The organism is Bradyrhizobium sediminis (assembly GCF_018736105.1).
Classification (GTDB): Bacteria; Pseudomonadota; Alphaproteobacteria; order Rhizobiales; family Xanthobacteraceae; genus Bradyrhizobium.
This window is the reverse complement of sequence record NZ_CP076135.1, coordinates 333,917-389,438: the sequence shown is the minus strand read 5'-3', so window position 1 is coordinate 389,438 and position 55,522 is coordinate 333,917. Positions and strand designations below refer to the sequence as shown.

Sequence of the window (55,522 nt, the reverse complement as noted above, 5' to 3'; positions counted from 1 at the left end):
ATGCGCTCCTGCAGCGCGCCCATGTCGGTGGCGAGCGTCGGCTGATAACCCACCGCCGAAGGGATACGGCCGAGCAGCGCCGACACTTCGGAGCCGGCTTGGGTGAAGCGGAAGATGTTGTCGACGAAGAACAGCACGTCCTGGCCCTGGTCGCGGAAATGTTCGGCGACCGTGAGGCCGGTCAGGCCGACGCGGGCGCGCGCGCCCGGCGGCTCGTTCATCTGGCCGTACACCAGCGCGCATTTGGAGCCTTCGCCGCCGCCCTTTTTGTTGACGCCGGACTCGATGAACTCGTGATAGAGGTCGTTGCCTTCGCGGGTGCGCTCGCCGACGCCGGCGAACACCGAATAGCCGCCATGGGCCCGGGCCACGTTGTTGATCAGTTCCTGAATCAGCACGGTCTTGCCGACGCCGGCGCCGCCGAACAGGCCGATCTTGCCGCCCTTGGCGTAAGGCGCCAGCAGATCGACGACCTTGATGCCGGTGACGAGAATTTCGGCCTCGGTGGACTGATCGGTATATAGCGGCGCTTCCTGATGGATCGCGCGCATGTCCTCGGCCTTGACCGGGCCCTGTTCATCGACCGGTTCGCCGATCACGTTCATGATGCGGCCGAGCGTGCCGGCGCCGACGGGAACGCGGATCGGGAAGCCGGTGTCGCTGACTTCCTGGCCGCGAACCAGACCCTCGGTGGTGTCCATCGCGATGGTGCGCACCGTGGATTCGCCGAGATGCTGGGCGACCTCGAGCACGAGGCGGTTGCCGCCGTTCTTGGTTTCGATCGCGTTCAGAATGGCCGGCAGATGGCCTTCGAACTGCACGTCGACGACGGCGCCGATGACTTGCGTAATGCGTCCGGTCTGGTTGGCGGGTGTGGCCATGAAACTCTCTCCTTCGAATTCTTAAATCTCAGACGACCGTCGCGGCGGTCAGATCGCCTCGGCGCCGGAGATGATCTCGATCAGCTCCTTGGTAATCATCGCCTGACGGGTGCGGTTGTAGATCAAGGTCTGCTTGCGGATCATGTCGCCGGCGTTGCGGGTGGCATTGTCCATCGCGCTCATCTGCGCGCCGTAGAACGAGGCGTTATTTTCCAGGAGCGCGCGGAAGACCTGCACCGCGAGATTGCGCGGCAGCAGGCCGGACAGGATCTCGTCCTCTTCCGGCTCGTATTCGTAAGCCGTCGCCGGACCGGCATTGGCGGCCGGGGCTTCCACTACAAGCGGGATGATCTGCTGCGCGGTCGGGACCTGCGCGATCACGGATTTGAAGCGCGAATAGAACAGCGTGCAGACGTCGAACTCGCCGGCATCGAAGCGCGCCAGCACCTTGTTGGCGATATCTTCGGCATTGACGAAACCGAGCTGGCGAACCGAGCGCAGCTCGATGTTTTCGACGATCTGCTTCTCGAAGTTGCGGCGCAGCTGCTCGTAGCCCTTGCGGCCGACGCAGAAGAATTTGACCTCTTTGCCCTGGTTCATCAGCGCCAGCGCACGGTCGCGGGCGAGCCGCACGATCGAGGAATTGAAGGCGCCGGAAAGGCCGCGCTCGCCGGTGCAGACCAGAAACAGGTGCACCTGGTCCTTGCCGGTTCCGGCCAGCAGCGCCGGAGCGCCGGGCGAACCGGCGGAAGCGCTCGCGATATTGGAAATCACCGCGTCCATTTTTTCGGCATAGGGCCGCGCCGCCTCGGCGGCGGTCTGCGCCCGGCGCAGCTTGGAGGCTGCGACCATCTGCATGGCCTTGGTGATCTTCTGCGTCGCCTTGGTGGAGGCGATGCGGACCCGCATGTCTTTCAGTGAAGCCATTCTCAGTTCACCCCGGCGATCCGATCCTCGATCCGACCGCAAGCCACTCTTACGTCAGGCCCGGCGTGCGCCGGGCCACGACGGCAAATCAAGCAAAGGTCTTGGCGTAACCCTCGACCACCGCCTTGAGCTTGGCGGCGGTATCGTCGCTAAGGTCGCGGCTGTCGCGGATGGTGTTGAGGATATCGACGTTCTTGCCGCGCAGCAGCGACAGCAGGCCGTCCTCGAAGCTACGCACCTTGGAAACCGGAAGCGGATCGAGGTAGCCGTTGACACCGGCATAGATCACCACGACCTGCTCTTCCATCTTCAGCGGCGAGAACTGCGGCTGCTTCAGGAGTTCGGTCAGGCGCGAACCGCGGTTGAGCAGGCGCTGCGTCGAGGCGTCGAGATCGGAGCCGAACTGGGCGAACGCCGCCATTTCGCGGTACTGCGCGAGCTCGCCCTTGATCTTGCCGGCGACCTTCTTCATCGCCTTGGTCTGCGCCGACGATCCGACGCGCGACACCGACAGACCGACGTTCACCGCCGGGCGGATGCCCTGGAAGAACAGGTCGGTTTCCAGGAAGATCTGGCCGTCGGTGATCGAAATGACGTTGGTCGGGATGTAGGCCGACACGTCGTTGGCCTGGGTTTCGATGACCGGCAGCGCCGTCAGCGAGCCCGAGCCCTGCTCGTCGTTCAGCTTGGCCGCGCGCTCGAGCAGGCGGGAATGCAGATAGAACACGTCGCCCGGATAGGCTTCGCGGCCCGGCGGGCGGCGCAGCAGCAGCGACATCTGGCGATAGGCGACGGCCTGCTTCGACAAGTCGTCATAGATGATGACGGCGTGCATGCCGTTGTCGCGGAAGTATTCGCCCATGGTGCAGCCGGTGAACGGCGCGATGTACTGCATCGGCGCCGGATCGGAGGCGGTGGCCGCGACCACGATCGAATATTCCAGCGCGCCCTGCTCTTCGAGCACCTTGACGAACTGCGCGACGGTGGAGCGCTTCTGGCCGATCGCGACATAGACGCAATACAGCTTGATCTTCTCGTCGGGCTGCGAGTTGAGCGGCTTCTGGTTCAAAATGGTGTCGAGCGCGATCGCGGTCTTGCCGGTCTGGCGGTCGCCGATGATCAGCTCGCGCTGGCCACGGCCGACCGGGATCAGCGCGTCGATCGCCTTCAGGCCGGTGGCCATCGGCTCGTTGACCGATTTGCGCGGAATGATGCCCGGCGCCTTGACGTCGACGCGCATGCGCTTGTCGGCCTGGATCGGGCCCTTGCCGTCGATCGGATTGCCGAGCGCATCGACCACGCGGCCGAGCAGGCCCTTGCCGACCGGGGTGTCGACGATGGCGCGGGTGCGCTTGACGGTCTGGCCTTCCTTGATCTCGCGGTCGGCGCCGAAGATCACGATACCGACGTTGTCGGTTTCGAGGTTCAGCGCCATGCCGCGGGTGCCGTTTTCGAATTCGACCATTTCGCCGGCCTGGACGTTGTCGAGGCCGTAGACGCGGGCAATGCCGTCGCCGACGGACAACACCTGTCCGACTTCGGAAACCTCAGCCTCCTGGCCGAAATTCTTGATCTGGTCCTTCAGGATCGCGGAAATTTCCGCGGCGCGGATGTCCATCAGCCTGCCTCTTTCATCGCGTGCTTGATCGAATTGAGTTTGGTGCGAAGCGAACTATCCACCATGCGGCTGCCCAGCTTGACTACCAGGCCGCCGATGATCGAGGGATCGACATTCACGTTGAGCGCGACGTCCTTGCCCGTCACCGATTTCAGGGCGGCCTTGAGGGCGTCGAGATTCTTGTCGCTGAGCTGTTCGGCAACCGTCACATCGGCGGTGGCCTCGCCCTTGAACTTGGCCACCAGCGCGCGGAACGCGCGGATCACGTCAGAAACGGCGAACAGCCGGCGGTTGGCGGTCAGGACTTTGAGAAATTTGGCGGAAATGCCGGAAATACCGGCCTTTTCGAGCACGGCCGCGAGCGCCTTCGACTGCGCCTCCGCCGAGAATACCGGGCTGCGGACCAGGCGCTTCAGATCGGCGCTGTCGGCCAGCATGGCCTCGAACCGATCGAGATCGGCCCTTACCGCGTCGATGGATTTTTCATCGCGCGCCAACTCGAACAAGGCCGTTGCATAACGACCGGATACTCCCGAAACCGACGGATCTTCAGCAGCCACTGGCGCGCTCTTTTTAGCTGTTAAACTCGCAAGGGAAAAACCATCGCCACGATGCGGCGCCTAGCGATCCAAGCCCTTGGAATTCAAGCGGGACTTCGATTTTCGACCGGCACAAGTGATGCCGGGACCGTTAAAATCGCGGCTTTGCTAACATAGCAAGAGCGCAGGTGCAACATGACGGCGTCGCGTGGCGATGCCTTGTCGCAGGTTCTTTGGCTCCGTTCCGCGCCGCGGATTTTCGGCGGATTCGCGGAACCAATCGACCGGCAGCGCCGGCCCGGATTTCCCCCGTCGCGGCCACCGCCAGGGGCACCTCGCTCCGCGCTGCGAACGCATGCCCGCCATGACCTGCCGGCAGGAACTGCGTGGCCGGCGCGATGCTCTTCCCACATTACTTGCCGAACGCTCGCCATTACCGGCGATGACTTCGCTCTTCAGTATTAATATGTAATGAATAGGTTAACGTCATAGTAAATTGCAAGATTACGGAACATTAACTGATTATCGGAACTCGGTAACAAGATATTTCAGCGGGATACAAATCAGAACTACTGCCCAGCTTATGCCTTATTGAGCCACCAAACGGCAATCACTCAAATTGGGACGGGGGTTCCACTTGTCACATATGTGGCAATACTATCTCGAGGGACATACTATATGCTGACTTCTAAGAACCCGACGCTGGGAAATGTAACCCAGTCGCGTACGGCGATCGCACTCCTCGCCGCAACTCTCCTGGTCGGTGGCAGCGTCACCGAAGCTTCCGCAAAATCCAGGAACCATCATCGTCATCACCACTCCCACCACGCGGCCAAGACCACCGACGTTTCGTCCAAGGCTTCCTGGCGCGACGCCAACGCCGCGATCGCTCCGTCGTCCGGTTCCGGGCGCAGCTTCACCGGGATCGCGTCGTTCTATGGCAACGAGTCCGGCAGCAAGACCGCATCCGGTCAGCGCTTCAATGAGAACGCCATGACCGCGGCCCACCGCACCCTGCCGTTCGGCACCAAGCTCCGGGTGACCCATGGCGGCCGCAGCGTCGTCGTCACCATCAACGACCGCGGCCCGTTCATTAAGGGGCGCGTGCTCGACCTTTCGACCGGCGCCGCCCGCGCGGTCGGCCTGACCAGCGCCGGCGTCGGCCGGGTCACCGCCGAGGTCATCTAACCTGTCCGGCGTTCAGAACGCCTCTTCCGTCCTCCGAGTTCGGTAAGCGTTGCGTAGCGTACGGCGGCAGGACTTCCTGCCTGCCGAAACAGAGCCTGCCGTCGCCAATGACGGCAGGCTTTTTTGTTTCGCCGACCTCTCAGCCAGAACCTGAATTGCGGCTCGCTCACAAGAAGCTTTGCGGATCGACGTCGACCTCGAGCTTGAGATTGCCCTTTGTCTTCGGCGCCGCAGCGAGCCATTCGCGCAGATATTCCGACAGGTCGACATTGCGCAGCGATTTCACCAGCAGACGGAAACGGTAGCGGCCCTTGATCACCGCCAGCGGGGCTTCGGCCGGGCCGAGCACCTGGATCCGCTCGTCGATCGGCGCGATCGCCGCCAGCTTGCGCGCAAAGCCTTCCGCGGTGGGGCGATCGCCCGCGGAGATGATCAGGCTCGCGAGACGGCCGAACGGCGGATAGCCGGCGCGTTCGCGGGCCTCGATTTCGCTGGCATAAAACGCCTCGCGGTCGCAGGCCACCAAGGCCTTCATCACGGGGTGCTCGGGCTGGTGGGTCTGCAGGTAGCCGACACCGCGGCCCTGGTCGCGCCCGGCGCGGCCGATCACCTGATTGAGCAATTGCCACGTCCGCTCGGCGGCGCGCGGATCGCCATTGCCGAGGCCGAGATCGGCGTCGATCACGCCGACCAGATTGAGCCGCGGAAAATTATGACCCTTCGCCACCAGCTGGGTGCCGATGATGATGTCGACGCGGCCTTCGGCGATTTCGTTGAGTTCGCTGCGCATGGTTTCGATCGAGGTGATCAGGTCGCTCGACAGCACCATGGTGCGCGCATCCGGAAACAGCGCCGCGGCTTCTTCCTGCAGGCGTTCGACGCCGGGGCCGACCGCCACCAGCGATTCCTCGGCCTGGCAATGCGGACAGACATGCGGGCGCGGTATCGAGAAGCCGCAGTGATGACAGACCAGACGCTGGCGGAAGCGGTGATCGACCAGCCATGCATCGCAGATCGTGCAGGCGAAGCGATGCCCGCAAGCCCGGCACAATGTCAGCGGCGCATAGCCGCGGCGATTGAGGAACAACAGCGCCTGCTCGCGCCGTTCGATGGCAATCTTGATCTGCTCGGCCAGAAACGGCGAGATGAAGCGGCCGCGCGCGGGCGCTTCGCGGCGCAGATCGATCGCCTCGATATGCGGCATGTGCTGGCCGCCGAACCGCGACGGCAGCACCACGCGCTGGTAGCGGCCCTTGCGCGCGTTGACCTCGGTTTCGACCGACGGCGTCGCCGAGGCCAGCACGATCGGAATCCTGGCGATATGCGCGCGCACCACCGCCATGTCGCGGGCATGATAATGCGCGCCCTCGTCCTGCTTGTAAGCCTGGTCGTGCTCTTCATCGACCACGATCAATCCGAGACTGGCGTAAGGCAGAAACAGCGCCGAGCGCGCGCCCACCACGACCGGCGCCTCGCCCGCCGCGATCGCCGCCCAATTGCGTTGCCGCGTGCGCGGGGTCAGTTCGGAATGCCACTCCAGCGGCCGCACCCCGAAGCGCTGCGCGAAGCGGTCGAGGAACTGGCCGGTCAGCGCGATCTCCGGCATCAGGATCAGCGACTGCTTGCCGCGGCGGATGACTTCCGCAATCGCCTCGAAATAGACCTCGGTCTTGCCCGAGCCGGTGACGCCGTCGAGCAGCGCGACATGAAAACTGCCGTTCGCGGCCAGCGCGCGCATCGCATCGACCGCGGCGCGCTGCTGGCGGGAAAACTCAGGCTCGGCGAATGAGGGATCGGGCGCCGGCGGCGCCAGCGCGCGCGGCATCGGTTCGGTCGCGAGCGTGCCTTCGTCGACGAGGCCGTCGATCACGCCGGCGCTGACACCGGCTTCCTTCGCGGCATCGGATTTACCGTGCAGCAGGCCGTCGGAGAGAGTGTCGATCAGCCGCCGCCTGGCCGGCGTCAGCCGCTTCGGCGCCGCCCCGACCAGCCGCACGCCCATCCGCACCCGCTCGGGCCCGAGATGTTCGCCCATCCGCAGGCACATCCGCAGCACCATGCCGCGCGCCGACAGCGTGTAGCTGGCGACCCAGTCGACGAGCGAGCGCAGCTCCTCTTTCAGCGGCGGCACGTCGAGCTTCTCGCAGACGTCCTTGAGGCGGTTGTGCAGGCGCGGATCGGGATTGGCGTTTTCGGCCCAGACCACCGCGACCACCTCGCGCGGCCCCAGCGGTACGGCCACCACGTCGCCCGGCTTCAGCTCCATGCCGCGCGGCACGCGGTAGGAATAGTTCTGGTTGAGCGCGACCGGCACCAGCACGTCGACCACGCGGGTCGACGATGCGGATGAGGTGCTGGGGCGCGCGGAATGGTCCATCTTGAGAATCAGGCTCGGGATCGAAGGGCCGGACCAACTTAAGGCCCGGCGCCGGTCGCGGCCAGTGGGCGCTGCCGCTTTGGCAAGTTAGCGAACGGTAAACGAAAGGGATGCGATATAGTCCATCAGAATCAGCAAGGCAGCGCCATGGCCAAGCCAATTCCATCGCCAATTCCATCGATTCAGCCGATCGAACTCGACTGCGCCGCCGGCGACATCGCGCTGCAGATGACGCGCTGGCTGTCGCACCTGCGCGCCGAACGCCGGCTGTCGCCGAAGACGCTGGAAGCCTATTGCCGCGATGTCCGCCAGTGCCTGGTCTTTCTCAGCGAGCACTGGGGCGCGCGCGTGACGCTGGCGCGATTTGCGGCGCTCGAGGCCAGCGACGTCAGGGCCTTCTTGGCAATGCGCCGCGCCGACGATATCGGCGGCCGCTCGCTGATGCGGGCGCTGGCGGGCCTGCGCTCGTTCGGCCGCTTCCTCGAACGCGAGTCTGTCGGCAAGGTCGGCGCCCTCTCCGCGATCCGCGCACCCAAGATCGGCAAGAGCCTGCCGAAACCGATCCAGATGGCGGCGGCCAGGCGTCTTGCCGACGCCGACGAACGCGCCGGCGAGACCCGCGACCCCTGGATCTGGGCGCGCGACGCCGCGGTGATGGCGCTCTTGTACGGTTCGGGCCTGCGCATCTCCGAGGCGCTGGGCCTGAAGCGCCGCGACGTGCCGTTGCCCGGCGCGGGCGACGTGCTGGTCGTGACCGGCAAGGGCAACAAGACCCGCATGGTGCCGGTGCTGCAGAACGTGCTGGCGCTGGTTCAGGATTATGTCGCGATGTGCCCGCATTCGCTGCCGCCGGAGGGGCCGATCTTCGTCGGCGCGCGCGGCGGGCCGCTCAGCCCGCGGATCATTCAGCTGACCATGGAACGGCTGCGCGGCGTGCTCGGCCTGCCCGATAGTGCGACGCCGCACGCACTGCGCCATTCCTTCGCCACCCATCTTCTCAGCCGCGGCGGCGATCTGCGTGCGATCCAGGAATTGCTCGGTCACGCCTCGCTGTCGACCACGCAGATCTATACCGGGATCGACAGCGAGCGGCTGCTGGAAGTCTACAAGACCGCGCATCCCCGCGCCTGAACGCGTCCGATCGAGCCTGACACACTCCCGTCACATCCGCCTGCCTCTTGCGCAGAAGGTAATGTTCGGTCAATCGTGGATGCGGTCCACACCGGGGAGAGAATCATGGGCGCACATGAAAGCATGGAGCACGCGGAGCACGCCGAGCACGCATCCGGCTCCAACAAGAACATCGCATTGCTGATCGCGGTGATCGCGCTGTTCCTGGCGCTGTCGGAGACGCTGGGCAAGGGCGCCCAGACCCTGTCCATCAGCAAGAACGTCGAGGCCTCCAATCTCTGGGCGTTCTTCCAGGCCAAGAGCATCCGCCGCACCGTGGTCGAGGCGACATCGGATCAGGCCAGGTTGAGCCTCGGCGTCATGGGCGACGACGCCGCCAAGGCGGCGCTGCAGAAGCAGATCGAAGCCTGGAAGAAGACCGCGGCGCGCTACCGCTCGGAGCCGGACACCGGCGAAGGCTCCGAGCAACTGGCCGAACGCGCCAAGCATGCCGAGCACGATCGCGACCTGGCGATGGCGCGATACCATCATTACGAGGTCGCCTCGGCGGCGTTTCAGATCGGCATCGTGCTGGCGTCGGCGACCATCATCACCGGCATGATCGCGCTGGCATGGGTATCGGGCTTGCTGGCGATCGCCGGACTCGCCTTCACGGCGATCGGCCTGTTCGCGCCGCATGCCGTGCATCTGATGTAGCGGGGGACGAACTCAGCGTGCCTCGTGCACGCTCTTGCGAAAGCGCTGGATCAGCCGCAGCGTCCGCGACGACCAGCCGTCGCCGTCGCCACGCAGGATTTCCCTGATCCGCCGCTTGATCGGATCGACCAGTGCGGCGGCTTTCGCCCGCAGCGTCAGCACCAGTTCATAGAGCTTTTCGAACCACTCCATCTCGAGCAGTTTCGGCCGCGTCACATCGAAGATGAAGGCGGTGACGCCGACGCCGACGAATTTCGCGAATACGATGGTGGTGATCGCGCTGAGCCAGTATTCATGGGTCAGCAGCCAGAGGCCGAACAGCTTCAGCGGAAACAGCGGAATCACCGGCACGATGAACACGATCAGCGTCATCGCCGGCGACAGCGTGTCGATCCGCTCGGCGAGCCAATGCTTGAATTCGCGCAGCGGAATCCGCTCGACCACCCAGGCCACGACCGGCTCGAGATGATCCCACAGCCAAGCCTCGATCAAAAAGATGATCGCAAGCAGAACCCAGAGCGGCTGTAGCAGGCGGTGCATCATGAGTTTTGTTCCCGCCCGGACGGGCGCGTCGATCACATATGGATCGCGCGCTTGCCAACCGCAAGCGCGGCTTCCTTGATGGCTTCCGATCGGGTCGGATGGGCATGACAGGTGCGCGCCAGATCCTCGGCGGAACCGCCGAACTCCATCAATACTGCCGCTTCATGGATCATTTCGCCAGCCTCACGGCCGATAATGTGCACGCCGAGCACCCGATCGGTTTTCGCATCTGCGAGAATCTTCACAAATCCGTCAGTGGTCTGGTTGACCTTGGAACGGCCATTGGCGGTGAACGGGAATTTGCCTGATGTATAAGCCACGCCGGCCTGCTTCAGCTCTTCCTCGGTCTTGCCGACGGTGGACACTTCCGGCGTGGTATACACTACGCCTGGGATAACGTCGTAGTTCACATGCCCGGCCTGACCGGCAAGAATTTCGGCGCAGGCAACACCTTCGTCCTCGGCCTTGTGCGCGAGCATCGGACCGGCGACGACGTCGCCGATCGCGTAGACGCCCTTCACGCTGGTCGCGAAATGCGCATCGATCTGCACGCGGCCGCGATCGTCGAGCGCGACGCCGGCTTCCTTGAGGCCGAGGCCATCGGTGTAGGGAACGCGTCCGATACAGACCAGCACCACGTCGGCTTCCAGCTTTTCTGCAGCACCACCTGCGGCCGGCTCGACGCTGGCCGACAACGTCTTGCCCGAGGTGTCGACGCCGGTGACCTTGGCGCCGAGCTTGAATGCAAAGCCCTGCTTTTCGAGCATGCGCTGGAATTGCTTGGCGATCTCGCCGTCGATGCCGGGCAGGATGCGGTCGAGGAATTCCACTACGGTGACCTCGGCGCCGAGCCGGTGCCATACCGAGCCGAGCTCGAGCCCGATCACTCCGGCGCCGACGATCAGGAGCTTGCCGGGCACCTTGTCGAGCGACAGCGCGCCGGTCGACGACACGATGCGCTTCTCGTCGATCTCGATGCCCTTCAGCCGCGCAATATCGGAGCCGGTGGCGATCACGATGTTTTTGGTCTCGACCAGCTGCGCCTTGCCGTCGCCGCCGGTGACTTCGACCTTGCCGGCGCCGAGCACCTTGCCCTTGCCGTGGATGACGTCGATCTTGTTCTTCTTCATCAGGAACTCGACGCCCTTGACGTTGCCGTCGATGCCCTGCTGCTTGAAATTCATCATCGCGGGCAGATCGAGCTTCGGCGCGGAGACGCTGACGCCCATCTTCGCGAAGGAGTGCCCGGCCTCCTCGAACATTTCGGAGGCGTGCAGCAGCGCCTTCGACGGCATGCAGCCGACATTGAGGCAGGTGCCGCCGAGGGTTGCGTTCTTCTCGACCACGGCGACCTTCATGCCGAGCTGCGCCGCGCGCACCGCGCAGACATATCCGCCGGGTCCGGTGCCGATGATAACGAGATCGTAAGAGGCCATGATAGAAATCCTGTAGCTGGATGGTGTGACGGGTGTTAGCGCCCGCCCGATACGTCAAGAATGGCGCTGGTCACGTAGGACGCTTCATCCGACATCAGCCAGACGATGGCGCTGGCGATTTCGTCCGCGGTGCCGACGCGCTTCATCGGCACCGCATTCGCAAGCCGGTGGGCGCGGTCGGGCTCGCCGCCGCTGGCGTGAATTTCGGTGTCGATCAGTCCGGGCCGGATCGCGGCGACGCGAATGCCCTCGCCGGCGACCTCGTGGCCGAGGCCGATGGTGAAGGAATCGATCGCGCCCTTGGACGCCGCGTAATCGACATAGGTGTTGGGCGAGCCGAGCTTTGCGGCCACCGACGACAGGTTGACGATGACGCCGCCCTTGCCGCCGTGGCGGGTCGACATCCGCTTCACCGCCTCGCGCGCGCACAGGATGCTGCCGGTGACGTTGACCGCCATCATGCGCTGGATGCGCTCGGCGGACATCTCGTCCACCCGCGACGTGGTCCCGACGATGCCGGCATTGTTGACCAGCGCGCCCAGCGTGCCGAAGCCATCCGCCGCCTTGAACATCGCGAGGATGTCGCTCTCGCTGCCGACGTCGCATTTCACCGCGATCGCCTTGCCGTTCTTGCCCTCGATGGCGGCGACGACGTGGCGCGCCGCGGTTTCATTGCTGGCATAGCCGACCACGACACGGAAGCCGCGCGCGGCGGCCGCAATCGCGGTGGCGCGGCCGATGCCGCGGCTGCCGCCGGTGACGATCACAACCCTGTCCGTCAAGATTCACCCCCCACAGTCAAACGCCTCTATTGAAACAGCCGCACCAGCATCGCCGCCAGGGCCAGCACCGAGACCAGCCAGACCAGGCTGCGTGCATACGGAATCTGGATGAAATAGAGCGGCAGGTACAGGACGCGGGTGACGACCCACGCCTGCGCGCCGAGCGCTCCGAGGCCGCCGTTTCGTCCGGTGACGACCAGCGACAGCGCCAATGCCGCAAAGATCGGAAACGTCTCCAGCAGATTGCGGAAGGCGCGATCGGCGCGTCCTGCGAATATCCCCTGCACCACCCTCGGCTCGTCGCGCGGGCCGGCCTTGTAGTCGCCGCCCATCTCCACGGTGGAGGAAATCGACTGCAGGAACAGCTGCGCCAGCAGCAGCACCGCGCCCAATCCCAGCATCACGATTTCGGTCGGCAGCGGCTGCATCATTTCCCCTCGGCCTGGTACTGGCGCCGCGATGCCGGCCCGGAGCCGGACATCGCGGGCCGTAACCCGTCACAGATCCAGTACCAGCCGCGCCGGATCCTCGAGGTTTTCCTTGACCCGCACCAGGAACGTCACCGCTTCCTTGCCGTCGATCACGCGGTGGTCGTAGGACAGCGCCAGATACATCATCGGGCGGATCTCGACCTTGCCGCCGATCGCCATCGGACGCTCCTGGATCTTGTGCATGCCGAGGATGCCGGACTGCGGCGCGTTCAGGATCGGCGTCGACATCAGCGAACCGTAGATGCCGCCGTTGGTGATGGTGAAGGTGCCGCCCTGCATCTCGTCGATCTTGAGCTGGCCGTCGCGGGCGCGACGCCCGAAATCGGCGATGCCTTTTTCAATGTCGGCGATCGACTTGTGGTCGCAGTCGCGCAACACCGGCACCACCAGCCCCTTGTCGGTGCCGACCGCAACGCCGATGTGATAGTAGTTCTTGTAGATCAGATCGGTGCCGTCGATCTCGGCATTGACGGCCGGAATATCCTTCAACGCCTGCACGCAGGCCTTGGTGAAGAAGCCCATGAAGCCCAGCTTGCTGCCGTGCTTCTTCTCGAACACGTCCTTGTACTGGGCCCGCATCGCCATGATGTTGGTCATGTCGACCTCGTTGAAGGTCGTCAGCATCGCAGCCGTGTTCTGCACGTCCTTGAGGCGGCGGGCGATGGTCTGGCGCAGCCGCGTCATCTTCACGCGCTCTTCGCGCGCGGCATCGTCGGCGGGCGAGGGGCTGCGCACCTGCACCGAGGCTGCGGGCTGATTGACCGGCGTCGGCGCCGAGGCCGCCTTCTCGATCGCAGCCAGCATGTCGCCTTTGGTCACCCGGCCGTCCTTGCCGGAGCCGGGGACGGTGGCGGCGTCGATGCCGCTCTCGGCGGAAATCTTGCGCACGGACGGCGCCAGCGGCACATCCGACGGCGGCGCCTTTGGCGCGGCAGCGGCGGGCGCGGCGGCCTTGGCGGGTGCAGCAGCCGGCTTGGCGGCAGCGCCGGCGGCCCCGTTATTGATCTGGCCGAGCAAGGCGCCAACCGCAACGGTTTCGCCATCCTTGGCGATGATGTCGCCGAGGGTGCCGGCGGACGGCGCCGGAACCTCGATCGTGACCTTGTCGGTCTCGAGCTCGACCAGGGGCTCATCGACCGCCACGGCATCACCGGACTTCTTGAACCAGCGGCCGATGGTGGCCTCGGTCACGGACTCGCCGAGTGTCGGAACGCGAATTTCAGTCATCGTTGGTTTTCCTCTTGCGTCATGGCCGGGCGTAGTAGTCTGCATTTTCGCAGACTGCGTATATTTGTCTGCGTCCCGGCCATCGACGCCTTAATCGGTTTTCAAAAGTTAGACGTGGATGCCCGCGACAGGCGCGGGCACGACAAAGTGGGTAAATGCTAGTTCAGCGCCTCGTCCAGGAAAGCCTTGAGCTGCGCCAGATGCTTCGACATCAAACCGGTGGCGGTCGCCGCGGCCGCGGCACGTCCGGCGTAACGCGGACGCTTGTGCGGGGCGTGGATCTGGTTCAGTACCCATTCGAGATAGGGCTCGATGAAATGCCACGCGCCCATGTTGCGCGGCTCTTCCTGGCACCAGACCAGTTCGGCGCTCTTGAAGCGCCCGAGTTCCTGCACCAGCGCCTTCAGCGGCACCGGATAGAGCTGCTCGACCCGCATCAGGTAGACGTCGTCGATGCCGCGCTTTTCGCGCTCCTCGTAGAGGTCGTAATAGACCTTGCCCGAGCACAGCACGACGCGGCGGATCTTGTCGTCCGGCACCAGCTTGATCTTCTCGTCCGGCAGCATCACCGCGTCATCATAGAGGATGCGGTGGAACGTGGTGCCCGCGCCCATTTCGTCGAGCCGCGAAACCGCGCGCTTGTGCCGCAGCAGCGACTTCGGCGTCATCAGGATCAGCGGCTTGCGGATCTCGCGATGCAGCTGACGGCGCAGCACGTGGAAGAAATTGGCGGGCGTGGTGGCATAGACCACCTGCATGTTGTCTTCGGCGCACATCTGCAGGAAGCGCTCGAGCCGGGCGGAGGAATGCTCCGGTCCCTGCCCCTCATAGCCATGCGGCAGCATGCAGACGAGGCCGGACATGCGCAGCCATTTGCGCTCGCCCGAGGAGATGAACTGGTCGAACAGCACCTGCGCGCCGTTGGCGAAATCGCCGAACTGCGCTTCCCAGATCGCCAGCGCCTTCGGCTCCGCCAGCGAATAGCCGTACTCGAAGCCGAGCACCGCCTCTTCCGACAGCAGCGAGTTGATGACTTCGTAATGGCCCTGATCGACGCCGAGATGATTGAACGGCGTATAGCGGCTCTCGTCCTCCTGATCGATCAGCACCGAATGCCGTTGCGAGAAGGTGCCGCGTTCCGAGTCCTGGCCGGACAGCCGGACGTGATGGCCTTCCTCCAGCAGCGTGCAGAACGCCAGCGCCTCGCCGGTCGCCCAGTCGATGCCGGCGCCGCTGTCGATGGCTTTCTCGCGATTTTCCAGAAAGCGCTGGATGGTGCGGTGGACCCGGAAGCCGTCCGGCACCTTGGTGATCCTGCGGCCGATGTCCCGGAGCACCGCGACATCGACGCCGGTGACGCCGCGGCGCGGATCTTCTTCCTGATCGGCGGACTTGAAGCCGGCCCATTTGCCGTCCAGCCAGTCGGCCTTGTTCGGCTTGTAGCCGGAGCCGGCCTCGAGTTCGGCATCGAGCCGCGCCCGCCAGTCGGCCTTGGCCTTCTCGATTTCGCCCTCGGTCATCACGCCTTCGGCGACCAGCCGCTTGGAATAGATTGCCAGCGTCGACGGATGCGCCGCGATCTTCCGGTACATCACCGGCTGGGTGAACGCCGGCTCGTCGCCCTCGTTATGGCCATGCCGGCGGTAGCAGAACATGTCGATGACGACCGGCTTGTGGAACTTCTGCCGGAATTCGACGGCGACCTTGGCCGCGAACACCACGGCTTCCGGATCGTCGCCGTTCACATGGAAGATCGGCGCGTCGATCATTTTCGCCACGTCGGACGGATAGGGCGAGGAGCGCGAATAGCGCGGATAGGTGGTGAAGCCGATCTGGTTGTTGACGATGAAATGAATCGAGCCGCCGGTGCGGTAGCCCTTGAGGTCGGACAGCCCGAAACATTCCGCGACCACGCCCTGGCCGGCGAACGCGGCGTCGCCATGCATCAGAAGCGGCAGCACCGAAATGCGCATGTCCGGCGGATCGCCATGCTGGTCCTGCTTGGCGCGCACCTTGCCGAGCACCACCGGATCGACGATCTCGAGATGCGAAGGATTCGCAGTCAGCGACAAATGGATCTTGTTGTTGTCGAACTCGCGGTCCGACGAGGCGCCGAGGTGGTATTTGACGTCGCCGGAGCCCTCGACCGCGTCGGGATTGGCCGAGCCGCCCTTGAACTCGTGGAACAGGGCGCGATGCGGCTTGCCCATCACCTGGGTCAGCACGTTGAGGCGGCCGCGATGCGGCATGCCGAGCACGATTTCCTTCACGCCGAGATTGCCGCCGCGCTTGATGATCTGTTCCAGCGCGGGGATCAGCGATTCACCGCCGTCGAGGCCGAACCGCTTGGTGCCGGTGAATTTGAGGTCGCAGAATTTCTCGAAACCCTCGGCCTCGATCAGCTTCATCAGGATGGCGCGCCGGCCCTCGCGGGTGAAACTGATTTCCTTGTCCGGACCCTCGATGCGCTCCTGAATCCAGGCCTTCTGCGCGGGGTTGGTGATGTGCATGAATTCGACGCCGACCGTGTGGCAATAGGTGCGGTCGCAGATCGCGACGATCTCGCGCAGGGTTCCGTATTCGAGGCCGAGCACGTGATCGAGGAAGATCTTGCGGTCGAGATCGGCTTCCGTGAAGCCATAGGAACGCGGATCGAGTTCCTCGTGATCGCGCAGCGGCTCGATCCCGAGCGGGTCGAGCTTGGCGTGGAAATGGCCGCGCATGCGGTAGGCGCGAATCAGCATCAGCGCGCGCACCGAATCGCGCGTCGCCTGATGAATGTCGGCCGCCGTCAGCTCGCTTCCCTTGGGTTGCGCCTGTGCCTTGGCTGTGAGCTTGGTGCCGACGGCCTTTTCGACTTCCGCCCAGTTGCCGTCGAGCGCCGAGGTCAGGTCGTCGCGCGGCGTCAGCGGCCAGTTGTCCCGTCCCCAGGAAGGCCCTTCGGCGTTCTTCCGCGCGTCGGCCGGCGCGTCCTTCAGGCTCTTGAAGAACGCCTGCCAATCGGCATCGACCGAAGACGGGTCTTTCTCGTAGCGGGCGTAGAGATCATCGATGTAGGGAGCATTGGTGCCCTGCAAAAATGAGGAGAGGGCAAAGGCGGCGTTCGCGTCCTGGCGAGACATAACTGGCGTCCTGGGTAATTTCGATAGCGCATGGAATACGGCGCAACGGCCGATCCGGACACCGGATCAGCGTCATAGGACGTCTTTTACCCTATTTGAGGCGAATGTTCGCCCCGAAAAGAACCAAGAATTGAATTAAGATTTCAATTTTTCGAGAAGGGTCTTTCCGAGCCGCGCCGGGGATGGCGAGACCGTGATTCCGGCGGATTCCATCGCCGCGGTCTTGGAACCGGCGTCGCCCTTGCCGCCGGAAATGATCGCGCCGGCATGGCCCATGCGGCGGCCGGGAGGGGCGGTGACGCCGGCGATGAAGCCGACCATCGGCTTCTTGCGGCCGCGCTTGGCCTCGTCCTTGATGAACTGGGCGGCGTCCTCTTCGGCCGAACCGCCGATTTCGCCGATCATCACGATCGAGGTGGTCTTGGGATCGGCCAGGAACATTTCCAGCATGTCGATGAATTCGGTGCCCTTGACCGGGTCGCCGCCGATGCCGACCGCGGTGGTCTGGCCGAGGCCTTCCTGGCTGGTCTGGAATACCGCCTCATAGGTCAGCGTGCCCGAGCGCGAGACGATGCCGACATTGCCGGGCGTGAAGATATTGGCCGGCATGATGCCGATCTTGCATTCGCCCGCGGTCATCACGCCCGGACAATTGGGGCCGATGAGCCGCGACTTCGAACCCGACAGCGAGCGCTTCACCCGGACCATGTCGAGCACCGGAATGCCTTCGGTGATGCAGACGATCAGCGGAATTTCCGCATCGATGGCTTCGCAGATCGCGTCCGCCGCACCCGGCGGCGGCACGTAGATCACGCTGGCGTTCGCGCCGGTCTTTTCGCGTGCTTCCCTCACGGTATCGAACACAGGCAGATTGAGGTGCTTCGAGCCGCCTTTGCCCGGCGAGGTGCCGCCGACCATCTGGGTGCCGTAGGCTATCGCGGCCTCGGAATGGAATGTGCCGTTCTTGCCGGTGAAACCCTGGCAAATGACTTTGGTGTTCTTGTCGATCAGGATGGACATGGTTGGGATTGCTTTCGCGGAAGAGCGGCAGGGATCAGTGAATGCGGCGGTACACGCCGGTGAGGACGTCGGCCCATCCTTCGGCGTCGGGCGAGAACTGGATCTTCATGGTGTAGCTGTTGTCGTCGATGATCTCGTAAACATGGCGCGCATTGCCGCGCAGCGAGCCGCGCACCAGGATCAGGGTCTTGCCGGTCCAGCCGCCGGAGGCCGGCGACGGCGGGTAATAGCCGAGCGAATCGTGCCAGAACAATTTGTAGAGCCGGTCCTCGCGGTCGTAGGTGAAGACGCCATGGGTAGCGAAGCTTTCCTTGCCGTCGCGGGTCTGCCTGGTGTCCTGGATCAGATAGAAGCCGTTGAGATCGATGCGGGCCGTGACATGCGAGGTGGCGGGGCCGCCTTCGTTCCAGCGCGACGGAAACACCATCTCCTCCCCGCTCCACTCGCCCGCGAACGCGGCGAGCTTGCGATGCTCCTCCAGCGGCGTCGGTGCGGCGAGATGGTCCCGGGGCATCGGATCAGGCTCCCTTTACGGCCTTGACAATCTTCTGCGCGGAATCGTCGAGATTGTCGCCGGCCACCACGTTGAGCCCGGCATCAGCGATGATCTTCTTGCCGGCTTCGACATTGGTGCCTTCCAGCCGCACCACCAGCGGCACCTTCAGGCCGACTTCCTTCACCGCGGCCACCACGCCTTCGGCGATGATGTCGCATTTCATGATGCCGCCGAAAATGTTGATCAGGATGCCCTTCACATTGGGATCGGCGGTGATGATCTTGAACGCCGCAGTGACCTTGTTCTTGTCGGCGCCGCCGCCGACATCGAGGAAGTTCGCCGGCGCCAGGCCGTAGAGCTTGATGATGTCCATGGTCGCCATCGCAAGGCCGGCGCCGTTGACCATGCAGCCGATGGTGCCGTCCAGCGTGATGTAGTTGAGATCGTATTTCGACGCCTCGATTTCCTTGGCGTCTTCCTCGGTCTCGTCGCGCAACGCCACCACATCGGGATGGCGGTACAGCGCGTTGTCGTCGAACGACACCTTGGCGTCGAGCACGCGCAGATCGCCATGCTTGGTGACGACCAGCGGATTGATTTCCAGCATCGCCATGTCCTTGGCGACGAAGGCGGCATAGAGCTGCGCCACCAGCTTTCCCGCCTGCTTGGCGAGATCGCCCGATAGCCCCAGCGCTTTCGCGACGGTGCGGCCGTGATGGCCCATGATGCCGGTGGCGGGATCGACCGAGAAGGTCACGATCTTCTCCGGCGTCTTGTGGGCGACTTCCTCGATATTGACGCCGCCTTCGGTGGAAACCACGAACGAGACTTCGGAGCTTTCGCGGTCGACCAGGATCGAGAGATAGAACTCCTTGTCGATCTCCGAGCCTTCCTCGATGTAGAGCCGGTTGACCTGCTTGCCGGCCGGCCCGGTCTGCTCGGTGACCAGAGTGGCGCCGAGCATCTGCTTGACGAATTGATTGACCTCGGAGGACGATTTGGTGACGCGGACGCCGCCCTTGTCGCCGGCGGAGGCTTCCTTGAACTTGCCCTTGCCGCGGCCGCCGGCATGGATCTGGCTCTTCACCACCCAGACCGGTCCGCCGAGTTCATCGGTGGCGAGATCGGCGTCGGACGCCTTGAGAATGGCGACCCCGCGCGGCACCGCCACGCCGAACTCCCGCAGCAACGCCTTGGCCTGGTATTCATGGATATTCATCTGGACGTTCCCCGAACCCTCATGCGGTGAATTTGGAATCCCACACCGGTTTTGCCGGCTGGTATACCATATACCACAGCGACTGCAATACTAACCGCGCCGGAAATTGGCCCGCCGAAGATCGGCTCGATCTCCGGCGGATTTAATGAAGCCGATCAACGCCCGAGCAGGTCGGGCGCGATCTTCTTGCAGGCGTCGACCAGACCCTGCACCGCACCGACCGACTTGTCGAAGGCCTCGCGGTCCTTGCCGGCGAGTTCGATCTCGACAATACGCTCGACGCCCTTCGATCCAATGACGACGGGCACGCCGACATACATGTCCTTCACGCCGTATTCGCCGTTGAGATAGGCGGCGCAGGGCAGCACGCGCTTCTTGTCCCTGAGGTAGCTCTCGGCCATCGCGACCGCGGAAGCGGCCGGCGCATAGAACGCCGAACCGGTCTTCAGGAGGTTGACGATCTCGGCGCCGCCGTTGCGGGTACGGTCGACGATCTCGTCGATCCGCGCCTGCGAGGTCCAGCCCATCTTGACGAGATCGGGCAGCGGAATGCCGGCTACCGTGGAATATCGCACCAGCGGCACCATGGTGTCGCCGTGGCCGCCGAGCACGAAGGCGGTGACGTCCTCGACGGAGACGTTGAATTCGTCGGCCAGGAAATAGCGGAAGCGCGAGGAATCCAGTACGCCCGCCATGCCCACCACCTTCTTGTGCGGCATGCCGGAGGCCTTCTGCAGCGCCCACACCATGGCGTCGAGCGGGTTGGTGATGCAGATGACGAAGGCGTCGGGGGCGTATTTCTTGATGCCGGCGCCGACCTGCTCCATCACCTTGAGATTGATGCTCAGCAGATCGTCGCGGCTCATGCCGGGCTTGCGCGGCACGCCGGCGGTGACGATGCAGACCTTGGCGTTGTCGAGCGCCTCATAGGAATTGGCGCCGGTGAAATGCGCGTCGAAGCCGTCGACCGGGGAGGATTGCGCGATATCGAGCGATTTGCCCTGCGGCACGCCCTCGGCGATGTCGAACATCACGACGTCGCCGAGCTCTTTCAGGCCGATGAGATGAGCCAACGTTCCGCCGATCTGACCGGAGCCAATCAAAGCAATCTTGTCGCGCGCCATGGGAAATCTGTCCTTCAGAGGTCAAGGAGGAGGGTGAGAGGAAGCTGGACGGCTGGTTATCCCTTTCGCGGGGCCCGTTCAAGTCAACCTATGCCCAATTATCGGCCCTGCCTCGATTTCAGCCAAGTATGCCAGCGTCGCCGCTACGTCTCCACCAATCCGGTGCTGGACCCGCTCGCCGCGGAATCCTTGTGGCCGTGGGGCAGCGCCAGATAGGATTCGGAGCTCATCTCGATCAGCCGCGACGACGTCCGCTTGAACTCGTTGGCCTCGTGGCCCTCGGTCGCAACATACAGCGACAGCGGATCGGCCTCAGCCGAGGCCATCAGCTTCACCGCGTTGTCATAGAGCGTGTCGATCAGCGTGATGAACCGCTTGGCGGCGTTGCGGTCGGCGTAATCCATCACCGGAATGCGGTCGATCATGAGGGTGTGATAGTCGTGCGCGAGCCGCAGATAGTCGGAAGCGGCGAGCGGCTTTTCGCAGATATCCGGAAACGAAAACCGCGCCACGCCATGCGCCGAACACGGCACATGCAGGATGCGGCCCTTGATCGAAATGTCGCGCGGCTTGCAGGGCGCGTTGCCTGTCATCTTCGCCCAGGCTTCGTCGAGCGCGGCATCGGCGGCAAGATCGGGCGGCACCCGCCACATCTTCACGCCGGCGAGTTTTTCCAGCCGGAAGTCGGTGCGCGCGTCGAGCCGCATCACGTCCATATGCGCCGAGATCTGCGTGATGAAGGGCAGGAACAGCGCCCGGTTCAGGCCGCCCTTGTAGAGATCGGGTGGCGCGACATTGGAGGTCGCGACCACGACGGTGCCGAGCTCGAACAGTTTCGAGAACAGCCGGCCCAGGATCATCGCGTCGGCGATGTCGGTGACATGGAATTCGTCGAAGCACAAAAGCCAGGCCTCGTCGAAGATCGACGCCGCGGTGAGCCCGATCACGTCGGCATCGGCGATCTCGCCGCGCGCGATATTCTGGCGGTAGCCGTAGATCCGCTCATGCACCTCGGCCATGAATTCGTGGAAGTGCGCGCGGCGCTTGTGCACGACCGGGCTCTGCTGGAAAAACAGATCCATCAGCATGGTCTTGCCGCGCCCGACTTCGCCGTGAACATAGAGGCCGCGCGGCGGCCCGTCCTTGTCGGCGAACAGCCGGCCCAGGAGGCCCTGCTTGCGCAGCGGCTTGTAGCCGGTCAGCCGCTGTTCGAGGTCCGCCAATGCATCGGCAGCGTCCGCCTGCGCGGCGTCGGGCTCGATCGCGCCCGAGGACAGCAGGCTCTGGTAATGGGCGCGGAACGAGGCGTAGGGCGGAGACAGCATGGCCCGCTAACGGCCCCAGCCGGAGGAAAATTGCAAGCCGTGAAATGGTGTGAGGGGTATGCGCTCTCTTCTCCCTCTCACCGTTCTTATGGGGAGAGGGCTGGGGTGAGGGGCTGGCGCCGCAAATTCGATCGATATGTTACGCGGCGGCTCCCCCTCACCCGGATCATCGCAAGCGGGGCGAGGTGAAGAACTCACGCGCTCAGCGCGTAGGAATCCTCAACCACATAGGGCCCGCCGCCGGTGGAAGCGCGCGACGAGAACAGCACGAAGCGCGAAGCCGTGAATACCTTGGTCGGGAAATAGCCGCGCACCGAGAGATAATCCGCGACATCCTGGTTGGAGGCATCGCGCAGCCGCGCCAGCGTCACATGCGGTGTGAATTTGCGGCCTTCGGGATCGAGCCCGATGCGCTGCATCAGCCGTTCCAGTTCCGCCTGCAGTTCGATCAGCGGCCGGCTCGGCACCACGGAGGCGACCACCGCGCGCGGCTTCTTGCCGCCGAAACTCGACAGGCCCTGCAGCGCTACTTCGAACGGCTTGCGGTTGATCCGAACCAGCAGGGAGGCGATCTCGTTGGCCGCGACGCCATCGATATCGCCGATGAAGCGCAAGGTGACGTGATAATTTTCGGGGTCGATCCAGCGGGCGCCCGGAAGGCCGCCTCGCAGGCTGGAAAGCGTCTGGCCGATCTCGGCCGGAATTTCCAGTCCAGTAAACAAACGCGGCATCGCATGACTCCCGATGCTGAAACCCGGCGACGAATCACCGATTACTAATTTCTACCCGACTTATGTGACTCTGCGAAGCATCCGGCGCGCGGATCCGGGAAAACACGGTGTTCAAGGGTTATCGCTGCCTGTTTTTCAACTGCGTTGCCCGGAGACCGCGCCGAGAAATGCCTCCACCGCAGGCAGGATGTTCTTGACGATGACATCGATCCCCTCCGCGGTCGGATGCAGCCCATCGGCCTGGTTGAGTCTGGCGTCCGCGGCAACGCCCTCCAGGAAGAACGGATAAAGCGGCACGCCGAACTCCCTGGCGATATCGGGATAGATCGCGTTGAAGCGGGCCGAGTAGTCGACCCCGTAATTCGGCGGTGCCACCATCCCGCACAGCAGGACCGCGATCCTGCGCGCCTTCAGGCGGGTCAGAATATCCGAAAGCGCCGACCGGGTGACCTTGGGGTCGGTGCCGCGCAAGGCGTCATTGGCGCCGAGCTCGACGATCACGGCATCGGTTCCCTGCGGCACCGACCAGTCGAGCCGGTCGCGGCCCCCCGAACTGGTGTCGCCGGACACCCCGGCATTGATCATGTCGACCACTATCCCCTTGGACTCCAGAGCTTTTTGCAGGCGGGCCGGGAACGCGGCGGAAGCCGACAGGCCAAGGCCGGCGCTCAGCGAATCGCCCAATACGACCATCTTGACCGGCTTGCTCTCCCGGGCCGCGGTGGTCTGGGCCAGGGCCACCCCGGGCACCAGCAGGACCAGGCCCAACACGAGCATGTGCGCGAACATCCGCGCCGCCCCCTCGACCTCGCTCAAGGAAGTGCCATATGACCGGACCATGGACAGTCTCATCGAACCCTCTTCACTGGCCGGCTTCGAGCCGGACACCATTGCCATCTCGAACGTCAATCTCTCGCTCGGCGCCGGCGCGGCCCGCGTCCATATCCTGAAGGATATCAGCCTGCGCGTGGCGCCGGGTGAAGCGATCGGCCTGATCGGACCGTCCGGCTCGGGAAAATCCACCCTGCTGATGGTGATGGCGGGATTGGAGCGTCCTGACAGCGGAGAGGTGGTGGTCAACGGCACTCCGTTCAATGCCCTCGACGAGGACGCGCTGGCCCGCTTTCGCGGCCGCCAGGTCGGCATCGTGTTCCAGTCGTTTCATCTGATCCCGACCATGACGGCGCTGGAGAATGTCGCGGTGCCGCTGGAACTCGCCGGCAATCCCGATGCGGCGCGGCGCGCGGCCGAGGAGCTGGCGTCGGTCGGCCTCGGCGACCGGCTGCATCATTATCCCACGCAATTGTCCGGCGGCGAACAGCAGCGCGTGGCGCTCGCCCGCGCGCTGGCGCCGGACCCCGCGATCCTGGTGGCGGACGAGCCGACCGGCAACCTCGATGAGGCCACCGGCAGGCAGATCGTCGATCTCCTGTTCACCAAACATGCCGAGCGCGGCATGACCCTGGTGCTGGTCACCCACGACACCTCGCTGGCGCATCGCTGCGACCGCGTGGTGCGGCTGCGTTCGGGCCGCATCGAAACCCAGCCGGCGGATCGCGAAGCCGCTTCATGAGCATGGCCGCCGAACCCGCCTCCGGCAGCCGCGCCGCATCGCTGGCGCTGCGCTACGCGCTCCGCGAACTGCGCAGCGGCCTGCGCGGCTTCTACGTTTTCATCGCCTGCATCGCGCTCGGCGTGATGGCGATTGCCGGCGTCGGCTCGGTGGCGGCGAGCCTCGGCGAGGGACTGGCGCGCGAAGGCCGCACGCTGCTCGGCGGCGATGTCGCTTTCTCCCTGATCCAGCGCGAAGCCAAGCCGGAGGAAGTCGCGTTTCTGCGCTCGCGCGGCGAAGTATCCGTTGCGGCGACATTGCGCGGCATGGCGCGCAGCGGCGACGGCCGCCTCGCACTGGTCGAGATGAAGGCGGTGGACCGCAATTACCCGATGCTCGGCGAACTGACGCTCGATCCCAAAATGCCGATGACGGATCTGCTGGCAGAGCGTGACGGCGCATTCGGCGCCGCCGCCGATTCGACCTTGCTGGCGCGGCTCGACCTCAAGGTCGGCGACCGCATCGGCATCGGCAGCGCGACCTTCCAGATCCGCAGCGTGGTCGGCGCGGAACCCGACAAGCTCGCCGGCGGCGTCGGCCTCGGCCCGCGTTTCCTGGTCAGCGAAACCGGCCTGCGCGCCACCGAGTTGTTGCAGCCCGGCAGCCTGGTGCGCTGGATCTACCGGGTCAGGCTGCCTGACAATGCCGCGGACGATCGCGCCGCGACCGCGCTCGCCAACGATGCGCGAAGCACGCTGCCGGAGGCCGGCTGGGAGATCCGCAGCCGCGGCAACGCCTCGCCGCAGCTCGAGCGCACCATCAACCGCTTCACCCAGTTTTTGACGCTGGTCGGCCTCGCCGCCCTGCTGGTCGGCGGCGTCGGCGTCGCCAACGCCGTCAAGAGCCATATCGATCGAAGGCGCGACGTCATCGCCGCGTTCAAGGCGCTGGGCGCCACCGGCCGCGACGTATTCACCATCTATCTGACGCAGGTGGTCGTGCTCGCCACCATCGGCTCGGCGATCGGCCTTGCCGCAGGCGCTGCGCTGCCGTTCGTCATCGTCGGCGTGTTCGGCAAGCTGCTGCCGCTGCCGGTGGTGCCGGCGCTGCATCCGGATGAACTGGCGCTGTCGCTCGTCTATGGGCTCCTGACCGCGCTCGCCTTCGGGCTGTGGCCGCTCGGCCGGGTCCATGACGTGCCTGTCGCAGCGCTGTTCCGCGAGGCGGTCACCAGCGAGTGGCATCGGCCGCGCTGGCGCTATCTGGCGCTGATGGCGGTGGTGATCGCGCTATTGGTCGGGGTGGCGATCGGGCTTGCCTACGACAAGCGCGTCGCCACCGTGTTCGTCGCCTCCTCGGTCCTGGTGTTCGCGCTGCTGCGCGGCATCGCCGCCGGATTGATGGCGCTGGCCCGCCGCCTGCCGCGCAGCCGCATCACCATGTTGCGGCTGGCGATCGCGAACATCTACCGGCCCGGCGCGCTGACGCCGTCGGTGGTGATGTCGCTCGGGCTGGGCCTGGCGGTGCTGGTCACCATCACCCAGATCGACGGCAATCTGCGGCGGCAATTCCTGGCGGCGCTGCCCGAGCGCGCGCCGTCGTTCTATTTCATCGATATTCCGACCAACGAGGCCGGCCGCTTCGGCGCCTTCCTGAAAGAGACCGCGCCGCAATCCACCGTCGAGGACGTGCCGATGCTGCGCGGCCGCATCGCCGCCGCCCGCGGCGTCAAGGCGGAAGACCTCAAGCCCTCGAGCGACACCGAATGGGTGCTGCAGAGCGACCGCGGCCTGACCTATACCGGCGAACTCCCCAAGGGCTCCAAGGTGGTCGAGGGCGCATGGTGGGGCGCCAATTACGACGGCCCGCCGCTGGTCTCGATCGAGAAGAAGATCGCCGACGGATTGAGGCTCAAGATCGGCGACGAGATCGTCGTCAACGTGCTCGGCCGCGACATCCCGGCCAGGATCGGCAATATGCGCACCGTGGATTGGCAGGGCCTCGGCATCAATTTCGTGCTGGTGTTCTCACCCAACGCCTTCAGGGGCGCGCCGCATACCCATGTCGCGACCCTGACCGAGACCCACCCGGACTCGGCCGGCGACGCCAGGATCGTCAAATCGGTGGCCGACGCCTTCCCGATGGTGACCAGCGTCCGGGTCCGCGAGGCGCTGGAGACCATCGGCACGGTCGTAACCAACCTGGTGCTGGCGATCCGCGGCGCCAGCGCGGTGACGCTGATCTCGGCCATTCTGGTGCTGGGCGGCGCGCTCGCCGCCGGCCATCGCCACCGGGTCTACGACGCCGTCATTCTCAAGACCCTGGGCGCCACGAGGGTGCGGCTGCTCGGCGCCTACGCGCTGGAATATCTGCTGATCGGGCTGGCGACCGCCGTTTTCGGGGTGATCGCCGGTTCCGTCGCGGCCTGGCTGATCGTGACCCGGTTGATGACGCTGAGCTTCATCTGGCAGGCCGGCAGCGCCGCGGGCGTGGTGGCGGCGGCGCTGGTGGTGACGGTGGGACTGGGGCTCGCCGGCACCTTGCTGGCCCTGAACCAGAAGCCGGCCACCGTGCTGCGGAATTTATGACAATTTGCAGCGGCGACTGGCCGCAGGGTTAACGGGTGATTTGGCCGAATTTATACCGCGGAGCGACATTCAGCCGCGCATCGAAGCTTGCGATGAATGTGTTAGCTTCCCACATACCAGCCTGAGCCAGACGCAGGCTTGATGACACGAAATTAATGTCAGCGAGCCGCGCTATCTGGGATAGTTTCCAACCGGCGCCGCAAACCCTTTGCGTTCCGCCGGGCCAACCAACGGGAATTCGACCATGTCGGACCTAGACCGCAACTACGCTTCTCCTTTCGGCCGGGCCGCCGGGCGCATTGACGCTGCGACCGTCGACGCCGGTCTGCGCTCCTACATGCTGCGCATCTACAACTACATGTCGATCGGGCTGGCCATTACCGGCCTGGCCGCGCTCGGCGTCTACATGGCGGCGGTGACAACCGACCAGGCAGGCGCCGCGGCCAAGTTCGGCAACGCCTTCCTGACGCCGTTCGGCTACGCGATGTATGTCAGTCCGCTGAAATGGCTGTTCATCCTGGCGCCGCTCGCCATGGTGTTCGTGATCTCGGCCGGCATCGAACGGCTGCGGCCCGCGACCGCCCAGATGCTGTTCTGGGTATTCTCGGCGCTGATGGGCATTTCGCTGTCGTCGATCTTTTTGGTGTATACCCACACCTCGATCGTGCGGGTGTTCTTCATCACCGCGGCCACCTTCGGCGCGCTGAGCCTCTACGGCTACACCACCAAGCGTGACATGACCGGCATGGGCTCGTTCCTGATCATGGGCCTGTTCGGCATCATCATCGCGAGCCTGGTCAACCTGTTCCTCGCCAGCTCGATGCTGCAGTTCGTGGTGTCGGTGGTCGGCGTGCTGGTGTTCGCGGGCCTCACCGCCTGGGATACCCAGCGGCTGAAGAACGAGTACATCTACGGCTATGCCTCGGCGGGCGGCGAAGTGGCGGAGCGTGCGGCCATTACCGGGGCGCTGTCGCTCTACCTGAACTTCATCAACCTGTTCACGCTGCTGCTGCAGCTGCTCGGCCAGCGCGACTGATCGCCGGCCTGAGCGAACGAATTCGACCCCGGCCCTGCGGCCGGGGCTTTTCTTTTGCTGCAGGCAAAAATAATCTCTGGCCATGCAGACTCTTGAAATCCGGCCCGCCGCCGCGGCCGACCTCCCCGCCATCACCGAAATTTACGAGCACGCGGTCCGCTACGGCACCGCGACCTTTGAGCTGATCCCGCCGGATCTCGACGAGATGACGCGGCGCTTCAACGTGCTGATGGAGGGCGGCTTTCCCTATTTCGTCGCCGCCCTCGAGGGCCGGGTGGTCGGATACGCCTATGCCGGCGCCTACCGGCCGCGTCCAGCCTACCGCTTCACGGTGGAGAATTCGGTCTATCTGCAGCCCGCGATCCATCGGCGCGGGGTCGGCCTGAAATTGCTGCAGCGGCTGATCGCCGAATGCGAGGCCCGCGGCTACCGGCAGATGATCGCGGTGATCGGCGATTCCGCCAATGCCGGATCGATCGGCGTGCACACCAAGTGCGGATTCCAGATGATCGGGACCCATCCCGACGTCGGCTTCAAATTCGGCCGCTGGCTCGACACCGTGATGATGCAGCGCGCGCTCGGCGCCGGCGGCACGACGCTGCCGGCCGGCTGACGCGAAGCATTGGAGGTCCGTAGCCCGGATGGAAGGAAATTCCTCATGGTGAGGAGCGCGTCTTCGCGCGTCTCGAACCATGAGAGCCCGCATCTCTCATCCTTCGAGACGCGGCCAAGAGGCCGCTCCTCAGGATGAGGGCCGGAGCCGCCTAAACCACCGCCAGCTTGCGGTCGATCACCAGCAGTACGCGGTCGAGTTCGTGGCCGCGACGCAGGATCAGCCCGCTCGCCGAGATCACGCTGTAGATCCCCTGCTTGCGCGCCAGTCGCGGATCCTTTTCGATGCGATAGATCGGCACTTCCGAAGCGCGGCGGAACACCGAGAACACCGCGCGGTCTTTGAGAAAGTCGATGGCGTAGTCGCGCCATTCGCCGTCGGCGACCATGCGCCCGTACAGGTTCAGGATACGGTTGAGTTCCACACGATTGAACGTCACCAGGCCCGGCAACGGGCTCGCAGCGGCACCGCGCGCCGCTGCGCGAATTTCGCTTGGGTCGGCTTCCTCCGATATTGAACTCATGGGAGCGCCTCCTGTCATCCGGCCGACATGATCGCGCCAACTGCGGGCGGCTGCAAGAGGCGATGGCGGCGCTGCCGGGATTCGCGCGCAACGGAACCTTTTCCGGCCGGAATCGACCGTCACGGGATCGTTAGCGGAATCATAATGCCGCCCTACTTCCGCCCAGTGACCGCCCCGCTGGATTGCGAGAAAGAATCACTGCGTCGGCCCGGTCCTTTCGGTTCCGGATTCCTCAGCCCCCAGCCCCCCGGGGCCGTCGGGATCGGGCCTGTTCGCAGGATAGTTTATCCCCATACTGGACCAACGAAAGTTGGTCCTTTTTCTTTTCGGGGGTGTCGTCTCTTCAAGAGCGGCGTCATTCCGGGGCGCGGGTGAAAACGATCGAACCTCGGGAATGACGGGTAGGGGGAGTTCAGTGCAGCGGCGTGTAGGCCGCACCGAGCATCAGCCCGGGCTTGTCGCGGCTGCCGTCCTGGAGATAGACCACCGCGGCATCGACGCCTTCGCGCGAAATGTTTTCCAGCGGCACGGTCCAGCTGCCGGCCGAGCCGTTCCAGTCGCCCACTTTCAGCAGGTTGCGCACCACATTGTAGTAGGTGACCTTCTGGCCGCGATTCTCGCCACGCCCGATGGCAATCGGCACCGCTCTTGAGACCGAGCAGATCCAGACTTCGCCGTGCGCGGCCGCGGGGCCCTTGTTCGAGTCCGCGACCGAAACGGTAATCTGCTTGCCGGCCAGCGTCATCGATACCGGCACCGACATCACGCGCTCGGCCTTCCTGGTGTCGCCGATCGCGCCTTCGATCTTGCCGCGATCGCTGCCGATCACATGCACCGATCCGTTGACGATGACCTGCGGCGTGTAGACGTCGCGGTCGCCACGCATCTTCGAATAGGCCTTCTGGCGCGCGCTGAAGCGCGAATCCGCCAGGGTGTCCTTCCAGCCGAGATAATCCCAGTAGTCGATCGGCATGCTCAGCGCGATGATGGACGGATCCTTGGCCAATTCGCCGATGATCCTGTCGGCCGGCGGACATGACGAACATCCCTGCGAGGTGAACAGCTCCACCACCGCGCGCGGCTCGGCATGGGCGGGGCGGATGATCGCGATGATCGCGCAGACGCCGAGCGCACTCGACCACCGCGAAATACAATTATAGGCCATCATCACTGTCATACTGGGAAACCGAGGAATACCTGCATCGGCGTTAAGAATTAAGGCCTAAACGCGCGAAGGCGGCCTTTCATAGGCCGCCTTCCCTTCACTCGCTACTCACTTCGAGGTGAGCCATCGATCACGATTACGCGGCCAGCTTGCGCAGGACGTAATGCAGGATGCCGCCGTTGCGGTAATAATCGAGTTCGTCGAGGGTATCGATGCGGCACAGCAGCGACACCCGCTGCAGCGCGCCGTCGCCGGACACGATCTCCGCCGTCAGCTTCTGCCGCGGCTTCAGATCGCCCTGCAGCCCGCGGATCGTTACCTTCTCGTCGCCCTTCAATCCGAGCGACGACCACGACGCGCCCTCCTCGAAGGTCAGCGGCAGCACGCCCATGCCGACGAGGTTGGAGCGGTGGATGCGCTCGAAGCTCTGGCAGATCACGGCGCGGACGCCGAGCAGCCGCGTTCCCTTCGCGGCCCAGTCGCGCGACGAGCCGTTGCCGTATTCGGCGCCGGCGAAAACTACCAGCGGCACCTGCTCGGCCTGGTACTTCATCGCGGCGTCATAGATCGACATCTGCTCGCCGTCGGGCCAGTGCCTGGTCAGGCCGCCCTCGGGAATATTGCCGTCGGCGCCCTTCAGCATGAAGTTCTTGATGCGGATGTTGGCAAAGGTGCCGCGCATCATGACCTCGTGGTTGCCGCGCCGCGTGCCGTACTGGTTGAAGTCGGCCGGGCGCACCTGATGCTCGCTGAGGAATTTTCCGGCAGGCGAGGTCAGCTTGATCGAGCCGGCCGGCGAGATGTGGTCGGTGGTGATCTTGTCGCCGAACATTGCGAGAATCCGCGCATCGACGACGTCGACGATTGGCTCCGGCTCCTTCTTCATGCCCTCGAAATAAGGCGGGTTCTGCACATAGGTCGAGCTCATGTTCCAGCGATAGGTCTCGCTCTCGGTGGTCTTGATCTTGCGCCAGTTGGCGTCGCCCTTGAACACGTCGGCGTAGCGCTTCTTGAAGATCGTCGCGGTGACGAACTTCTTCATGTAGGCGTTGATTTCCTTGGTGCTCGGCCAGATGTCCTTCAGATAGACCGGCTTGCCGTCCTTGCCGGTGCCGATCGGCTCCACCGCAAGATCCTTGGCCACCGTTCCGGCCAGAGCGTAGGCGACGACCAGCGGCGGCGAGGCCAGATAGTTGGCCTGCACGTCCGGGCTGACGCGGCCTTCGAAGTTGCGGTTACCCGACAGCACTGCAGCGGCGACGATGCCGTTGTCGTTGATCGACTTCGAGATCTCTTCCGGCAGCGGACCGGAATTGCCGATGCAGGTGGTGCAGCCGAAGCCGACCAGGTTGAACCCGACCTTGTCGAGATCGGCCTGCAGCCCGGAATTGGAGAGATATTCCGCAACCACCTGGCTGCCGGGGGCCAGCGAGGTCTTGACCCAGGGCTTCGCCTTCAGGCCCTTGGCGGCGGCGTTGCGCGCCAACAGGCCGGCGCCGATCAGCACGCTCGGATTGGAGGTGTTGGTGCAGGAGGTGATCGCGGCGATCACCACATCGCCATGGCCGAGGTCGAAATTGCGGTTCTCGACCGGATAGCGCGTCGCAGAATCCGCGGCCTTCTTGTATTCGCTGGTCATGGCAGCGGCGAACCCTTCCGCCACCGCAGGCAGCGCGACGCGGCCTTCGGGACGCTTCGGTCCGGCCATCGAGGGCACCACGTCGGCAAGATCGAGCGTCAGGGTCGTGGTGAATACCGGGTCGGCCGATTTGGCAGTGCGGAACAGGCCCTGCGCCTTGGCGTAAGCCGAAACCAGCGCGACGCGGTCGGACTTGCGGCCCGAGGTCTTGAGATAATCGATGGTCGCGGCGTCGACCGGGAAGAAGCCGCAGGTCGCGCCATATTCCGGCGCCATGTTGCCGATGGTGGCCTTGTCCGCGACCGAGAGATGATCGAGGCCGGGGCCGAAGAATTCGACGAACTTGCCGACCACGCCCTGCTTGCGCAGCATCTGCGTGACCGTCAGCACCAGGTCGGTGGCGGTGACGCCTTCCTTGAGCTGCCCCTTGAGCTTGAAGCCGACCACTTCCGGCAGCAGCATCGACAGCGGCTGGCCGAGCATGCAGGCTTCCGCCTCGATGCCGCCGACGCCCCAGCCGAGCACGGCGAGGCCGTTGACCATGGTGGTGTGCGAATCGGTGCCGACCAGTGAATCCGGATAGGCGACCTCGAAGGTGCCTTTCTTCTTGCCGACGGTCATCTTCTCCTTCCTGGTCCACACCGTCTGGGCGAGGTATTCGAGATTGACCTGATGGCAGATGCCGGTGCCGGGCGGCACCACGGAGAAATTCGAAAACGCCTTCTGGCCCCATTTCAGGAACTCGTAGCGCTCCTGGTTCTGCTTGTATTCCTCGGTCACGTTCTTGCCGAACGCCTTGTTGTCGCCGAAGAAGTTCACGATCACGCTGTGGTCGATGACGAGATCGACCGGCACCAGCGGATTGATCTTCTCGGCGTCGCCGCCGAGCGCCTGCATGGCGTTGCGCATCGCGGCGAGATCGACCACCGCCGGCACGCCGGTGAAGTCCTGCATCAGCACGCGCGCGGGGCGGAATGCGATTTCATGCTCGAGCGCGCGCTTCTTCAGCCACTTCGCGACCGCCTGAATGTCGGCCTTCTTGACCGTGCGGTCGTCTTCATTGCGCAGCAGGTTCTCCAGCAGCACCTTCATCGAATAGGGCAGCTTGGAGATTCCCTTCAGACCGTTTTTCTCGGCGGCGGGCAGGCTGTAATAGACGTAGGTCTTGGCGCCGACCTTGAGGGTCTTTTGGCATTTGAAGCTGTCGAGCGAGGTCATGTGAGGCAATCCCAATTGTCAGTTATACCCGGCAAGGGTATTTAAGCACCGTCGGAGAGGCTGGGCCTGATGGCTTGCAGCGGCGGATTGTGTGCTGCATCAAGTTCCGGCTTATAGAATCTTTCTAGAGGCACCGCCACACCGGCAATCGTGCTGCAGCATCGCGGTACCCACAAATTCCGATGCGGTACCGATAGTTTCCAAAGGGCTGTGAAAGGGCAAAATGCGGCTCTCGGGACGGGGCATCAGGTGTGTGCGGGGCGGCCGGGAGGTGTTCTCGGGTCTCGATTTCGAGGCATCCTCGGGCGAGGCGCTGGCCGTGACCGGCCCCAACGGCTCCGGCAAAACCTCGCTGTTGCGGCTGATTGCGGGCCTGTTGGCTGCTGCGGGCGGGTCAATCGGACTGGAGGGCGGTGAAGGCGAACTGACCCTGCCCGAACAGGCCCATTATCTCGGCCACCGCGACGCCCTGAAGCCTGCCCTCAGCGTGATGGAAAACCTCGCCTTCTGGCGCGATTTCCTCGGCGGCGAGGCCTTCCCCATCGCTGAAAGCCTGGCCGCGGTCGGGCTGGATCATGCCGCCCACCTGCCGGCGGCATTCCTCTCGGCCGGACAGCGGCGGCGGCTCTCGATCGCCCGTCTGCTCACCGCGAGGCGGCCGATCTGGCTGCTGGATGAGCCGACCAACGCGCTCGATACCGCCGGGCAGGCCATGTTCGCCGCCCTGATGGCGGACCATCTTGCCCGCGGCGGCTTGATCATCGCCGCCACCCATGCGCCGCTGGGAATTGCCGCCCGCGAACTGCGGATCGGAGCCGCGTCATGACCGCGCTGGCCGCCCTGATTCGGAGAGACATCAGGATCGCGCTGCGGGTCGGCGGCGGGGCGCTGATCGGCGTGCTGTTCTTCCTCACCGTGGTGGTGCTGATGCCGTTCGCGGTCGGGCCCGACCTTGCGCTGCTGACACGACTCGGGCCTGCGATTCTCTGGCTCGGCGCGCTGCTCGCCAGCCTGCTCACCCTCGACCGGCTGTTCATGGCCGACCATGAAGACGGCTCGCTCGATCTGATCGTGATGAGCCGTACGCCGCTCGAACTGACCTGCGCCGCAAAGGCGCTGGCGCACTGGCTGGCCGCGGGATTGCCGCTGATCGTCGCCACCCCGGTGCTCGGCCTGCTGCTGAATCTCGATGCGACGGCGACCTCGGCCGTGGCGCTGACGCTTTTGGCGGGAACCCCGGCATTGACCTTCACCGGCATGATTGGCGCGGCGCTCGCCGTGACCTTGCATCGCGGCGGACTGCTGCTGGCGGTGCTGGTGCTGCCGCTGTCGATCCCGGTGCTGATCTTCGGCGTCTCCGCCTCGCAAGCCGCGATTACCGGGCCATTGTCGTTCGGGACCCCGTTTTCGATCCTGTGCGCGCTCTCGCTGGTCAGCCTCGTGATCGGACCCTTTGCCGCCGCCGCGAGCCTCCGGCACGGCCTCGACTAAGCCCCAATTGACACCGATCAACTCTCGCAGAGGCGAAATGACACAAAGGAAGTCACGTTGCCTGCCGCGACCGCCGCGACTATCAGGGATGTCATGACGCTGATCGACCTCGCCAACCCGACGAAATTCCTGACGCTGACCGCGCGCGTCTTGCCGTGGCTTGCGGCGCTGACCGCCGTCCTGCTGCTGGTCGGCCTCTATCAATCGGCGATGGCGCCCGACGACTACCAGCAGGGCTCGACCGTGAAGATCATGTTCGTGCACGTGCCGAATGCCTGGCTGTCGATGTTCGTCTGGGGCGTGATGAGCCTGGCCGCACTGGGCACGCTGGTGTGGCGGCATCCGCTGGCTGACGTCGCCGCCAAGGCCGCAGCACCGATCGGCGCCGCCTTTACCTTCCTGGCGCTGGTCACGGGTTCGCTGTGGGGACGGCCGATGTGGGGCACCTATTGGGAATGGGATGCGCGGCTGACCTCGGTGCTGATCCTGTTCCTGATGTATCTCGGCCTGATCGCGCTGTGGCGCGCGGTGGAAGATCCGTCACGCGCAGCGCGCGCCGCCGCGATCCTGACGCTGGTCGGCGCCCTCAACCTGCCGATCATCAAATTCTCGGTCGACTGGTGGAACACGCTGCATCAACCGGCGTCGGTGATGCGGATGGGGGGAACCGCGCTCGACCGCGCCTTCCTGATCCCGCTGCTGGTGATGGCGGTGGCGTTTTCGCTGTTGTTCGTCACGCTGCACCTGGCGGCGATGCGCAACGAAATCCTGCGCCGCCGGGTGCGCAGCTTGCAGATGATGCAAGCCAGCCAGCGTTCAGCGTGAACCCGATGTCGCTCGGTCCCTATGCCTCCTTCGTCGTGACATCCTACCTGCTGGCGACAGCCGTGGTGCTGATGCTGATCGCCTGGATCGCGATCGATTACCGCCGCCAGAAGGCGCGGCTGCGCGAGCTCGAAGCCAGCGGCATCACCCGCCGCTCCGGGCGCGGCGCGACGGAGATCTGATGAGCGAGCCCCGGTCCCTGGACGGATCGCCGCGAAGCCGGCGCTGGCTGGTGGCGCTGCCGCTCGTCGCCTTCATGGCGCTGGCCGGCCTGTTCCTGCTGCGGCTGTACGGCGGCGATCCCTCCAAAATCCCCTCCGCTTTGATCGGTCGCCCGGCGCCGCAAACCGCGCTGCCGCCGCTGCAGGGTCTGGTCCACAACGGCGTCCAGGTGCCCGGGCTCGATCCCGCCGCCTTCAAGGGCAAGGTCAGCGTCGTCAACGTCTGGGCCTCGTGGTGCGTGCCGTGCCACGACGAGGCGCCGCTCCTGACCGAACTCGGCAAGGACAAACGGCTGCAACTCGTCGGCATCAACTACAAGGATTCGCCCGACAACGCCCGGCGCTTCCTCGGCCGCTACGGCAATCCGTTCGGCATCGTCGGCGTCGACGGCAACGGCCGCGCCTCGATCGAATGGGGCGTCTATGGCGTGCCGGAAACCTTCGTGGTCGGACGCGACGGCACCATCGTCTACAAGATGGTCGGCCCGGTGACCCCGGCGAATTTCGACAGCGTGCTCAGGGCCGAGATCGACAAGGCGCTGAAGGCGGGGAGTTGATTCGGTCCCCATCCTGAGGAGCCGCGAAGCGGCGTCTCGAAGGATGGCGGCATCCGGACTCTCATGGTTCGAGACGGCGCAAGAGCGCCTCCTCACCATGAGGGAAGAAAGATGCGACGGTCTCAAAATAAATTTTCGCTTTTATCTGCCGTTCATTTGGCGGCCATGGCGCCGCCACGAATTCGAAGCTAGCTTGATGGCGTTACTTAAACCGTCCTTGGAGGGACACCCGATGCGTCATTTCACGCTTGCTTCACTTGCTGCAACTGCACTCACCCTTGGTCTGCTGACGGCTACGCCGGTCATGGCCCAGGCCACCCAGCCCGCCGCCAAATCCGACAGTAAGATGGCTCCCGCGCCGAAAGCGCCCGCTGCCGAATCGAAGATGGCGCCCGCCCCCAAGGTCGAACTGCTCGACATCAACTCGGCGACCGCCGAACAGCTCGACGCGCTCCCGGGCATCGGCAAGGCCTATTCGGCTGCGATCATCAAGGGCCGGCCCTACAAGGGCAAGGACGAGCTGGTGCAGAAGAAGATCCTGCCCGAGAAAACCTATGACGGCATCAAGGACAAGATCATCGCCAAGCAGAAGAGCTGATCTTTCTTACCTCTCCCCGCTTGCGGGGAGAGGTCGAAGCCGAAGGCTTCGGGTGAGGGGGACTCTCCGCGAGTCAGAATGCACGGAGACAGCCCCTCACCCCAACCCTCTAAGAGCGAGCTTCGCTCGTCTCGACCCCGCAAGCGCGGGGCGAGGGAGCAGAGCGGCGCAAGAACTCACCCCTTCGTCACGTCACCCGCATCCGCCTCGCTCGCTTCCAGCGAGGCCGGTTCCAGATGGTAACGCCTGGTCAGCGGCATCTGCGCAATCGCAAAGGCCATCGTCAGCGGGATCACGCCGAACGCCTTGAACGCGACCCAGAAATCGGTGCTCTGGGTGCGCCAGATGATTTCGTTCAGGATCGCCATCGCGAAAAAGAACAGCGCCCAGCGCATGGTCAGGATGCGCCAGCCATGCGGCGTGAGGTTGAACATCTGGTCGAACATGATCGCGATGAAGGATCGGCCGAACAACAGCCCGCCGCCGAGGATCGCCGCGAACAGGCCGTAGATGATGGTCGGCTTGACCTTGATGAAGGTCTCGTCGTGCAGCACCAAGGTGAGCGTGCCGAACACGATGACGATGACGCCGGTGACCAGCGCCATCATCGGCACATGCTTCACCACCACGTAGGACGCGATCATCGCCGCCACGATCGCCACCATGAACGCGCCGGTGGCGACGAACAGGTTGAACTTGGCGTTGGCGACGAAGAAGACGATCAGCGGACCGAGTTCGGTCGCGAGCTTGAACAGCGGATGCGGCGTGGTCTTGTCCATTATTGATCCATCAATCCAATTTGCCGCCATCCTTCGAGACGGCGCTTCGCGCCTCCTCAGGATGAGGCCTTTACGTGTTGCTCCGACCTCATCCTGAGGAGCGGCGTCTTCGCCGCGTCTCGAAGGATGAGGCTACTCAATCCCTGCGATCGCCTGCGCGAAATCCCGCGCGGTGAACGGCGCGAGGTCGTCGATGCCCTCGCCGACGCCGATGAAGTGCACCGGCAGTTTGTGCTTCTCGGCCAGCGCCACCAGGATGCCGCCGCGCGCGGTGCCGTCGAGCTTGGTCATGACCAGGCCGGTGACGCCTGCGGTACGATGAAACGCTTCCACTTGCGACAGCGCATTTTGTCCCACCGTGGCGTCCAGCACCAGCAGCACCGCATGCGGCGCCGAGGCGTCGACCTTCCTGATGACGCGGACGACCTTTTCGAGTTCGTTCATCAGTTCGGCCTTGTTCTGCAGCCGGCCGGCGGTATCGACCAAGAGCACGTCGAGCTTCCCCTCGCGCGCCGCCGTCAGCGCGTTGAAGGCGAGGCTCGCGGAATCCGAGCCCTGCGCGCCTGATATGACCGGCGATCCGGTGCGCTCGCCCCAGATCTTCAACTGCTCGATGGCCGCGGCGCGAAAGGTATCGCCGGCCGCCAGCATCACCTTGCGGCCCTCGGCGCTCAATTTGGCGGCAAGCTTTCCGATCGTGGTGGTCTTGCCGGAGCCATTGACGCCGACCACCAGAATGACGAACGGCTTCTGCGCCTCGTCGATCACGAGCGGCATCGCCACCGGCGAGAGAACCTTCTCGACCTCGGTCGCGACCACGGTCTTCACGTCGTCAGCCGAAATCGTCTTGTCGTAGCGGCCGTGGCCGACCGCCGCGGCAATGCGCGCCGCGACCTCGGTGCCGAGATCGGCGCGCAACAGCACGTCCTCGATATCCTCGAGCATCGCGCGGTCGAGCTTGCGCTTGGTGACGAGATCGGCCACCGCCGAGCCGAGCGAGCTCGAGGTGCGCTTCAGGCCGCCGGACAGCCGCCGCCACCAGCTCAGTTTTGTCTTTTCGGGAGTGGTATCGTTCATGCTGGGGGTGTGTTAGCGGTTTCGCGCCATGAGCGAAAGTCTCGACCGATCGATGGTTGTTCCCGAATTAACGGCGGACGAAATCCAGGCCCGCGTGCTCCACCGCGACGGGCTGATGCTGGTGATCGACAAGCCGGCGGGGCTGCCGGTGCATCGCGGCCCCAAGGGCGGCGCCAACCTGGAATCCTCTTTCGACGCGCTGCGTTTCGGCCTGCCGCGGCCGCCGGTGCTGGCCCACCGGCTCGACCGCGACACCTCAGGCTGTCTCGTGCTGGGACGCCACCGCAAGGCCACGGCCTCGCTCGGTCTGTTGTTCAAACATGGCAAGATTTCGAAAACCTATTGGGCGGTGGTCGAGGGCGGTCCTGCCGGGGATGAGGGCACCATCGACATGCCGCTCGGCCGCCTCAACGCCGAACGCGGCTGGTGGCAGAAGCCGGATCCGGAAGGGCAGAAGGCGGTCACCAACTGGAAGGTGCTGGGGCGCGGCAATGGCCTCACCTGGCTCGCGCTCGAGCCGGTCACCGGGCGGACCCATCAATTGCGCGTGCACTGCGCCGCCACGGGCTGGCCGATCGTCGGCGACAATATCTACGGCAGCGGCCCGCGCTTCGGCGAACCGACCCTGCACCTGCATTCCCGCGAAATCGTGATTCCGATTTCGAAGAACAAGGAACCGGTGCGCGTGGTGGCGCCTGCGCCGGGGCATTTGCAGGAACGGCTCAGGGCGTGCGGGTGGAACGGGGAGTGACTGCGGGAAGTGGCGCAGTACCGCCAAACACACCGCCGTCGTCCTCCGCGAAAGCGGGGGACCCAGTATTCCAGAGACGTCTGAAATCAAACGAGAAGTCCCGGCGTACTGGGTCGCCCGGTCAAGCCGTGCGACGACGGTCTGGGATCAGCCGCGCACCATCATGTCCGGTGATCGCCAACTCCAGCACCGCGCCAGGCACCTCACCCGCAATCGCCACCGGCACGAAATGTTCGGTGCGGCCTTGCGTCGGGCTCTCGATCAGCACCTGACGCGTTGCGCCGACCTCTGATGCCAGCCGCTTTTGCAGCGCGGCCTCGCCGGTTGCCCGCAATCGCCGGGCGCGTTGCTTGACCGCGTTGCCGTTCACCTGCGGCATCCGCGCCGCCGGGGTGCCCGGCCGCGGCGAATAGGGGAACACGTGCAGGAAGGTGAGCCCGCACTGCTGCACCAGATCCTGCGAACGCGCGAACATCTCCTCGGTTTCGGTCGGAAAGCCCGCGATGATGTCGGCGCCGAGCGCGATGTCCGGCCGCAGCCGCCGCACCTGCGCGCAGAAATCAATCGCGTCCTTGCGGGAATGCCGCCGCTTCATCCGCTTCAGGATCAGGTCGTCGCCGGACTGCAGCGACAGATGCAGATGCGGCATCAGCCGCTCGTCATCGGCGATCACGTCGAGCAGATCGCGATCGGCCTCGATGGAATCGATCGAAGAAATCCGCAGGCGCTTCAGTTCCGGCACATGCCGCAGGATTTGCTTGGTCAGTTGGCCAAGCTTCGGCGCGCCCGGCAGGTCGGCGCCATAGCTCGTGAGGTCGACGCCGGTCAGCACGATCTCGGCATGGCCGCGTTCGGCCAGCACGCGGACCTGATCGACCACCGCGCCCATCGGCACCGAGCGCGAATTGCCGCGGCCGAAAGGAATGATGCAAAACGTGCAGCGATGATCGCAGCCGTTCTGCACCTGCACGAATACCCGAGGCAGGCCCTTCGCAAAGCCTTCCAGCAGATGCGGCGCCATCTGTCTGACCGCCATGATGTCGGCGACCGCGATCTTCTGGCTGGCCTCGATGCCGAACGCCGGCGCCGTATCGAACGCCGCCCGCGCATTGCGCCAGGCTTGCCCACGCATCTTGTCGTCATTGCCGACGACGCGGTCGACCTCGGTCATGCCGGCGAATATCGCCGATTGCGTCTGCGCCGCGCAGCCGGTGACGACGATGCGCGCCTCCGGCCGCTCGCGCTTCAGCCGCCGGATCGATTGCCGCGCCTGGGCGACGGCCTCGTTGGTGACGGCGCAACTGTTGATGACGATGGTGTCGGCAAGCCCGGCGCGCTCCGCCTCCCGCAGGATCACTTCGGATTCGAACGCATTGAGGCGGCAGCCGAAGGTGACGATCTCGACGCTCATGATTCAGGCGACGCTGGCGAACAGCGCCGGATCGAACCGCCCCTCATATTCGAAATCGGCGGTGCCGGTCATCAGCACGTGATCGTCGCCCTCGCGCCACTCGATCGAGAGCTTGCCGCCGGGAAGCGTGATCTCGACGACGCGGTTGGCGCGCTTCAGCCGCGCCGCGGCGACGGCGGTGGCGCAGGCCGCCGAGCCGCAGGCCTTGGTCAGCCCCGCGCCGCGCTCCCAGGTGCGGATCGTGATGTGGTCGCGATCGACGATATGGGCCAGCGTGATATTGGCGCGCTCGGGAAAGATCGGATGGTTTTCCAGCAGCGGCCCGAAGCGGGCGAGATCGTAGGCGTTGACGTCGTCGACCCAGAAGATCGCGTGCGGATTGCCCATGTTGACGGCGGACGGCGAATGCAGCACCGGCGCGTCGATCGGCCCGACCTGCAATTCGATGTAGCGGGTGTCGCGGAACTCTTCCGCCAGCGGAATATCCTGCCAGCCGAACTTCGGCGCGCCCATGTCCACGGTGTAGAGATCCGGACGCGGCCCCTGCCAGCAGTTCAGCAGCCCCGCCCTGGTCTCGAAGGTGACGGCGGTCTGGCCGGTCTTCTCGAACAGCCGTCGCACCACGCAGCGCATGCCGTTGCCGCAGGCGCCGGATTCGGAGCCGTCATTGTTGTAGATGCGGATGAAAGCCTCGGTGCCCGCAAGCCGCGGCGGCTGCAGCACCATCAGCTGGTCGTAATGCACCCCGGCGGGGGAAGCGACCGCGCGCGCATCATCCGCCGTAACGGGGGCCGGCCTGTCGCGCAGATCGACCACGACGATCTCGTTGCCGATACCGTTCATCTTGGCGAATGCGTGGTTGGCGAGTGCGCTCATGGAATTTCCGTAAATTCTGCCTGTCTTATATGGCGAATATCCCCCGATTGGCCAGTGCGGCGAATCTGTGTCTGCCCCCCGCGCCCGGCGGGCGGCGCGCATGACATATCTGTCATGGGACGGAATCGACCCTTGCGTGTTAACGTTGCGACGTCTGCATTTGCCGGGCCCGATCCGGGGCGGGACGGCAAACGGCAGCAGCCACACGGCCCAGGGGACCATCCGAATGAATTTTATGCGTTGTTACCGCACCACCATGATCGCGCTGATACCGCTGGCGGCGTTGACCTGGGGTGGCGCCGCGCTGGCGCAGTCGCCGGCGCCGGCGGCCAGCCCAACAACACCACCGGCCCCTCCCGCAGCGAGCAGTCCGGCAACCCCGGCGCCGGCCCCGTCGGCGACACCGAGCCCGGCGCCGACGGAGACCCCCGCCCCGGCAGCAAGCCCTGCCGTCCCGCCCGCGGCTCCCCCGGCAGCCGCGCAGACCCCGGCAACGCCGCCGGCGGCCGCGCCGGTTCAGACCGCCGATCCCTTCGGCGAACAGATCACGCTGGAGCCAAAAAAGGTCGTCATCGTCAAGGGCAACGCCAACTGGGATTCGGCATTCGACACTCTGATCGATTCCTTCAAGGCGCTGACTGCGCTGCTCGACAAGCAGGGCATCAAGGCATCAGGCAATCCGATGATCGTCTACACCTCGACCGACGACACCGGCTTCACCTTCCTTGCCGAAATTCCGGTCGAGCAGGATCCGAAGAACCTGACCAAGGAGATGAGCATCGGCAAATCGCCCGAGGGCAAGTCGCTGAAATTCGTCCATCGCGGCTCCTACGACAATATGGACAATACCTATGAGGCGATCACCAACCACCTCGACGAGAAGAAGCTCGAAGCCAAGGACACCTTCATCGAGGAGTACCTCACCGATCCCCTGAAGACCGCCGAGGACAAGCTCGTCATCAACGTCTACGTGCCGCTGAAGTGAGAGCCATGAAACATCGCAGTTCCCTCGCCGCCGCCCTTGCCGCAATCACGCTGCTTGCCGCACCCGCGCTGGCCGAAACCGCGCCGCCGGCCATCACTGTCACCGGCGAAGCCACCGTATCGGTGCCGCCCGATCTGGCGCAGGTCGATGGCGGCGTCACCTCGGAAGCCAAGACCGCGCGCGAGGCGTCCGAGGCCAACAACGCCGCGATGAGCAAGGTGCTGCTGGCGCTGAAGGCCGCCAATATCCAGGAAAAGGACATCCAGACATCGCGGCTGTCGCTGCAGCCGCAATATGCGCCGAACCGCGCGGGGCCATCCGCCGTCGTCGGCTACCGCGCCAGCAATCGGGTGACGATCAAGGTGCGCGACGTCAGCAAGGTCGCCGGCGCGATCGACACGCTGGTGGGCGCTGGCGCCAACGAGATCGGCGGCATCAATTTCATGGTGTCGCAGGCCTCGAAACTGCTCGACGAGGCCCGCGAAAAGGCGGTTGCCGATGCCCGCCGCAAGGCCGAGATCTACGCCAGGGCCGCCGGCGTCACGCTCGGCGCGCCGCTCAGCATCTCGGAAGAGGGTAACGCCCCTCCGGTACCCTATCGCAGGATGGCCGCCGGCATGGTGGCGGCGACGCCAGTGGCGCAGGGTGAAGAGACGCTTTCGGTGACGGTGAGCGTGTCCTGGGCGATCAAGGCGGCGCAATAAACAATCGGACGTCGTCCCCGCGAACGCGGGGACCCATACTCCGCGGCGTTTCGATTTTGAGCGGCTGTGGTTGATACCTTCCCTCGCAATCGACAGTGGTGGTTACGGGTCCCGGCTCGCGCTCGCTTCGCTCGCTTGGCCGGGACGACGGGATAGCTAAACTTCGAACACCTGCCCCGGCTTCAGCGCCACGAAGCGCTCGCGCGGAATGCTGGCTTCATCGAGCGCGGCATGCAGTTCAGCGATCGGCGCGTCGATCGGCTCGTCGGTCAGCTGGAAGGTGCCGTGGTGATGCGCCAGCGCCTGCTCGGCACCGCAATCGGCCAGCGCCTTCACGGCGTCCGACGGATTCATGTGCTGGTCCTTCATGAACCAGCGCGGCTCATAGGCGCCGATCGGGAGGATCGCCAGCCGCAACGGGCCGTGCGCTTCGGCCACCCGGCGAAAATGCTTGCCCTCGCCATAGCCGGAATCGCAGACGATGTAGATCTTGCCCGCCGGCGTCTCGACCACGAAACTCGCCCACAGCGCCCGGTTGCGGTCGAACAGGCCGCGCGCGGTCCAGTGCCGCGTCGGTACCAGGGTCACGGCGATGCCGCCGCCGAGTTCGACCCGGTCGTGCCAGTCGAACGCCTCGGCCTTGATCGCGGCATTGGCGCGGCGCATCGCGACATCGTTGCCGAGCGGCGTGATCACGCGCGGGGCGTGCTTGTCCGCGAGCTTCGACAGCGTGGCGAGATCAAGATGATCATAATGGCCGTGCGACACCAGCGCGACGTCGATCTCCGGCAGCAAATCGAAGGCAATGCCGGGATCGTTGCGGCGCTTCGGCCCGGCAAAGCGCACCGGCGAGGCGCGCTCCGACCACACCGGATCGACCAGGATGTTCAGCCCCGAGGTCTGGATCAGCCAGCTGACATGGCCGACGAACGACAGCCGCACCTTGCCGCCATCGACGCGCGGCGGCGGCGTGTCGGCATGCGGGCTCGGCACCCATTGCGGCCAGGCGCGCCGCTGCCGGTCCCGGCCGAATTGCCAGCGCAGCACCTCGCGCAGCGATTTCGGCGGCACGCCGTCGGGATCGAAAAACTGCTTGCCGTCGAAGTGGTCGGAGGTAGGCCCGTCATAGCTCATGCGCAATTCCCGATGCTGCCCGTTACCGCGATCAGATAGTGACGGTTCAGCATCGAGGCTACAGGCTCCGCAGCGGCTTCAGTAGCCGACGGTGAAGCGCTTGCGCGAATGTGCCGGCTTTTCGATCTCGTCGGCCATGGCAACGGCGTAGTCCTCGAACGAGATGCTGCTGCCTTTCTCGTTCGACAGCAACCGATCGCCGCCAAGCCGGAACTTGCCAGTACGCTCGCCCGGCACGAACAGCGCCGAGGGCGAAAGAAACGTCCAGTCGAGGCTGGTTTCCTGGCGCAGCAGATCGAGGAACACGCCGCCGGCCGCGGCCTCGGCCTTGTAGATCGCCGGGAACTCCGGCGTGTCGATCAGCTTCACGCCGGGCGCGACCTCAAGGCTGCCGGCGCCGCCGACCACCAGATAACGGCCGACACCGGCGGCATGCACCGCCTCGATCAGCTTGCGCGGGTCGCTCGCGGTGAAATGCACCGAACTGATGACGGCATCGTGCCCCCTGAGCGCGGAGGTCAGGCCGGCAACATCATTGGCATCGGCCTTCAGCGGGGTGACGCCCGCCAGCGCCGGGATTTTCTCAGGATGGCGGGCGATGGCGGTGACGGCGTGGCCGCGGCGGGACAGTTCGGCGAGAATACGGGAACCGGCATTGCCGGTGGCGCCGATCAAAGCGATTTTCATTTGTAGTCTCCATGTGGTAACCAACGGAGACCAGCTATTCAAATTGATAGCAGATGTTAAGAAGGCACTTTACCGTAAGCTGGTTACCTCAGGGAGACCATCATGCTGCCGTCCACACCCCAAGGCTGGAACGCCTACGCCGGTACCTGCCCCACCCGGATGGTCCTGGACCGCATTGCCGACAAATGGGCGGTTCTGGTGCTCGGCCTGCTTGGCGACGGCCCGGTGCGCTTCAACCAGTTGCGGCGCCGGATCGAGGGCATTTCGCAGAAAATGCTGTCCCAGACCCTGAAAAGCCTGGAGCGTGACGGTCTGGTCAGCCGCAGGGCGATCCCCACCGTGCCGGTAACGGTCGAATATTCGATCACGCCGCTGGGCGAGACCCTGTCGGCAACCGTCGACGGCCTGCGGATCTGGGCGGAAACCCACATGGAACAGGTGCTGAAATCGCAACAGCAATACGATACGGCGGCGGCCTGAACCGCGGTTCGGATCGGACGCGTTCGCGGCCCAAACCTTGACTTGTCGCCGTCCGGCGCTGTAAATCCCGCCACTTCTCGAAGAGACGTTCTTTTCGACCCGCCGCCCGGCCCAGGAGGCCGGAGGTCAACGCCCGACAGCGCGATGCGCCCTCGGGCGCAAAATTGTTTGGAATATCCCTCATCTCCTGAGGAGCCGCGTGAGCGGCGTCTCGAAGGATGAGGTCTCAGGTAGTGGCCACCCTTCGAGACGCAGGCTTTCGCCTGCTCCTCAGGGTGAGGGCAACAGGAAAACGGCATTGTTCGACAATCTGTCGGAAAAGCTTGGTGGCATTCTCGATCGGCTGACGGGGCGCGGGGCGCTGTCGGAAGCCGACGTCGACGCTGCGATGCGCGAGGTGCGCCGCGCGCTGCTCGAGGCCGACGTCTCGCTCGACGTGGTCCGCAGCTTCACCGACCGGGTCCGCGAGCAGGCGGTCGGCGCCACCGTGGTCAAGTCGGTGACCCCCGGCCAGATGGTGGTCAAGATCGTCCATGACGAACTGATCGCCACGCTCGGGTCCGACGGCCAGACCATCGACCTCAACGCGGTGCCGCCGGTCGCCATCATGATGGTCGGCCTGCAGGGCTCCGGCAAGACCACCACCACCGCGAAGCTCGCGCGCCGCCTGACCCAGCGCGACAAGCGCAAGGTGCTGATGGCCTCGCTCGACATCTATCGCCCGGCGGCGATGGAGCAGCTCGCGGTGCTCGGGCGCGATCTCGAGATCCAGACCCTGCCGATCGTCGCCGGCCAGAAGCCGGCGCAGATCGCCAAGCGCGCGCTGGAAGCCGCCAAGCTCGGCGGCTACGACGTGGTGCTGCTCGACACCGCCGGCCGCACCACGCTCGACGAAGAGATGATGACGGAAGCCGCGGAAATCAAAACCGCCGCCAATCCGCATGAAGTGCTGCTGGTCGCGGACTCGCTGACTGGCCAGGACGCCGTCAATCTCGCGCGCTCCTTCGACCAGCGCGTCGGCCTCACCGGCATCGTGCTGACGAGGGTCGACGGCGACGGCCGCGGCGGCGCGGCGCTGTCGATGCGCGCGGTCACCGGCAAGCCGATCAAGCTGATCGGCACCGGCGAAAAAACCGACGCGCTGGAAGATTTTCATCCTGATCGAATCGCCGGCCGTATTCTCGGCATGGGCGACGTGGTGTCGCTGGTGGAGAAGGCGGCGGCGAACATCGATGCGGAAAAGGCCGCGCGCGTCGCCGAGAAGATGCGCAAGGGCCAGTTCGACCTGGCCGACATGCGCGAGCAATTGCTGCAGATGGCGAATATGGGCGGCATCAGCGGGCTGATGGGCATGATGCCCGGCATCGCCAAGATGAAGAACCAGATCGCCAACGCCGGGATCGACGACAAGATCATCAAGCGCCAGGTCGCGGTGATCGATTCGATGACGCGGCAGGAACGCAAGAGCCCCGATATCCTGAAAGCGAGCCGCAAGAAGCGCATCGCCGCCGGCGCCGGCGTCAAGGTCGAGGAAGTCAACAAGCTCTTGAAGATGCACCGGAACATGGCCGACATGATGAAGGCGATGGGCTCGGGCAAGCGCGGACCGATGGCCGGCATCGCGCAGGCCATGGGTTTTGGCGGCGGCATGCCGTCGCCGGAACAGATGAAGGCGCTGGCGGAGAAAATGCCGGGCGGCGCTGCGCCCGGCGGCATGCCCGCGCTGCCGAAGGACCTTCCTGCAGGCCTGCGCACCGGCCTGCCGAATTTGCCGGGGCTGACGGGCCTGAGCGGCAAGCCGAACCTGCCGGGCCTCGGCGGCTTCCCCGGTCTGGGGAAAAAGAAATAACCGCGATCCATTCACTTCACATTCGAACAGACACCTCAAAGGAGAACTCAATGTCAGTCGTTATCCGCCTCGCCCGCGCAGGCACCAAGAAGCGTCCGGTCTATCACGTCGTCGTCGCCGACTCGCGCTTCCCGCGCGACGGCCGCTTCATCGAGCGCCTCGGCCACTTCAATCCGCTGCTGCCGAAGGACAACGAAGCGCGGCTGAAGCTCGACATGGACAAGGTCAAGGCCTGGCTCGCCAAGGGCGCGCAGCCGTCGGACCGCGTGTCGCGCTTCCTGGACGCCGCCGGCGTCGTCAAGCGCACCGCGCGCAACAATCCGGAAAAGGCCGTGCCGCGCAAGGAGCGCAAGGCCAACGCCGAAGCCGCCGCCAAATCGGCTTAAAGCGTAACGGCGCGCGACGGTGGCAGCACCGATTTGCGTCGCCCGGATCGGCGCCGCGCATGGCGTGCGCGGCGCGGTGAAGCTATGGACCTTCACCGAGGACCCATTTGCCGTGCAGGCTTACGGGCCGCTGATGACAAAGGACGGCGCGCGGCAATTCGAAGTGGCGACCGCGCGGGAAGCCAAGGGCCATCTGGTGGTGACGCTGAAGGGCGTCGCCACCCGCGAGGATGCCGAGCGGCTCAACGGCCTCGAGCTCTACGTCGCGCGCGACAAATTGCCCGATACCGGCGAAGACGAATATTACCACGCCGACCTGATCGGGCTCGCCGCGGTCAACACCGCCAATGAGCCGATCGGCCGCGTCGTCGCGATCCACAATTTCGGCGCCGGCGACATCATCGAGATCGAGCCGCCCTATGGCGCGACGATGCTGCTGCCGTTCACCAACGCCGTGGTGCCGACGGTCGATCTTGCGGCCGGGCGCGTGGTGATCGAATTGCCGCGAGAGATCGCGGACCAAGATCACTCCTAACTCGTCATCGCCGGGTAACTCGTCATCGCCGGGCTCGACCCGGCGATCCATCTCCTGCAAAGGCGATGGATACGCGGGTCAAGCCCGCGTATGACGGTCTGAATTCATTCGCGATCGTCCGAAGATGGCTTCCGAGACAAAATCCTGGCACGCGACCGTGCTGACGCTCTTTCCGGAGATGTTCCCCGGCCCGCTCGGCGTCAGCCTGGCGGGCAAGGCGCTGGCGTCCGGGCTGTGGGCGCTTCAGGCGCACGATATCCGGGACTCCGCCACCGACCGCCATCGCAGCGTCGACGATACCCCGGCCGGCGGCGGCCCCGGCATGGTGCTGCGCGCCGACGTGCTGGCGGCCGCGATCGATGCGGCGGAGATCGCGCCGGATCGGCCGCGCCTATTGATGAGCCCGCGGGGTCGGCCATTGACCCAGTCCCGGGTTGAGGAACTCGCCGCCGGGCCCGGCCCGCTGATCGTCTGCGGCCGGTTCGAGGGCGTCGACCAGCGGGTGATCGAGGCCCGCCGGCTCGAGGAAATTTCGATCGGGGATTACGTGCTGTCCGGGGGCGAAATCGCCGCCATGGCGCTGATCGACGCCTGCGTCCGGCTGTTGCCCGGCGTGATGGGCAAGCTCGCTTCCGGGACCGACGAGAGTTTTTCCGATTCCCTACTGGAATACCCACAATATACCCGCCCGCAGACCTTCGAGGGCCAGCCGATCCCGGAAGTCCTCACTTCCGGCGACCACGCCAAGGTGGCGGCCTGGCGGCAGGCCGAGGCCGAGGCCCTGACCCGGGTGCGGCGGCCGGATTTGTGGGCCGCTAAGCAAGCCCAGCAACGGACTGGCCAAAAACGTCCAAAAAACACGACGGACGGGTGACAAGCCTTCGCCTTTGCCGTATACGGGCGCCAAATCCGCGCACCGAGCATTTTCCGGCAAAGTGGCATTCCGGTTTGCCGCCAGAAAATGCTCGAATTTATTGAACGGCGCGTATTCTTTCCGCAAAACCGGTGCCGACTTTTGCGGAATACGCGCTACAGGATAAACGAACACCCGCGCAGCCCGCGCCTTGGCGGCTGGGGCGCGACGCCGATGGAGATTTTGCGATGAACCTGATTCAACAGCTCGAAAAAGAGCAGTTCGACAAATTGGCCGCCACCAAGACCATTCCGGAATTCGGCCCCGGCGACACCGTGATCGTCAACGTCAAGGTGGTCGAAGGCGACCGCTCGCGCGTGCAGGCCTATGAAGGCGTCTGCATCGGCCGCTCCGGCGGCGGGCTCAACGAGAGCTTCACGGTGCGCAAGATTTCCTACGGCGAAGGCGTGGAACGCGTGTTCCCCGTGATGTCGCCGATGATCGACTCGATCACCGTGGTGCGCCGCGGCAAGGTGCGCCGCGCCAAGCTGTATTACCTGCGCAACCTGCGCGGCAAGTCGGCCCGCATCGTCGAGAAGAAGACCGACCGGCCGCAGGCCGCCGCCGTCGGCGAGTAATTCTCCCTCATGGAGACATGACGAAAAGCGCGGGGGCCCACCCCGCGCTTTTTTGTTGCGGGATAGCTATCTGGATTGTCGGCCGGCTACCGATTGATTGTCGCGATGGCCGGCCGTGTGCTAGAAATTTGAAATGGTTCCAAACCAGACCAGCCTCGTCTGCCGCCTCGCCGCACGGATCGTGATCGACGATCGCAGCCGGCTGCCTGGCCGCTTCTTCGGACGGTTCACGACTTCCGCGACATCAGGACTTCAAAGCGCGCACTGACGCCGCGCTGATGTTCGTCTAGTTGCGCGTATTGCCGCGCTCACCTGCTCACACAAATCATTCAAGGGCTTACGCTCATGTCCAAACCGACCACGCTGTACGACAAGATCTGGAATGACCATCTGGTTCACGAGGCCGATGACGGCACCTGCCTGCTCTATATCGACCGCCATCTGGTCCATGAGGTGACCTCGCCGCAGGCCTTCGAAGGCTTGCGCGCCACCGGCCGCAAGGTTCACGCGCCGGAGAAGACGCTGGCCGTGGTCGACCACAACATCCCGACCACCGACCGTTCCAAGCCCAATCCGGATCCCGAGAGCATCGAACAGATGCGGGTGATGGCGGAGAACGCAAAAGAATTCGGCATCGAATACTACAACGAATTCGACAAGCGCCAGGGCATCGTTCACGTGATCGGCCCCGAGCAGGGCTTCACGCTGCCCGGCACCACCATCGTCTGCGGCGACAGCCACACTTCGACGCATGGCGCGTTCGGCGCGCTGGCGCACGGCATCGGCACCTCCGAAGTCGAGCACGTGCTGGCGACGCAGACCCTGATCCAGAAGAAGGCCAAGAACATGCGCGCCGTGGTCGACGGCAAATTGCCCGACGGCGTCACCGGCAAGGACATCATTCTCGCCATCATCGGCGAGATCGGCACCGCCGGCGGCACCGGCTATGTGCTGGAATATGCCGGCGAGGCGATCCGCGCGCTCTCGATGGAAGGCCGCATGACCGTCTGCAACATGTCGATCGAAGGCGGCGCCCGCGCCGGCCTGGTCGCTCCGGACGAGAAGGCGTTCGAGTTCCTGAAGGGCCGCCCCAAGGCGCCGAAGGGCGACGCCTGGGATGCCGCGATGCGCTACTGGGAAACGCTGCGAAGCGACCAGGGCGCGCATTTCGATCATGAGATCAGGCTGGACGCGGCCAAGCTGCCGCCGATCGTGACCTGGGGCACTTCGCCCGAGGACGTGGTGTCGATATCGGGCGTGGTGCCGGATCCCGACAAGATTCCGGACGAAGCCAAGCGGCTGTCGAAACATCGCGCCCTGAAATATATGGGCCTGACGCCCGGCACCAGGATCACCGACATCAAGCTCGACCGCATCTTCATCGGCTCCTGCACCAACGGCCGGATCGAGGATCTGCGCGCCGCGGCGAAGGTGGTCGAAGGCAGGACCGTCAACGCCAATCTCAACGCGATGATCGTCCCGGGCTCGGGGCTGGTGAAGGATCAGGCGGAAGCCGAGGGCCTCGACAAGATCTTCATCAAGGCCGGTTTCGAATGGCGCGAGCCGGGTTGCTCGATGTGCCTCGCCATGAACCCCGACAAGCTGGCGCCGGAAGAGCGCTGCGCCTCGACCTCGAACCGCAATTTCGAGGGCCGCCAGGGTTTCAAGGGCCGCACCCATCTGGTGTCGCCGGCGATGGCGGCGGCGGCGGCGATCGCCGGGCATTTTGTCGATATCCGGGAGTGGAAGTAGCGTTATCGAGCGAACGCCTGCCCCGGAGATGATCCGGGGTGGGAACCGGTTCGCATCGAGAGAACGCGCCAACTCTTGCATCAACCTCGACACTTCCCGGCAACCTCTCGTTAAAGAACCGGGAGCAGACTGCTCTTTGCGGAGATCAAGCTTCGCAAGGAGCGCGCCGTGGCCGACAAGTCCGAATTCGTCGATATGATCAGCGATGCGACGCGGCAGGTGCGGCGGCGCATCGTGCGGCGCGCTGTCGAGCCCGTGGTCAAGGAAAGGTCGCGTCTCGGTCACCGCTCGGACCGCATGGAACAGTGGCGGCTGGAGACGTTCACGCCCTGGAAGCTCAGGCCCTGGAAATTCAAGGATTGGGATTGAGCGGCGATATCTTGCCGCGGATACAGATCAGGCGCCCAAGCGGGCGCCTGAATCATTTCAGCCGACGGTTCGACGCTCACCAATAGATCGGGTAGCGGTGGCGCCAGCGATAACGCCAGTGATGATGCCACGGGCGATAGCGGCAGATCTTGCGCGGACCGTAATAGGTCCAGACGATCCGGCAGAACCGCCGCGGGTAATAATAGCGCTGCGGATAGTAAACCGGCGCGTAACCGTAGTAGCGCGGACGGACATGGTGGCGATGATGCCAGTAGGCCCGCCGCGGCGCGAAATGATGATGCCGGACGATTGCCGCCCCGCCATAGCGGTAGCCGCCGCCTCCTCGGTAGATATGAGGGGCGCTATGCCCGCCGCCGCGGAACACGGCGCCGCCGCTGCGGAAGCCGCCGCCATGAATGGCCGCCCCGCCGCCGCGGAAACCGCCACCATGAAAGCCGCCACCACCGCCATGGAAGCCACCGCCGCCGTGAAAACCGCCGCCGCCACGGCCGCCGCCGTGCCCGCCTTTGACTCCAGTCGTCAGCGCCTCGGAAGCATATTTCGCCGATGGCGCAGTGCCCGGATTGATCAGAGAGAGCGCCTCGGCGCGCTGGCCGGTCGCGGCCGTGAGCACCAGCATCGCGGCTGCCGCAACACCAAAGCGACGAACGCCGCGCCTCGGATCTGGAACCTTCATCATGCGTGAAACCTCCCGGAATCGGTGGCGAAGGCGAAGCCATGCAGCGGCACGCCTTTCGGCACGTTCATTTGCGCTCGCTCCCAACATTAAATTAAAGTTGGCGATGTGAACGCCCCATGAATGGGAGCGAGTTGAAGATGAACGCGGCTTGCAGCAGCAAGCGCGCGGCAATGCCGGCCAGGAATTAGAGATGACCGTTTATGCGATCGTGCAACTGAAGATGACCGACCGCGCGGCCTATGACCGCTATCAGGCGCGCTTCTTCGACGTGTTCAGAAAATTCAGCGGGCGGCTGCTGTCAGCCGATGAAAATCCGCAGGTGCTGGAAGGCGCGTGGGATCGCGACAAGCTGGTGCTGATGTCGTTTCCGGACGAGGCCGCCTTTCAGGCCTGGGCGACCTCGCCGGAATATCTGGAAATCTCGAAGGACCGCAAAGCCGGCGCACACGGCGTCGTGCTGCTGGCAAAAGGCTTTGCCCCAGGGACTAGCTAGCTGACCTCGACGGTTACCACCCCCACCCCCATCGTGGCCCAAACCCGAACCCGAAGCTGAAGCCGGGCGCGAACGGCGCCGGTGCGTAGTAGTAGGGATACGGCGCATAGTAGTACGGATACGGCCGATAGTAGTATGGCCGCGCGTAATAATAGCGCCGGTAATACGGCCGATAGCCGTAACGGTAATAGGGCCGATAGCCGTAGCCATAATAGCGCCGATAGTAGCGGTGCGCGCTGAAGTCGGTCGCCCTCGACGCTTGCGATTTTTGCAGCTCGGTCTGCAACGGCGCCGCCGCGGCAGAACCGATCGCAGCCGAACCGCCGATCATCAGCGTCAGCGCCAGGATGGCTGCGCCAGTCCATTTCCTCATGAAAGCCTCCTCTATTGCTCGACTGATCAACTCCGGGTCTTCCCGCGACCTTCTGCGGGCACACCACAAGAAAGCAGACTTCAGTTGCGCGGATATCACCGGCGACACCATGATTTAAATCAACGTTGCGCCGCAACGCAGGCCGTCAAGCCCGAGCCAACGGCTTCGAGTATGAAGCCAATGGCAGCGCCACAACGATGAACGCGAAACGCGCGAGCCGGTTCCCGCCTTTGCATGCACGAAGCATCAATCGGCACCGACGCAGGCCGTCGTCCGCATGTTGCGAAACTGCTTCGATAGAGGGACCGTCAGCGCGGCGCGGCAGTCAAAGCCTGCCCCGCCCCCCGATGCGAGGGGAACGCGTCCGACAAAAGCGTTGAGGAGAGCCTCAGCCCCGCCGCCAGTAGCAGTTCATGCGGGGCGTGATGACGGTGCCGCTCGGCCGGTATTCCTGCACATAGGTGGCGGTGCAGACCCGCACCGCATTGGGGCCGGGATTGTAACGGGGATAGACGTCGGGCTCCCACTGCTCGCGCGGATAGACCGGCACGCGCCGGATCACTCGGCGCCGCTGGGCCGAGATATCGGTGGGCGCTGCCTGCGCAGCCCTGATCCCCGACGGCGCGGTCTGCGCCTGCGCGGCCGCCCCGGGCAGCAACAGCCCGACAAAAGCAGCCAATAGTGCCGCCGTCCCAATCCGCATCATGACGCCCACCCGAACCTGTTGGTGGCCGCAACGTCTCCGATTGCCGCGCCGAGGTCAACTCCACTTGAAGCGCAAAACCGGTAGGCATATTGGCGGAACCCGCGTTAAACAGACGCCATGTGGACCAAAGCCAAGGCGCCGTCGCTGGCCGAAATGGAAGCCATGGCGCACGAGATTTTCGAGCGCCTGCCGAAGGGCTTTCGCAAGCTGTGCGAGGGCGTGATCGTCCGCGTCGACGACTTTCCGACCGACGAGGTGCTCGACGAGATGCAGGCGCAGAGCGAATTCGACCTGCTCGGCCTGTTTCAGGGCGTCGGGCTGCCGTTCCGCAGCAATGATGACATCGCCCGGCTGCCCAATATGGTCTGGCTCTACCGCCGCCCGATCCTGGATTACTGGGCCGAACATGACGAAACCCTCGGCCATATCGTCCGCCACGTGCTGATTCACGAGATCGGCCACCATTTCGGCCTCTCCGACGCCGACATGGAAGCGATCGAGGCGACCGTTGATTAGCCCCATTCCGGCGCGTATTCCTTGTCGCAAAACCGGTGCCCACTTTTGCGGAATGCGCGCGATTTACCCTTTAATACCGGCCGTATTCACGATAAACCACAGCCCGTAACGGCCTCAATCCCCAAATCTAGCCGGAAAGTGCATCCGATGGACAAGTTCACCACGCTGGAAGGCGTCGCGGCGCCGCTGAAGATCATCAATGTCGACACCGACATGATCATCCCCAAGCAGTACCTCAAGACCATCAAGCGCACCGGCCTCGGCAAGGGCCTGTTCTCGGAACAGCGCTACAAGGACGACGGCAGCGAGAATCCGGATTTCATCCTCAACAAGCCGGCCTATCGCAACGCCAAGGTGCTGGTCGCCGGCGACAATTTCGGCTGCGGCTCGAGCCGCGAGCACGCGCCATGGGCCTTGCTCGATTTCGGCATCCGCTGCGTGATCTCGACCTCGTTCGGCGATATCTTCTACAACAACTGCTTCAAGAACGGCATCCTGCCGATCCGCGTCACCCAGGAAGATCTCGACAAGCTGTTCGACGATGCCGAACGCGGCGCCAATGCGACGCT

General features: G+C 64.7%; 58 protein-coding genes (2 of these 58 cut by a window edge). 28 read left to right on the top strand and 30 right to left on the bottom strand.

The features are described 5' to 3' along the window. The 4 genes from atpD to KMZ68_RS01945 form a co-directional block, all read right to left on the bottom strand. Positions 1-881 carry the 5' portion of a F0F1 ATP synthase subunit beta gene (gene atpD, locus KMZ68_RS01960; RefSeq protein ID WP_215614248.1) on the bottom strand. Its footprint begins 550 nt before the window's first position, so 881 of the gene's 1,431 nt are visible here — the first part of the coding sequence; the start codon lies at positions 879-881; its stop codon lies beyond the left edge, outside the window. 48 nt (positions 882-929) lie between these two features. Next, complete coding sequence (locus KMZ68_RS01955) at positions 930-1,808, bottom strand: F0F1 ATP synthase subunit gamma (protein WP_215614247.1); 879 nt, start codon at positions 1,806-1,808, stop codon at positions 930-932. Between the two features lie 88 nt (positions 1,809-1,896). After that, positions 1,897-3,426: a F0F1 ATP synthase subunit alpha gene (gene atpA / locus KMZ68_RS01950; RefSeq protein ID WP_215614246.1), complete on the bottom strand. Its 1,530-nt coding sequence runs from the start codon at positions 3,424-3,426 to the stop codon at positions 1,897-1,899. After that, positions 3,426-3,986 (bottom strand): F0F1 ATP synthase subunit delta, encoded by a 561-nt coding sequence (locus KMZ68_RS01945; RefSeq protein ID WP_215614245.1) that lies wholly within the window; start codon positions 3,984-3,986, stop codon positions 3,426-3,428. The genes atpA and KMZ68_RS01945 overlap by 1 nt, the downstream gene beginning before the upstream one ends. 657 nt (positions 3,987-4,643) lie before the next feature. Here KMZ68_RS01945 and KMZ68_RS01940 point away from each other — a divergent pair. Next, the gene (locus tag KMZ68_RS01940; RefSeq protein ID WP_215614244.1) at positions 4,644-5,153 is read left to right on the top strand and encodes a septal ring lytic transglycosylase RlpA family protein; all 510 of its coding nucleotides are present in this window, start codon (positions 4,644-4,646) and stop codon (positions 5,151-5,153) included. 166 nt (positions 5,154-5,319) lie between these two features. Here KMZ68_RS01940 and KMZ68_RS01935 read toward each other — a convergent pair whose 3' ends face one another. Next, the gene (locus tag KMZ68_RS01935; RefSeq protein ID WP_215614243.1) at positions 5,320-7,530 is read right to left on the bottom strand and encodes a primosomal protein N'; all 2,211 of its coding nucleotides are present in this window, start codon (positions 7,528-7,530) and stop codon (positions 5,320-5,322) included. 228 nt (positions 7,531-7,758) lie between these two features. Here KMZ68_RS01935 and KMZ68_RS01930 point away from each other — a divergent pair, with 228 nt between their 5' ends. Both KMZ68_RS01930 and KMZ68_RS01925 read left to right on the top strand, forming a co-directional pair. Beyond that, positions 7,759-8,661: a tyrosine recombinase XerC gene (locus KMZ68_RS01930; RefSeq protein WP_249779676.1), complete on the top strand. Its 903-nt coding sequence runs from the start codon at positions 7,759-7,761 to the stop codon at positions 8,659-8,661. 105 nt (positions 8,662-8,766) lie between these two features. After that, positions 8,767-9,357: a DUF4337 domain-containing protein gene (locus KMZ68_RS01925; protein WP_215614242.1), complete on the top strand. Its 591-nt coding sequence runs from the start codon at positions 8,767-8,769 to the stop codon at positions 9,355-9,357. 12 nt (positions 9,358-9,369) lie between these two features. On the opposite strand, the gene KMZ68_RS01920 is transcribed toward KMZ68_RS01925, so the two are convergent. The 13 genes from KMZ68_RS01920 to KMZ68_RS01860 all read right to left on the bottom strand — a co-directional run bounded on the left by KMZ68_RS01920 (position 9,370) and on the right by KMZ68_RS01860 (position 23,713). After that, positions 9,370-9,900, bottom strand: a complete 531-nt coding sequence (locus KMZ68_RS01920) for a hypothetical protein (protein ID WP_215614241.1) — start codon at positions 9,898-9,900, stop codon at positions 9,370-9,372. A 32-nt stretch (positions 9,901-9,932) separates the two neighbouring features. After that, positions 9,933-11,336 (bottom strand): dihydrolipoyl dehydrogenase, encoded by a 1,404-nt coding sequence (gene lpdA, locus KMZ68_RS01915; protein ID WP_215614240.1) that lies wholly within the window; start codon positions 11,334-11,336, stop codon positions 9,933-9,935. A 35-nt stretch (positions 11,337-11,371) separates the two neighbouring features. Further along, positions 11,372-12,118, bottom strand: a complete 747-nt coding sequence (locus KMZ68_RS01910) for an SDR family oxidoreductase (protein ID WP_215614239.1) — start codon at positions 12,116-12,118, stop codon at positions 11,372-11,374. Between the two features lie 26 nt (positions 12,119-12,144). Continuing rightward, positions 12,145-12,549 carry an MAPEG family protein gene (locus tag KMZ68_RS01905; RefSeq protein WP_371741400.1) on the bottom strand — a complete coding sequence of 135 codons (405 nt, stop codon included), beginning with the start codon at positions 12,547-12,549 and terminating at the stop codon, positions 12,145-12,147. A 66-nt stretch (positions 12,550-12,615) separates the two neighbouring features. Next, on the bottom strand, positions 12,616-13,836 hold the full coding sequence (odhB, locus tag KMZ68_RS01900) for a 2-oxoglutarate dehydrogenase complex dihydrolipoyllysine-residue succinyltransferase (RefSeq protein ID WP_215614238.1): 1,221 nt from the start codon (positions 13,834-13,836) through the stop codon (positions 12,616-12,618). 158 nt (positions 13,837-13,994) lie between these two features. Continuing rightward, positions 13,995-16,958: a 2-oxoglutarate dehydrogenase E1 component gene (locus KMZ68_RS01895; protein ID WP_215614237.1), complete on the bottom strand. Its 2,964-nt coding sequence runs from the start codon at positions 16,956-16,958 to the stop codon at positions 13,995-13,997. A gap of 135 nt (positions 16,959-17,093) precedes the next feature. Further along, positions 17,094-17,978 (bottom strand): succinate--CoA ligase subunit alpha, encoded by an 885-nt coding sequence (gene sucD, locus KMZ68_RS01890; protein WP_215614236.1) that lies wholly within the window; start codon positions 17,976-17,978, stop codon positions 17,094-17,096. 34 nt (positions 17,979-18,012) lie between these two features. Then, positions 18,013-18,492, bottom strand: a complete 480-nt coding sequence (locus KMZ68_RS01885) for a DUF1579 family protein (RefSeq protein WP_215614235.1) — start codon at positions 18,490-18,492, stop codon at positions 18,013-18,015. Positions 18,493-18,496: 4 nt separating this feature from the next. Continuing rightward, positions 18,497-19,693, bottom strand: a complete 1,197-nt coding sequence (sucC, locus tag KMZ68_RS01880) for an ADP-forming succinate--CoA ligase subunit beta (protein WP_215614234.1) — start codon at positions 19,691-19,693, stop codon at positions 18,497-18,499. Between the two features lie 155 nt (positions 19,694-19,848). Beyond that, entirely contained in the window at positions 19,849-20,817 is a 969-nt protein-coding gene (gene mdh / locus KMZ68_RS01875) for a malate dehydrogenase (RefSeq protein ID WP_215604480.1), read from the bottom strand. 143 nt (positions 20,818-20,960) lie between these two features. After that, complete coding sequence (gene zapE / locus KMZ68_RS01870) at positions 20,961-22,142, bottom strand: cell division protein ZapE (protein ID WP_215614233.1); 1,182 nt, start codon at positions 22,140-22,142, stop codon at positions 20,961-20,963. A gap of 194 nt (positions 22,143-22,336) precedes the next feature. Then, a complete protein-coding gene (gene thpR, locus KMZ68_RS01865) occupies positions 22,337-22,873 on the bottom strand; it encodes an RNA 2',3'-cyclic phosphodiesterase (protein WP_215614232.1) in 537 nt (178 codons plus the stop codon). Positions 22,874-23,008: 135 nt separating this feature from the next. Beyond that, complete coding sequence (locus KMZ68_RS01860) at positions 23,009-23,713, bottom strand: arylesterase (protein WP_249779491.1); 705 nt, start codon at positions 23,711-23,713, stop codon at positions 23,009-23,011. Here KMZ68_RS01860 and KMZ68_RS01855 point away from each other — a divergent pair. The 4 genes from KMZ68_RS01855 to KMZ68_RS01840 all read left to right on the top strand — a co-directional run bounded on the left by KMZ68_RS01855 (position 23,712) and on the right by KMZ68_RS01840 (position 28,662). Beyond that, the gene (locus KMZ68_RS01855; protein WP_215614231.1) at positions 23,712-24,446 is read left to right on the top strand and encodes an ABC transporter ATP-binding protein; all 735 of its coding nucleotides are present in this window, start codon (positions 23,712-23,714) and stop codon (positions 24,444-24,446) included. The two genes, KMZ68_RS01860 and KMZ68_RS01855, sit on opposite strands and share 2 nt — an antisense overlap. After that, entirely contained in the window at positions 24,443-27,013 is a 2,571-nt protein-coding gene (locus KMZ68_RS01850; protein WP_215614230.1) for an ABC transporter permease, read from the top strand. Before KMZ68_RS01855 ends, KMZ68_RS01850 begins: the two co-directional genes overlap by 4 nt. A gap of 244 nt (positions 27,014-27,257) precedes the next feature. Next, positions 27,258-28,049, top strand: a complete 792-nt coding sequence (locus KMZ68_RS01845) for a Bax inhibitor-1/YccA family protein (protein WP_215614229.1) — start codon at positions 27,258-27,260, stop codon at positions 28,047-28,049. 82 nt (positions 28,050-28,131) lie between these two features. Continuing rightward, entirely contained in the window at positions 28,132-28,662 is a 531-nt protein-coding gene (locus KMZ68_RS01840; protein ID WP_215614228.1) for a GNAT family N-acetyltransferase, read from the top strand. A gap of 151 nt (positions 28,663-28,813) precedes the next feature. Here KMZ68_RS01840 and KMZ68_RS01835 read toward each other — a convergent pair whose 3' ends face one another. The 3 genes from KMZ68_RS01835 to acnA form a co-directional block, all read right to left on the bottom strand. Then, the gene (locus KMZ68_RS01835; RefSeq protein WP_215604472.1) at positions 28,814-29,185 is read right to left on the bottom strand and encodes a DUF2794 domain-containing protein; all 372 of its coding nucleotides are present in this window, start codon (positions 29,183-29,185) and stop codon (positions 28,814-28,816) included. A 412-nt stretch (positions 29,186-29,597) separates the two neighbouring features. Further along, the gene (locus KMZ68_RS01830) at positions 29,598-30,362 is read right to left on the bottom strand and encodes a DUF1223 domain-containing protein (protein ID WP_215614227.1); all 765 of its coding nucleotides are present in this window, start codon (positions 30,360-30,362) and stop codon (positions 29,598-29,600) included. Between the two features lie 124 nt (positions 30,363-30,486). After that, positions 30,487-33,207: an aconitate hydratase AcnA gene (gene acnA / locus KMZ68_RS01825; RefSeq protein ID WP_215614226.1), complete on the bottom strand. Its 2,721-nt coding sequence runs from the start codon at positions 33,205-33,207 to the stop codon at positions 30,487-30,489. 223 nt (positions 33,208-33,430) lie between these two features. On the opposite strand from acnA, the gene ccmA reads away from it, so the two are divergent. From ccmA to KMZ68_RS01795, 6 genes are all read left to right on the top strand, one after another. Then, a complete protein-coding gene (gene ccmA / locus KMZ68_RS01820; protein WP_215614225.1) occupies positions 33,431-34,033 on the top strand; it encodes a heme ABC exporter ATP-binding protein CcmA in 603 nt (200 codons plus the stop codon). Continuing rightward, positions 34,030-34,698 (top strand): heme exporter protein CcmB, encoded by a 669-nt coding sequence (gene ccmB / locus KMZ68_RS01815; protein WP_215614224.1) that lies wholly within the window; start codon positions 34,030-34,032, stop codon positions 34,696-34,698. The genes ccmA and ccmB overlap by 4 nt, the downstream gene beginning before the upstream one ends. Positions 34,699-34,791: 93 nt before the next feature. After that, complete coding sequence (locus KMZ68_RS01810) at positions 34,792-35,523, top strand: heme ABC transporter permease (protein ID WP_215616145.1); 732 nt, start codon at positions 34,792-34,794, stop codon at positions 35,521-35,523. Positions 35,524-35,528: 5 nt separating this feature from the next. Continuing rightward, positions 35,529-35,705 carry a heme exporter protein CcmD gene (ccmD, locus tag KMZ68_RS01805; protein WP_215616144.1) on the top strand — a complete coding sequence of 59 codons (177 nt, stop codon included), beginning with the start codon at positions 35,529-35,531 and terminating at the stop codon, positions 35,703-35,705. Beyond that, on the top strand, positions 35,705-36,301 hold the full coding sequence (locus KMZ68_RS01800; RefSeq protein WP_215614223.1) for a DsbE family thiol:disulfide interchange protein: 597 nt from the start codon (positions 35,705-35,707) through the stop codon (positions 36,299-36,301). The genes ccmD and KMZ68_RS01800 overlap by 1 nt, the downstream gene beginning before the upstream one ends. Before the next feature lie 232 nt (positions 36,302-36,533). Continuing rightward, positions 36,534-36,899, top strand: coding sequence for a ComEA family DNA-binding protein (locus KMZ68_RS01795; protein WP_215614222.1), 366 nt, complete (start codon positions 36,534-36,536; stop codon positions 36,897-36,899). Positions 36,900-37,075: 176 nt separating this feature from the next. Here the strand turns inward: KMZ68_RS01795 and KMZ68_RS01790 are convergent, their stop codons facing one another. Continuing rightward, positions 37,076-37,678 carry a septation protein A gene (locus tag KMZ68_RS01790; RefSeq protein ID WP_215614221.1) on the bottom strand — a complete coding sequence of 201 codons (603 nt, stop codon included), beginning with the start codon at positions 37,676-37,678 and terminating at the stop codon, positions 37,076-37,078. A gap of 132 nt (positions 37,679-37,810) precedes the next feature. Further along, positions 37,811-38,755 carry a signal recognition particle-docking protein FtsY gene (gene ftsY / locus KMZ68_RS01785; protein ID WP_215614220.1) on the bottom strand — a complete coding sequence of 315 codons (945 nt, stop codon included), beginning with the start codon at positions 38,753-38,755 and terminating at the stop codon, positions 37,811-37,813. Positions 38,756-38,783: 28 nt separating this feature from the next. On the opposite strand from ftsY, the gene KMZ68_RS01780 reads away from it, so the two are divergent. After that, positions 38,784-39,506 carry an RluA family pseudouridine synthase gene (locus KMZ68_RS01780; RefSeq protein WP_371741399.1) on the top strand — a complete coding sequence of 241 codons (723 nt, stop codon included), beginning with the start codon at positions 38,784-38,786 and terminating at the stop codon, positions 39,504-39,506. Positions 39,507-39,627: 121 nt separating this feature from the next. Here the strand turns inward: KMZ68_RS01780 and mtaB are convergent, their stop codons facing one another. Both mtaB and dapF read right to left on the bottom strand, forming a co-directional pair. Then, positions 39,628-40,917, bottom strand: coding sequence for a tRNA (N(6)-L-threonylcarbamoyladenosine(37)-C(2))-methylthiotransferase MtaB (mtaB, locus tag KMZ68_RS01775; RefSeq protein ID WP_215614219.1), 1,290 nt, complete (start codon positions 40,915-40,917; stop codon positions 39,628-39,630). 3 nt (positions 40,918-40,920) lie between these two features. After that, positions 40,921-41,793 (bottom strand): diaminopimelate epimerase, encoded by an 873-nt coding sequence (gene dapF / locus KMZ68_RS01770; protein WP_215614218.1) that lies wholly within the window; start codon positions 41,791-41,793, stop codon positions 40,921-40,923. A 226-nt stretch (positions 41,794-42,019) separates the two neighbouring features. On the opposite strand from dapF, the gene KMZ68_RS01765 reads away from it, so the two are divergent. Together KMZ68_RS01765 and KMZ68_RS01760 are read left to right on the top strand one after the other, a co-directional pair. Then, positions 42,020-42,778 carry a GyrI-like domain-containing protein gene (locus KMZ68_RS01765; protein WP_215614217.1) on the top strand — a complete coding sequence of 253 codons (759 nt, stop codon included), beginning with the start codon at positions 42,020-42,022 and terminating at the stop codon, positions 42,776-42,778. A 5-nt stretch (positions 42,779-42,783) separates the two neighbouring features. Continuing rightward, a complete protein-coding gene (locus tag KMZ68_RS01760; RefSeq protein WP_215614216.1) occupies positions 42,784-43,482 on the top strand; it encodes an SIMPL domain-containing protein in 699 nt (232 codons plus the stop codon). Positions 43,483-43,638: 156 nt separating this feature from the next. On the opposite strand, the gene KMZ68_RS01755 is transcribed toward KMZ68_RS01760, so the two are convergent. Further along, positions 43,639-44,616, bottom strand: coding sequence for an MBL fold metallo-hydrolase (locus KMZ68_RS01755; protein WP_215614215.1), 978 nt, complete (start codon positions 44,614-44,616; stop codon positions 43,639-43,641). Between the two features lie 78 nt (positions 44,617-44,694). Further along, positions 44,695-45,303: an NAD(P)-dependent oxidoreductase gene (locus tag KMZ68_RS01750; RefSeq protein WP_215614214.1), complete on the bottom strand. Its 609-nt coding sequence runs from the start codon at positions 45,301-45,303 to the stop codon at positions 44,695-44,697. 102 nt (positions 45,304-45,405) lie between these two features. Between KMZ68_RS01750 and KMZ68_RS01745 the strand changes: the two genes are divergently transcribed. The 9 genes from KMZ68_RS01745 to KMZ68_RS01710 all read left to right on the top strand — a co-directional run bounded on the left by KMZ68_RS01745 (position 45,406) and on the right by KMZ68_RS01710 (position 52,165). After that, entirely contained in the window at positions 45,406-45,783 is a 378-nt protein-coding gene (locus KMZ68_RS01745; RefSeq protein ID WP_215614213.1) for a winged helix-turn-helix transcriptional regulator, read from the top strand. 298 nt (positions 45,784-46,081) lie between these two features. Beyond that, the gene (gene ffh, locus KMZ68_RS01740) at positions 46,082-47,632 is read left to right on the top strand and encodes a signal recognition particle protein (protein ID WP_215614212.1); all 1,551 of its coding nucleotides are present in this window, start codon (positions 46,082-46,084) and stop codon (positions 47,630-47,632) included. Between the two features lie 50 nt (positions 47,633-47,682). Beyond that, positions 47,683-48,018 carry a 30S ribosomal protein S16 gene (gene rpsP / locus KMZ68_RS01735; RefSeq protein WP_215614211.1) on the top strand — a complete coding sequence of 112 codons (336 nt, stop codon included), beginning with the start codon at positions 47,683-47,685 and terminating at the stop codon, positions 48,016-48,018. A 19-nt stretch (positions 48,019-48,037) separates the two neighbouring features. Next, positions 48,038-48,553: a ribosome maturation factor RimM gene (gene rimM, locus KMZ68_RS01730; protein WP_215614210.1), complete on the top strand. Its 516-nt coding sequence runs from the start codon at positions 48,038-48,040 to the stop codon at positions 48,551-48,553. A gap of 124 nt (positions 48,554-48,677) precedes the next feature. Beyond that, positions 48,678-49,427, top strand: a complete 750-nt coding sequence (gene trmD, locus KMZ68_RS01725; protein ID WP_215614209.1) for a tRNA (guanosine(37)-N1)-methyltransferase TrmD — start codon at positions 48,678-48,680, stop codon at positions 49,425-49,427. Positions 49,428-49,654: 227 nt separating this feature from the next. After that, positions 49,655-50,044 (top strand): 50S ribosomal protein L19, encoded by a 390-nt coding sequence (rplS, locus tag KMZ68_RS01720; protein WP_215614208.1) that lies wholly within the window; start codon positions 49,655-49,657, stop codon positions 50,042-50,044. Positions 50,045-50,177: 133 nt separating this feature from the next. Continuing rightward, positions 50,178-50,312, top strand: a complete 135-nt coding sequence (locus KMZ68_RS26080; protein WP_256443694.1) for a hypothetical protein — start codon at positions 50,178-50,180, stop codon at positions 50,310-50,312. 77 nt (positions 50,313-50,389) lie between these two features. Next, a complete protein-coding gene (gene leuC, locus KMZ68_RS01715) occupies positions 50,390-51,796 on the top strand; it encodes a 3-isopropylmalate dehydratase large subunit (protein WP_215614207.1) in 1,407 nt (468 codons plus the stop codon). A gap of 168 nt (positions 51,797-51,964) precedes the next feature. Next, entirely contained in the window at positions 51,965-52,165 is a 201-nt protein-coding gene (locus tag KMZ68_RS01710; RefSeq protein ID WP_215604449.1) for a hypothetical protein, read from the top strand. A gap of 76 nt (positions 52,166-52,241) precedes the next feature. Here KMZ68_RS01710 and KMZ68_RS01705 read toward each other — a convergent pair whose 3' ends face one another. Continuing rightward, positions 52,242-52,865 (bottom strand): hypothetical protein, encoded by a 624-nt coding sequence (locus KMZ68_RS01705; RefSeq protein ID WP_215614206.1) that lies wholly within the window; start codon positions 52,863-52,865, stop codon positions 52,242-52,244. Between the two features lie 190 nt (positions 52,866-53,055). Between KMZ68_RS01705 and KMZ68_RS01700 the strand changes: the two genes are divergently transcribed. Then, positions 53,056-53,358 carry a DUF1330 domain-containing protein gene (locus KMZ68_RS01700; protein ID WP_215614205.1) on the top strand — a complete coding sequence of 101 codons (303 nt, stop codon included), beginning with the start codon at positions 53,056-53,058 and terminating at the stop codon, positions 53,356-53,358. A 13-nt stretch (positions 53,359-53,371) separates the two neighbouring features. On the opposite strand, the gene KMZ68_RS01695 is transcribed toward KMZ68_RS01700, so the two are convergent. Both KMZ68_RS01695 and KMZ68_RS01690 read right to left on the bottom strand, forming a co-directional pair. Then, positions 53,372-53,731 (bottom strand): hypothetical protein, encoded by a 360-nt coding sequence (locus KMZ68_RS01695; protein WP_215614204.1) that lies wholly within the window; start codon positions 53,729-53,731, stop codon positions 53,372-53,374. A gap of 388 nt (positions 53,732-54,119) precedes the next feature. Next, positions 54,120-54,437 carry a hypothetical protein gene (locus KMZ68_RS01690; protein ID WP_215614203.1) on the bottom strand — a complete coding sequence of 106 codons (318 nt, stop codon included), beginning with the start codon at positions 54,435-54,437 and terminating at the stop codon, positions 54,120-54,122. Between the two features lie 117 nt (positions 54,438-54,554). Here KMZ68_RS01690 and KMZ68_RS01685 point away from each other — a divergent pair, with 117 nt between their 5' ends. Beyond that, positions 54,555-54,953, top strand: a complete 399-nt coding sequence (locus KMZ68_RS01685) for a metallopeptidase family protein (protein WP_215604444.1) — start codon at positions 54,555-54,557, stop codon at positions 54,951-54,953. 147 nt (positions 54,954-55,100) lie between these two features. After that, positions 55,101-55,522, top strand: partial view of a 3-isopropylmalate dehydratase small subunit gene (leuD, locus tag KMZ68_RS01680; RefSeq protein WP_215604443.1) — the 5' portion only. The gene runs 184 nt beyond the window's last position; the window shows 422 of its 606 coding nt (coding positions 1-422); the start codon lies at positions 55,101-55,103; the stop codon falls past the right edge of the window.

Bases quoted from the DNA above. Each gene is read 5' to 3' on its own strand.
- KMZ68_RS01955 (WP_215614247.1), bottom strand. From the start codon at position 1,808: ATGGCTTCACTGAAAGACATGCGGGTCCGCATCGCCTCCACCAAGGCG.
- atpA (WP_215614246.1), bottom strand. From the start codon at position 3,426: ATGGACATCCGCGCCGCGGAAATTTCCGCGATCCTGAAGGACCAGATC.
- KMZ68_RS01940 (WP_215614244.1), top strand. From the start codon at position 4,644: ATGCTGACTTCTAAGAACCCGACGCTGGGAAATGTAACCCAGTCGCGT.
- KMZ68_RS01935 (WP_215614243.1), bottom strand. From the start codon at position 7,530: ATGGACCATTCCGCGCGCCCCAGCACCTCATCCGCATCGTCGACCCGC.
- KMZ68_RS01930 (WP_249779676.1), top strand. From the start codon at position 7,759: ATGACGCGCTGGCTGTCGCACCTGCGCGCCGAACGCCGGCTGTCGCCG.
- KMZ68_RS01925 (WP_215614242.1), top strand. From the start codon at position 8,767: ATGGGCGCACATGAAAGCATGGAGCACGCGGAGCACGCCGAGCACGCA.
- KMZ68_RS01920 (WP_215614241.1), bottom strand. From the start codon at position 9,900: ATGATGCACCGCCTGCTACAGCCGCTCTGGGTTCTGCTTGCGATCATC.
- lpdA (WP_215614240.1), bottom strand. From the start codon at position 11,336: ATGGCCTCTTACGATCTCGTTATCATCGGCACCGGACCCGGCGGATAT.
- KMZ68_RS01905 (WP_371741400.1), bottom strand. From the start codon at position 12,549: ATGATGCAGCCGCTGCCGACCGAAATCGTGATGCTGGGATTGGGCGCG.
- odhB (WP_215614238.1), bottom strand. From the start codon at position 13,836: ATGACTGAAATTCGCGTTCCGACACTCGGCGAGTCCGTGACCGAGGCC.
- KMZ68_RS01895 (WP_215614237.1), bottom strand. From the start codon at position 16,958: ATGTCTCGCCAGGACGCGAACGCCGCCTTTGCCCTCTCCTCATTTTTG.
- sucD (WP_215614236.1), bottom strand. From the start codon at position 17,978: ATGTCCATCCTGATCGACAAGAACACCAAAGTCATTTGCCAGGGTTTC.
- KMZ68_RS01885 (WP_215614235.1), bottom strand. From the start codon at position 18,492: ATGCCCCGGGACCATCTCGCCGCACCGACGCCGCTGGAGGAGCATCGC.
- sucC (WP_215614234.1), bottom strand. From the start codon at position 19,693: ATGAATATCCATGAATACCAGGCCAAGGCGTTGCTGCGGGAGTTCGGC.
- mdh (WP_215604480.1), bottom strand. From the start codon at position 20,817: ATGGCGCGCGACAAGATTGCTTTGATTGGCTCCGGTCAGATCGGCGGA.
- zapE (WP_215614233.1), bottom strand. From the start codon at position 22,142: ATGCTGTCTCCGCCCTACGCCTCGTTCCGCGCCCATTACCAGAGCCTG.
- thpR (WP_215614232.1), bottom strand. From the start codon at position 22,873: ATGCCGCGTTTGTTTACTGGACTGGAAATTCCGGCCGAGATCGGCCAG.
- KMZ68_RS01855 (WP_215614231.1), top strand. From the start codon at position 23,712: ATGGACAGTCTCATCGAACCCTCTTCACTGGCCGGCTTCGAGCCGGAC.
- KMZ68_RS01860 (WP_249779491.1), bottom strand. From the start codon at position 23,713: ATGGTCCGGTCATATGGCACTTCCTTGAGCGAGGTCGAGGGGGCGGCG.
- KMZ68_RS01850 (WP_215614230.1), top strand. From the start codon at position 24,443: ATGAGCATGGCCGCCGAACCCGCCTCCGGCAGCCGCGCCGCATCGCTG.
- KMZ68_RS01845 (WP_215614229.1), top strand. From the start codon at position 27,258: ATGTCGGACCTAGACCGCAACTACGCTTCTCCTTTCGGCCGGGCCGCC.
- KMZ68_RS01840 (WP_215614228.1), top strand. From the start codon at position 28,132: ATGCAGACTCTTGAAATCCGGCCCGCCGCCGCGGCCGACCTCCCCGCC.
- KMZ68_RS01835 (WP_215604472.1), bottom strand. From the start codon at position 29,185: ATGAGTTCAATATCGGAGGAAGCCGACCCAAGCGAAATTCGCGCAGCG.
- KMZ68_RS01830 (WP_215614227.1), bottom strand. From the start codon at position 30,362: ATGACAGTGATGATGGCCTATAATTGTATTTCGCGGTGGTCGAGTGCG.
- acnA (WP_215614226.1), bottom strand. From the start codon at position 33,207: ATGACCTCGCTCGACAGCTTCAAATGCCAAAAGACCCTCAAGGTCGGC.
- ccmA (WP_215614225.1), top strand. From the start codon at position 33,431: ATGCGGCTCTCGGGACGGGGCATCAGGTGTGTGCGGGGCGGCCGGGAG.
- ccmB (WP_215614224.1), top strand. From the start codon at position 34,030: ATGACCGCGCTGGCCGCCCTGATTCGGAGAGACATCAGGATCGCGCTG.
- KMZ68_RS01810 (WP_215616145.1), top strand. From the start codon at position 34,792: ATGACGCTGATCGACCTCGCCAACCCGACGAAATTCCTGACGCTGACC.
- ccmD (WP_215616144.1), top strand. From the start codon at position 35,529: ATGTCGCTCGGTCCCTATGCCTCCTTCGTCGTGACATCCTACCTGCTG.
- KMZ68_RS01800 (WP_215614223.1), top strand. From the start codon at position 35,705: ATGAGCGAGCCCCGGTCCCTGGACGGATCGCCGCGAAGCCGGCGCTGG.
- KMZ68_RS01795 (WP_215614222.1), top strand. From the start codon at position 36,534: ATGCGTCATTTCACGCTTGCTTCACTTGCTGCAACTGCACTCACCCTT.
- KMZ68_RS01790 (WP_215614221.1), bottom strand. From the start codon at position 37,678: ATGGACAAGACCACGCCGCATCCGCTGTTCAAGCTCGCGACCGAACTC.
- ftsY (WP_215614220.1), bottom strand. From the start codon at position 38,755: ATGAACGATACCACTCCCGAAAAGACAAAACTGAGCTGGTGGCGGCGG.
- KMZ68_RS01780 (WP_371741399.1), top strand. From the start codon at position 38,784: ATGAGCGAAAGTCTCGACCGATCGATGGTTGTTCCCGAATTAACGGCG.
- mtaB (WP_215614219.1), bottom strand. From the start codon at position 40,917: ATGAGCGTCGAGATCGTCACCTTCGGCTGCCGCCTCAATGCGTTCGAA.
- dapF (WP_215614218.1), bottom strand. From the start codon at position 41,793: ATGAGCGCACTCGCCAACCACGCATTCGCCAAGATGAACGGTATCGGC.
- KMZ68_RS01765 (WP_215614217.1), top strand. From the start codon at position 42,020: ATGAATTTTATGCGTTGTTACCGCACCACCATGATCGCGCTGATACCG.
- KMZ68_RS01760 (WP_215614216.1), top strand. From the start codon at position 42,784: ATGAAACATCGCAGTTCCCTCGCCGCCGCCCTTGCCGCAATCACGCTG.
- KMZ68_RS01755 (WP_215614215.1), bottom strand. From the start codon at position 44,616: ATGAGCTATGACGGGCCTACCTCCGACCACTTCGACGGCAAGCAGTTT.
- KMZ68_RS01750 (WP_215614214.1), bottom strand. From the start codon at position 45,303: ATGAAAATCGCTTTGATCGGCGCCACCGGCAATGCCGGTTCCCGTATT.
- KMZ68_RS01745 (WP_215614213.1), top strand. From the start codon at position 45,406: ATGCTGCCGTCCACACCCCAAGGCTGGAACGCCTACGCCGGTACCTGC.
- rpsP (WP_215614211.1), top strand. From the start codon at position 47,683: ATGTCAGTCGTTATCCGCCTCGCCCGCGCAGGCACCAAGAAGCGTCCG.
- trmD (WP_215614209.1), top strand. From the start codon at position 48,678: ATGGCTTCCGAGACAAAATCCTGGCACGCGACCGTGCTGACGCTCTTT.
- rplS (WP_215614208.1), top strand. From the start codon at position 49,655: ATGAACCTGATTCAACAGCTCGAAAAAGAGCAGTTCGACAAATTGGCC.
- KMZ68_RS26080 (WP_256443694.1), top strand. From the start codon at position 50,178: ATGGTTCCAAACCAGACCAGCCTCGTCTGCCGCCTCGCCGCACGGATC.
- leuC (WP_215614207.1), top strand. From the start codon at position 50,390: ATGTCCAAACCGACCACGCTGTACGACAAGATCTGGAATGACCATCTG.
- KMZ68_RS01705 (WP_215614206.1), bottom strand. From the start codon at position 52,865: ATGATGAAGGTTCCAGATCCGAGGCGCGGCGTTCGTCGCTTTGGTGTT.
- KMZ68_RS01700 (WP_215614205.1), top strand. From the start codon at position 53,056: ATGACCGTTTATGCGATCGTGCAACTGAAGATGACCGACCGCGCGGCC.
- KMZ68_RS01695 (WP_215614204.1), bottom strand. From the start codon at position 53,731: ATGAGGAAATGGACTGGCGCAGCCATCCTGGCGCTGACGCTGATGATC.
- KMZ68_RS01690 (WP_215614203.1), bottom strand. From the start codon at position 54,437: ATGATGCGGATTGGGACGGCGGCACTATTGGCTGCTTTTGTCGGGCTG.
- KMZ68_RS01685 (WP_215604444.1), top strand. From the start codon at position 54,555: ATGTGGACCAAAGCCAAGGCGCCGTCGCTGGCCGAAATGGAAGCCATG.